This window comes from Nocardia veterana NBRC 100344 (assembly GCF_000308855.1).
GTDB classification, from domain to species: Bacteria; Actinomycetota; Actinomycetes; order Mycobacteriales; family Mycobacteriaceae; genus Nocardia; species Nocardia veterana.
The window spans coordinates 54,528-109,628 of sequence record NZ_BAGM01000065.1 but is presented as its reverse complement, the minus strand read 5'-3'; the positions used below and the strand labels follow the sequence as shown (position 1 = coordinate 109,628).

62 protein-coding genes and 1 pseudogene (2 of these 63 running past the window's edge) are annotated in these 55,101 nt (G+C 68.6%); 37 read left to right on the top strand and 26 right to left on the bottom strand.

Features of this window, described 5'->3' with window-relative positions; translation table 11 throughout:
* Positions 1–933, bottom strand: partial view of an amino acid permease gene (locus ON37_RS31700; RefSeq protein WP_210741884.1) — the 5' end (the start) only. Its footprint begins 1,023 nt before the window's first position; only the first 933 of its 1,956 coding nucleotides appear in the window; the start codon lies at positions 931–933; its stop codon lies beyond the left edge, outside the window.
* Positions 934–1,044: 111 nt separating this feature from the next.
* Here ON37_RS31700 and ON37_RS11165 point away from each other — a divergent pair, with 111 nt between their 5' ends.
* From ON37_RS11165 to ON37_RS11155, 3 genes are read left to right on the top strand one after another with little or no spacing between them, the layout of a single operon-like run.
* A complete protein-coding gene (locus ON37_RS11165; RefSeq protein WP_083892891.1) occupies positions 1,045–1,875 on the top strand; it encodes an enoyl-CoA hydratase/isomerase family protein in 831 nt (276 codons plus the stop codon).
* An 8-nt stretch (positions 1,876–1,883) separates the two neighbouring features.
* Positions 1,884–4,061: an acetate--CoA ligase family protein gene (locus ON37_RS11160; protein ID WP_040718864.1), complete on the top strand. Its 2,178-nt coding sequence runs from the start codon at positions 1,884–1,886 to the stop codon at positions 4,059–4,061.
* Positions 4,058–4,858, top strand: coding sequence for a crotonase/enoyl-CoA hydratase family protein (locus ON37_RS11155; RefSeq protein WP_040718862.1), 801 nt, complete (start codon positions 4,058–4,060; stop codon positions 4,856–4,858). Before ON37_RS11160 ends, ON37_RS11155 begins: the two co-directional genes overlap by 4 nt.
* Positions 4,859–4,896: 38 nt before the next feature.
* Here ON37_RS11155 and ON37_RS11150 read toward each other — a convergent pair whose 3' ends face one another.
* Positions 4,897–5,805, bottom strand: coding sequence for a MurR/RpiR family transcriptional regulator (locus ON37_RS11150; RefSeq protein WP_040718861.1), 909 nt, complete (start codon positions 5,803–5,805; stop codon positions 4,897–4,899).
* A 386-nt stretch (positions 5,806–6,191) separates the two neighbouring features.
* On the bottom strand, positions 6,192–6,470 hold the full coding sequence (locus tag ON37_RS32880; protein WP_157171416.1) for a hypothetical protein: 279 nt from the start codon (positions 6,468–6,470) through the stop codon (positions 6,192–6,194).
* A 490-nt stretch (positions 6,471–6,960) separates the two neighbouring features.
* Here ON37_RS32880 and ON37_RS11140 point away from each other — a divergent pair, with 490 nt between their 5' ends.
* Entirely contained in the window at positions 6,961–7,215 is a 255-nt protein-coding gene (locus ON37_RS11140; RefSeq protein ID WP_040718859.1) for a nickel-binding protein, read from the top strand.
* 87 nt (positions 7,216–7,302) lie between these two features.
* Positions 7,303–8,040, top strand: coding sequence for a methanethiol S-methyltransferase (mddA, locus tag ON37_RS11135; protein WP_040718858.1), 738 nt, complete (start codon positions 7,303–7,305; stop codon positions 8,038–8,040).
* A 24-nt stretch (positions 8,041–8,064) separates the two neighbouring features.
* On the opposite strand, the gene ON37_RS11130 is transcribed toward mddA, so the two are convergent.
* Positions 8,065–8,817, bottom strand: a complete 753-nt coding sequence (locus ON37_RS11130) for an SDR family oxidoreductase (RefSeq protein WP_040718857.1) — start codon at positions 8,815–8,817, stop codon at positions 8,065–8,067.
* 83 nt (positions 8,818–8,900) lie between these two features.
* Between ON37_RS11130 and ON37_RS11125 the strand changes: the two genes are divergently transcribed.
* On the top strand, positions 8,901–9,509 hold the full coding sequence (locus ON37_RS11125) for a TetR/AcrR family transcriptional regulator (RefSeq protein WP_217999923.1): 609 nt from the start codon (positions 8,901–8,903) through the stop codon (positions 9,507–9,509).
* 25 nt (positions 9,510–9,534) lie between these two features.
* Here ON37_RS11125 and ON37_RS11120 read toward each other — a convergent pair whose 3' ends face one another.
* Positions 9,535–10,188, bottom strand: a complete 654-nt coding sequence (locus ON37_RS11120) for a hypothetical protein (RefSeq protein ID WP_040718856.1) — start codon at positions 10,186–10,188, stop codon at positions 9,535–9,537.
* Positions 10,189–10,207: 19 nt separating this feature from the next.
* On the opposite strand from ON37_RS11120, the gene ON37_RS33450 reads away from it, so the two are divergent.
* Positions 10,208–10,381: a hypothetical protein gene (locus ON37_RS33450; protein ID WP_168441275.1), complete on the top strand. Its 174-nt coding sequence runs from the start codon at positions 10,208–10,210 to the stop codon at positions 10,379–10,381.
* A 158-nt stretch (positions 10,382–10,539) separates the two neighbouring features.
* Complete coding sequence (locus ON37_RS32875) at positions 10,540–10,716, top strand: hypothetical protein (RefSeq protein WP_157171415.1); 177 nt, start codon at positions 10,540–10,542, stop codon at positions 10,714–10,716.
* A gap of 62 nt (positions 10,717–10,778) precedes the next feature.
* On the opposite strand, the gene ON37_RS11115 is transcribed toward ON37_RS32875, so the two are convergent.
* Positions 10,779–11,234 carry a winged helix-turn-helix transcriptional regulator gene (locus ON37_RS11115; RefSeq protein WP_040718936.1) on the bottom strand — a complete coding sequence of 152 codons (456 nt, stop codon included), beginning with the start codon at positions 11,232–11,234 and terminating at the stop codon, positions 10,779–10,781.
* Positions 11,235–11,313: 79 nt separating this feature from the next.
* Between ON37_RS11115 and ON37_RS11110 the strand changes: the two genes are divergently transcribed.
* Positions 11,314–12,606 carry an MFS transporter gene (locus ON37_RS11110; protein ID WP_245553152.1) on the top strand — a complete coding sequence of 431 codons (1,293 nt, stop codon included), beginning with the start codon at positions 11,314–11,316 and terminating at the stop codon, positions 12,604–12,606.
* On the opposite strand, the gene ON37_RS11105 is transcribed toward ON37_RS11110, so the two are convergent.
* The 3 genes from ON37_RS11105 to ON37_RS11095 all read right to left on the bottom strand — a co-directional run bounded on the left by ON37_RS11105 (position 12,543) and on the right by ON37_RS11095 (position 15,669).
* Positions 12,543–13,391, bottom strand: a complete 849-nt coding sequence (locus ON37_RS11105) for a carbohydrate ABC transporter permease (protein WP_040718934.1) — start codon at positions 13,389–13,391, stop codon at positions 12,543–12,545. The genes ON37_RS11110 and ON37_RS11105 overlap by 64 nt on opposite strands.
* 3 nt (positions 13,392–13,394) lie before the next feature.
* Entirely contained in the window at positions 13,395–14,303 is a 909-nt protein-coding gene (locus tag ON37_RS11100) for a carbohydrate ABC transporter permease (protein ID WP_040718855.1), read from the bottom strand.
* Positions 14,304–14,430: 127 nt separating this feature from the next.
* Positions 14,431–15,669, bottom strand: coding sequence for an ABC transporter substrate-binding protein (locus tag ON37_RS11095; RefSeq protein WP_083892897.1), 1,239 nt, complete (start codon positions 15,667–15,669; stop codon positions 14,431–14,433).
* 343 nt (positions 15,670–16,012) lie between these two features.
* Here ON37_RS11095 and ON37_RS11090 point away from each other — a divergent pair, with 343 nt between their 5' ends.
* The 8 genes from ON37_RS11090 (at position 16,013) to ON37_RS11055 (ending at position 22,551) form a co-directional block, all read left to right on the top strand.
* Entirely contained in the window at positions 16,013–16,396 is a 384-nt protein-coding gene (locus tag ON37_RS11090) for an Rv0313 family protein (RefSeq protein WP_040718848.1), read from the top strand.
* Between the two features lie 65 nt (positions 16,397–16,461).
* Positions 16,462–16,767 (top strand): putative quinol monooxygenase, encoded by a 306-nt coding sequence (locus ON37_RS11085; RefSeq protein WP_040718847.1) that lies wholly within the window; start codon positions 16,462–16,464, stop codon positions 16,765–16,767.
* 129 nt (positions 16,768–16,896) lie between these two features.
* Positions 16,897–17,706 carry an LLM class flavin-dependent oxidoreductase gene (locus ON37_RS11080; RefSeq protein WP_040718845.1) on the top strand — a complete coding sequence of 270 codons (810 nt, stop codon included), beginning with the start codon at positions 16,897–16,899 and terminating at the stop codon, positions 17,704–17,706.
* Between the two features lie 240 nt (positions 17,707–17,946).
* Positions 17,947–18,357: a hypothetical protein gene (locus ON37_RS11075; RefSeq protein ID WP_040718843.1), complete on the top strand. Its 411-nt coding sequence runs from the start codon at positions 17,947–17,949 to the stop codon at positions 18,355–18,357.
* Between the two features lie 176 nt (positions 18,358–18,533).
* A complete protein-coding gene (locus ON37_RS11070) occupies positions 18,534–19,070 on the top strand; it encodes a GtrA family protein (RefSeq protein ID WP_157171414.1) in 537 nt (178 codons plus the stop codon).
* Positions 19,071–19,172: 102 nt separating this feature from the next.
* A complete protein-coding gene (locus tag ON37_RS11065; protein ID WP_040718841.1) occupies positions 19,173–20,519 on the top strand; it encodes a family 1 glycosylhydrolase in 1,347 nt (448 codons plus the stop codon).
* A gap of 243 nt (positions 20,520–20,762) precedes the next feature.
* Positions 20,763–21,611: a 3-hydroxybutyryl-CoA dehydrogenase gene (locus ON37_RS11060; RefSeq protein WP_040718839.1), complete on the top strand. Its 849-nt coding sequence runs from the start codon at positions 20,763–20,765 to the stop codon at positions 21,609–21,611.
* Positions 21,612–21,699: 88 nt separating this feature from the next.
* Positions 21,700–22,551 carry an alpha/beta fold hydrolase gene (locus ON37_RS11055; RefSeq protein ID WP_040718931.1) on the top strand — a complete coding sequence of 284 codons (852 nt, stop codon included), beginning with the start codon at positions 21,700–21,702 and terminating at the stop codon, positions 22,549–22,551.
* A gap of 80 nt (positions 22,552–22,631) precedes the next feature.
* Here ON37_RS11055 and ON37_RS11050 read toward each other — a convergent pair whose 3' ends face one another.
* The 4 genes from ON37_RS11050 to ON37_RS11035 all read right to left on the bottom strand — a co-directional run bounded on the left by ON37_RS11050 (position 22,632) and on the right by ON37_RS11035 (position 27,167).
* Positions 22,632–23,588 carry an endonuclease/exonuclease/phosphatase family protein gene (locus ON37_RS11050; protein ID WP_245553151.1) on the bottom strand — a complete coding sequence of 319 codons (957 nt, stop codon included), beginning with the start codon at positions 23,586–23,588 and terminating at the stop codon, positions 22,632–22,634.
* Positions 23,589–23,638: 50 nt separating this feature from the next.
* Positions 23,639–25,579, bottom strand: a complete 1,941-nt coding sequence (locus ON37_RS11045) for a YhgE/Pip family protein (RefSeq protein WP_040718836.1) — start codon at positions 25,577–25,579, stop codon at positions 23,639–23,641.
* A 4-nt stretch (positions 25,580–25,583) separates the two neighbouring features.
* Positions 25,584–26,258 (bottom strand): ATP-binding cassette domain-containing protein, encoded by a 675-nt coding sequence (locus tag ON37_RS11040; RefSeq protein ID WP_040718835.1) that lies wholly within the window; start codon positions 26,256–26,258, stop codon positions 25,584–25,586.
* A gap of 87 nt (positions 26,259–26,345) precedes the next feature.
* On the bottom strand, positions 26,346–27,167 hold the full coding sequence (locus ON37_RS11035; protein ID WP_040718834.1) for a SigB/SigF/SigG family RNA polymerase sigma factor: 822 nt from the start codon (positions 27,165–27,167) through the stop codon (positions 26,346–26,348).
* A 435-nt stretch (positions 27,168–27,602) separates the two neighbouring features.
* Here ON37_RS11035 and ON37_RS11030 point away from each other — a divergent pair, with 435 nt between their 5' ends.
* Complete coding sequence (locus ON37_RS11030; protein WP_040718832.1) at positions 27,603–27,920, top strand: DUF2795 domain-containing protein; 318 nt, start codon at positions 27,603–27,605, stop codon at positions 27,918–27,920.
* 13 nt (positions 27,921–27,933) lie between these two features.
* Here the strand turns inward: ON37_RS11030 and ON37_RS11025 are convergent, their stop codons facing one another.
* Positions 27,934–28,269 carry a DUF8129 domain-containing protein gene (locus tag ON37_RS11025; RefSeq protein WP_040718831.1) on the bottom strand — a complete coding sequence of 112 codons (336 nt, stop codon included), beginning with the start codon at positions 28,267–28,269 and terminating at the stop codon, positions 27,934–27,936.
* A gap of 111 nt (positions 28,270–28,380) precedes the next feature.
* On the opposite strand from ON37_RS11025, the gene ON37_RS11020 reads away from it, so the two are divergent.
* Complete coding sequence (locus ON37_RS11020) at positions 28,381–29,073, top strand: DedA family protein (protein ID WP_210741890.1); 693 nt, start codon at positions 28,381–28,383, stop codon at positions 29,071–29,073.
* 34 nt (positions 29,074–29,107) lie between these two features.
* Here the strand turns inward: ON37_RS11020 and ON37_RS11015 are convergent, their stop codons facing one another.
* Entirely contained in the window at positions 29,108–29,332 is a 225-nt protein-coding gene (locus ON37_RS11015) for a LapA family protein (protein WP_051031452.1), read from the bottom strand.
* A 223-nt stretch (positions 29,333–29,555) separates the two neighbouring features.
* Here ON37_RS11015 and ON37_RS11010 point away from each other — a divergent pair, with 223 nt between their 5' ends.
* Positions 29,556–31,448: an alkyl/aryl-sulfatase gene (locus ON37_RS11010; RefSeq protein ID WP_040718926.1), complete on the top strand. Its 1,893-nt coding sequence runs from the start codon at positions 29,556–29,558 to the stop codon at positions 31,446–31,448.
* 55 nt (positions 31,449–31,503) lie between these two features.
* Here the strand turns inward: ON37_RS11010 and ON37_RS11005 are convergent.
* The 3 genes and pseudogenes from ON37_RS11005 to ON37_RS11000 all read right to left on the bottom strand — a co-directional run bounded on the left by ON37_RS11005 (position 31,504) and on the right by ON37_RS11000 (position 34,154).
* Positions 31,504–32,985, bottom strand: a pseudogene (locus tag ON37_RS11005) (FAD-dependent oxidoreductase).
* A 60-nt stretch (positions 32,986–33,045) separates the two neighbouring features.
* On the bottom strand, positions 33,046–33,168 hold the full coding sequence (locus tag ON37_RS34460) for a hypothetical protein (RefSeq protein WP_281004683.1): 123 nt from the start codon (positions 33,166–33,168) through the stop codon (positions 33,046–33,048).
* 47 nt (positions 33,169–33,215) lie between these two features.
* Entirely contained in the window at positions 33,216–34,154 is a 939-nt protein-coding gene (locus tag ON37_RS11000; protein WP_040718830.1) for a GlxA family transcriptional regulator, read from the bottom strand.
* A 211-nt stretch (positions 34,155–34,365) separates the two neighbouring features.
* Between ON37_RS11000 and ON37_RS10995 the strand changes: the two genes are divergently transcribed.
* From ON37_RS10995 to ON37_RS10980, 4 genes are all read left to right on the top strand, one after another.
* Positions 34,366–35,058: a DJ-1/PfpI family protein gene (locus ON37_RS10995; protein ID WP_040718828.1), complete on the top strand. Its 693-nt coding sequence runs from the start codon at positions 34,366–34,368 to the stop codon at positions 35,056–35,058.
* A 55-nt stretch (positions 35,059–35,113) separates the two neighbouring features.
* Positions 35,114–35,428, top strand: a complete 315-nt coding sequence (locus ON37_RS10990; protein ID WP_040718827.1) for a hypothetical protein — start codon at positions 35,114–35,116, stop codon at positions 35,426–35,428.
* The gene (locus ON37_RS10985; RefSeq protein WP_040718826.1) at positions 35,425–35,886 is read left to right on the top strand and encodes a membrane protein; all 462 of its coding nucleotides are present in this window, start codon (positions 35,425–35,427) and stop codon (positions 35,884–35,886) included. The genes ON37_RS10990 and ON37_RS10985 overlap by 4 nt, the downstream gene beginning before the upstream one ends.
* Before the next feature lie 103 nt (positions 35,887–35,989).
* On the top strand, positions 35,990–36,478 hold the full coding sequence (locus ON37_RS10980; RefSeq protein WP_051031457.1) for a hypothetical protein: 489 nt from the start codon (positions 35,990–35,992) through the stop codon (positions 36,476–36,478).
* 60 nt (positions 36,479–36,538) lie between these two features.
* Here ON37_RS10980 and ON37_RS10975 read toward each other — a convergent pair whose 3' ends face one another.
* The 5 genes from ON37_RS10975 to ON37_RS10960 all read right to left on the bottom strand — a co-directional run bounded on the left by ON37_RS10975 (position 36,539) and on the right by ON37_RS10960 (position 39,925).
* Positions 36,539–37,357, bottom strand: a complete 819-nt coding sequence (locus ON37_RS10975; RefSeq protein ID WP_373282007.1) for an SAM-dependent methyltransferase — start codon at positions 37,355–37,357, stop codon at positions 36,539–36,541.
* Positions 37,246–37,827, bottom strand: coding sequence for an arsenate reductase/protein-tyrosine-phosphatase family protein (locus ON37_RS34670; RefSeq protein WP_373282006.1), 582 nt, complete (start codon positions 37,825–37,827; stop codon positions 37,246–37,248). Before ON37_RS34670 ends, ON37_RS10975 begins: the two co-directional genes overlap by 112 nt.
* A gap of 47 nt (positions 37,828–37,874) precedes the next feature.
* The gene (gene arsB, locus ON37_RS10970; protein ID WP_168441276.1) at positions 37,875–39,014 is read right to left on the bottom strand and encodes an ACR3 family arsenite efflux transporter; all 1,140 of its coding nucleotides are present in this window, start codon (positions 39,012–39,014) and stop codon (positions 37,875–37,877) included.
* Positions 38,963–39,232, bottom strand: a complete 270-nt coding sequence (locus ON37_RS10965; protein ID WP_085997271.1) for an ArsR/SmtB family transcription factor — start codon at positions 39,230–39,232, stop codon at positions 38,963–38,965. Before ON37_RS10965 ends, arsB begins: the two co-directional genes overlap by 52 nt.
* Positions 39,233–39,409: 177 nt before the next feature.
* Complete coding sequence (locus ON37_RS10960; protein WP_040718821.1) at positions 39,410–39,925, bottom strand: ArsI/CadI family heavy metal resistance metalloenzyme; 516 nt, start codon at positions 39,923–39,925, stop codon at positions 39,410–39,412.
* 92 nt (positions 39,926–40,017) lie between these two features.
* Here ON37_RS10960 and ON37_RS10955 point away from each other — a divergent pair, with 92 nt between their 5' ends.
* The 3 genes from ON37_RS10955 to ON37_RS10945 all read left to right on the top strand — a co-directional run bounded on the left by ON37_RS10955 (position 40,018) and on the right by ON37_RS10945 (position 42,275).
* Positions 40,018–40,377 (top strand): Rv2640c family ArsR-like transcriptional regulator, encoded by a 360-nt coding sequence (locus tag ON37_RS10955; RefSeq protein ID WP_040718819.1) that lies wholly within the window; start codon positions 40,018–40,020, stop codon positions 40,375–40,377.
* A gap of 471 nt (positions 40,378–40,848) precedes the next feature.
* Positions 40,849–41,442, top strand: a complete 594-nt coding sequence (locus tag ON37_RS10950) for a TetR/AcrR family transcriptional regulator (RefSeq protein WP_040718817.1) — start codon at positions 40,849–40,851, stop codon at positions 41,440–41,442.
* Positions 41,439–42,275, top strand: a complete 837-nt coding sequence (locus tag ON37_RS10945; RefSeq protein ID WP_040718815.1) for an alpha/beta hydrolase — start codon at positions 41,439–41,441, stop codon at positions 42,273–42,275. The genes ON37_RS10950 and ON37_RS10945 overlap by 4 nt, the downstream gene beginning before the upstream one ends.
* 47 nt (positions 42,276–42,322) lie before the next feature.
* Here ON37_RS10945 and ON37_RS10940 read toward each other — a convergent pair whose 3' ends face one another.
* Positions 42,323–42,952 (bottom strand): VOC family protein, encoded by a 630-nt coding sequence (locus tag ON37_RS10940; protein WP_040718924.1) that lies wholly within the window; start codon positions 42,950–42,952, stop codon positions 42,323–42,325.
* A 185-nt stretch (positions 42,953–43,137) separates the two neighbouring features.
* Here ON37_RS10940 and ON37_RS34080 point away from each other — a divergent pair, with 185 nt between their 5' ends.
* From ON37_RS34080 to ON37_RS10910, 7 genes are all read left to right on the top strand, one after another.
* Positions 43,138–44,337, top strand: coding sequence for a hypothetical protein (locus ON37_RS34080; RefSeq protein WP_245553150.1), 1,200 nt, complete (start codon positions 43,138–43,140; stop codon positions 44,335–44,337).
* A gap of 128 nt (positions 44,338–44,465) precedes the next feature.
* A complete protein-coding gene (gene mbp1, locus ON37_RS10930; protein WP_040718917.1) occupies positions 44,466–44,711 on the top strand; it encodes a microaggregate-binding protein 1 in 246 nt (81 codons plus the stop codon).
* Between the two features lie 39 nt (positions 44,712–44,750).
* Complete coding sequence (locus tag ON37_RS34075; protein ID WP_245553149.1) at positions 44,751–44,909, top strand: hypothetical protein; 159 nt, start codon at positions 44,751–44,753, stop codon at positions 44,907–44,909.
* Between the two features lie 34 nt (positions 44,910–44,943).
* Positions 44,944–45,429, top strand: coding sequence for a CinA family protein (locus tag ON37_RS10925; RefSeq protein ID WP_040718814.1), 486 nt, complete (start codon positions 44,944–44,946; stop codon positions 45,427–45,429).
* A 180-nt stretch (positions 45,430–45,609) separates the two neighbouring features.
* Positions 45,610–47,115 carry a 2-methylcitrate dehydratase PrpD gene (prpD, locus tag ON37_RS10920; protein ID WP_040718812.1) on the top strand — a complete coding sequence of 502 codons (1,506 nt, stop codon included), beginning with the start codon at positions 45,610–45,612 and terminating at the stop codon, positions 47,113–47,115.
* Positions 47,112–48,029, top strand: a complete 918-nt coding sequence (gene prpB / locus ON37_RS10915) for a methylisocitrate lyase (RefSeq protein WP_040718809.1) — start codon at positions 47,112–47,114, stop codon at positions 48,027–48,029. Before prpD ends, prpB begins: the two co-directional genes overlap by 4 nt.
* Positions 48,026–49,150: a bifunctional 2-methylcitrate synthase/citrate synthase gene (locus ON37_RS10910; RefSeq protein WP_040718808.1), complete on the top strand. Its 1,125-nt coding sequence runs from the start codon at positions 48,026–48,028 to the stop codon at positions 49,148–49,150. The genes prpB and ON37_RS10910 overlap by 4 nt, the downstream gene beginning before the upstream one ends.
* 19 nt (positions 49,151–49,169) lie before the next feature.
* Here the strand turns inward: ON37_RS10910 and ON37_RS10905 are convergent, their stop codons facing one another.
* Complete coding sequence (locus ON37_RS10905) at positions 49,170–50,606, bottom strand: lipase maturation factor family protein (RefSeq protein ID WP_040718916.1); 1,437 nt, start codon at positions 50,604–50,606, stop codon at positions 49,170–49,172.
* A gap of 80 nt (positions 50,607–50,686) precedes the next feature.
* Positions 50,687–51,511, bottom strand: a complete 825-nt coding sequence (locus tag ON37_RS10900; protein WP_040718806.1) for an acyl-CoA thioesterase — start codon at positions 51,509–51,511, stop codon at positions 50,687–50,689.
* Positions 51,512–51,645: 134 nt separating this feature from the next.
* Between ON37_RS10900 and ON37_RS10895 the strand changes: the two genes are divergently transcribed.
* The 3 genes from ON37_RS10895 to ON37_RS10885 form a co-directional block, all read left to right on the top strand.
* A complete protein-coding gene (locus ON37_RS10895) occupies positions 51,646–52,422 on the top strand; it encodes a DUF72 domain-containing protein (RefSeq protein WP_040718804.1) in 777 nt (258 codons plus the stop codon).
* A 281-nt stretch (positions 52,423–52,703) separates the two neighbouring features.
* Entirely contained in the window at positions 52,704–53,453 is a 750-nt protein-coding gene (locus ON37_RS10890; protein WP_040718802.1) for a VOC family protein, read from the top strand.
* A 159-nt stretch (positions 53,454–53,612) separates the two neighbouring features.
* Positions 53,613–55,101, top strand: the 5' portion of a protein-coding gene (locus ON37_RS10885; protein WP_083892887.1) for an aconitate hydratase. The gene runs 500 nt beyond the window's last position; only the first 1,489 of its 1,989 coding nucleotides appear in the window; the start codon lies at positions 53,613–53,615; its stop codon lies off the right edge, out of view.

Below are 55,101 nucleotides of genomic sequence, written 5' to 3'. Positions count from 1 at the left end.
CATCCGCGAGGACGAGTAGATCCCCGAGTTCAGGCACGACAGCACGGATGTGAGCACGATCAGGTTCATGACCGTGTGCGCGCCGGGGATCCCGAGCGTGGAAAGAACTGCGGTATAAGGACTTTCGGTGATTTCGGCGGAGTCCCAGGGCAGCAGCGTGACCACGACGAGCATCGAACCCACGTAGAAGATCACGATGCGCCAGGCGACACTGCGCATGCTGCGCCGGACCGCGCGGGCGGGATCGGCCGCCTCACCGGCCGCGATGGTGACCAGTTCGGTGCCGAAATAGGAGAAGAAGACGGTCAGCACGGCCACCAGGACGACGCCGCCACCATGCGGGAACAGCCCGCCGTGCCCGAGCAGGTTCGCGGTGCCCGGCGGATCGTAAGCGGGTAGCAGCCCCAGGATCGCGACGACACCGACGCCGATGAACAGCACGATCGCGGTCACCTTGATCATCGCGAACCAGAACTCGAACCGCGCGAACGAGCTGACCGCGGCCAGGTTCACCGCGGTGAGTGCCGTCATGAAGCCCAGGGCGGCAAGCCAGGTGGGCACCGCGGGCGCGAGCTGGTGCGCGATAGCCGCACCCGCGATCGCTTCGAAAGCCACTGTGACACACCAGTGATAGGCATAGAGCCACCCGACGGCGAGGCCGGCCCACGAACCGAGCTCGCGGGAGGCGTAGGCGGAGAACGACCCGGTGGCCGGGTGTGCGGTGGCGAGCTCGGCGAGCATCCGCATGACGAGTACGACCAGCAGTCCGGTGCCCAGATACACGAGCACGATCCCGGGGCCGACGGCCGAAATCGTGGTGCCGCTGCCGACGAACAGTCCGGCGCCGATGACACCGCCGATACCGATCATCGTCATCTGGCGGGTGCTGATGGCGCGTTGCAGATTCTTCGACGTCGACAGTGAGGTGGGCACGGTGGCGCCTTCTTCCTGACCGCTGGGGGTGTGACCCAGGTAATCCCTTGCGCTCCTTATGAAACACAGCATTCCCACGACATGCAAGGAAAGTTGCACAATCTAAGTTCTATGCAACTATTGGTTGCAGCGGGCGACCGTGCCTGCGCCGAGGAAGGGACACCGACCGTGACGACCGTGCTGACGACTCGATCCGAGCAGCTGATGACGCTGACCCTGAACCGCCCGGAGCGCCTGAACGCGGTCAGCGAGACGATGTATGAATCGCTGATCGAGCAACTGGCCCTTGCCGATTCCGCACCCGAGATCCGCGCCGTCGTCATCACCGGCGCGGGACGCGCCTTCTGCGTCGGCGCCGACATGAAGGCCCACAGCGCCGGCGTGCGCGACCGCTCCGCGCGCGAGCGCTACCTGCTGCTGGCGCAGCGGGTGTGCCGGCAGATACAGACCATGGATACACCGGTGGTCGCCGCCGTCCACGGGTACGCGCTCGGCGCCGGCGCCGAAATCGCGGTCAGCGCAGACTTTCTCGTCGTCGCATCGGACGCATCGATCGGGTTTCCGGAGGTCGGTCTCGGCACCTTCGTCGGCGGCGGTGTCACCCACCGGCTGCCGCGGCTCGTGGGCCTGCGCCGCGCCACCGAACTGCTCCTGCTCGGCGAACGGTTCAGCGGGGCGGACGCATACGCCTGGGGCCTGGCCTACCGGGCGGTGGCAGATGACGATGTCCTCACCGCGGCGCAGGCGCTGGCCGCGACGTTGGCCACCAAGGCCCCACTGTCGGTCGGCCGAATGAAACAAGCGTTGCGGCGCAACGACTCTCTCGACGCGGCGCTCGAATCCGAACCGCAGCAGATCCTCGCATTGATGGATACCCAGGACTGGGCCGAAGGTGTCGCGGCGTTCGCCGAACGGCGCGCCCCTCGTTTCGAGGGAAAGTAGGACACGCTGTGACACAGGCGAATCCCGCATTGCCCGTCGTCGAGTCCCCTGCTGAGCGATCGGCTGTCGCCCGCCTGCTCGATCCGCGTTCGATCGCGATCGTCGGTGCCTCGGCCGACCCCGCTAAACGCGGTTACCAGGCCGTGCGAGGACTTCAGGAGGCCGGCTACGAACATCCGGTGTATCCGGTGAATCCCCGAGGTGGACGCATCCTCGGTCTCGAGGTTTCGTCGTCCATCGCGCACCTTCCCCACGGCGTCGACGTGGCCCTGATCGCGCTGCCCGCCGCGGCTGTTCCCGACGCGCTGCGGCAATGCGCCGCGGTGGGGATTCCCGCGGCGGTGGTGCTGGCCAACGGATTCGAAGAGACCGGTGCGGCCGGCGCGCAGGCGCAAACCGCCTTGGCGCGAGCGATCGCCGACACCGGGATCCGCGTTGTCGGGCCCAATACGTCCGGGCTGTTCAATCTCACCACCGGCGCGAACCTGGTCGGCATACAGAATGTCGCGCCCGGAGCGATCAGCGCGATCACTCAGAGCGGAAATATGCTGCTGTCGCTGATCAACGACCTACGGGTGTTGCGGGGCACCGGAATTCACGCCTATGTCGGTCTCGGCAATCAGGTCGATGTGAGCTACGACGAATGCCTCACCGAACTCGCACGCCACCCGGAAACCGGGGCGATCGCCATTCATATCGAAGGATTCACCGACGGGCGCGCGTTCCTCCGGTCCGCCGCGCATGCGATTCGGGAGACTCCGGTGGTAGTCCTGCGTGGCGGCCGGTCGACGGCCGGTCGGGCCAGCGCGCGTTCACATACCGCGTCCGTGGCGGGATCCGATGCCGTCGCCGCCGCCGTGCTGCGCCAGGCGGGCGTGGAATCGGTCGACCGATCCGACGAATTCGCTGTGCTCGCCGATGCCTTGGCCGCCACCGAGCCGATGCCCATCGGCCGCCGCGTCGCCGTTCTCTCGGACGGCGGCGGACACGCCGCGTTGGCCGCCGACGCACTCGCCGCCGCCGGTGTCGAACTCGCCTCCCTCACCGACGACACCCGCGCCGCCCTGCGACGACTGCTCGGTCCCGCGGCGGCGGTGTTCAATCCCGTCGACGTCGCCGGTGCCGCCGACGCCGATCCGGCCGTGTTCGCCGACGCGGTCGAGATTCTGACCGATGATCCCGCGGTGGGGCTGGTGTTGATCGTCGGCATGTACGGGGGCTACCACGTGCGATTCGACGCCGCGCTGGCCGAACCGGAGGCCGCCGCCACCGAGCGACTACTCGAACGCACTGCCGCCCAGCGGATTCCGTTGGTCGTGCACAGTTGTTACGCCGGTGAGCGGAATCCGCACCACGACCTGCTGCGCGCCGGCGGTGTCACGGTGACCGGTTCCATCGACCACGCCGCGCGCATCGTCGCGGCCCTGCACCGACGCGGCCGGGTGCTGGCCACCGTGTCACAGCGCTCCTCGTTCGACCTACCTGCCCCGGCGCCACGGCTGGTCTCCGATCGGCTGATGCTCGACGAACCCACTGCCCGCACCTTCCTCGCCCGTGAAGGCATCGACGTCGGCGCATGGACGATGGCGACGACGGCGGCCGATGTCGTCACCGCCGTGCGCGCCTACGGACGGCCGTGCGCATTGCGAATCGTGTCGCCCGATGTGGTGCACAAATCCGATGTCGGCGGTGTTCGGTTGAACGTCGCGGCCGAGGCGGCCGAAGCGAGCGCGGCGGCCATGATCGAATCGGTGACCACCGCCGTGCCCGGTGCGCGAATCGACGGGATCATCGTCACCCCGATGGCCGAGCCCGGTATCGAGCTGCTCGTCGGTGCGATGCACGACCCGGTCTTCGGTCCTGTCGTCGCATTCGGCACCGGTGGGGTGCTGGTAGAGGCATGTGACGACGTCACCTTCCGTGCGGCACCGCTCACCGAGATCGAAGCGCGCGAGATGATCGAGGAGACCCGGGCGGCCCGTTTGCTCGACGGCCATCGCCACCTCGGCGCGGTGGATCGGAAGCAGCTGGTGCGCCTGCTGGTTCGCGTCGGCGCGATCGCCGCCGCGCATCCGGAGATCGCGGAACTCGACCTCAACCCGGTGATCGCTTCCGCCGCTGCGGTCGTCCCCGTGGATGTTCGAATCATTCTGTCCGGCAACGATACCGAGGAGGGCGAACGGTGAGCGGTCCGGTGCGGATCGACCGCAGCGGCGACATCGTGGTGTGGACTCTCGACAACCCGGCCGCGCGCAACCCGATCTCCGATCCCGAAACGGTCGCAGCCCTGGAAACCGCCGTCGCCGAGGCCGACCGTGACCTCGGCGTGCGCGTTGCCATCCTCACCGCGACCGGCACCGCCTTCTCCGCGGGAGGCAACATCAAAGACATGCGTGACCGGGCGGGAATGTTCGGCGGCAGTCCCGCCGAGCTGTATCGCAATTATCGGCACGGCATTCAGCGCATTCCGAAAGCGCTGTATCACTGCGAAGTTCCGACGATCGCGGCAGTGAACGGGCCCGCTGTGGGTGCGGGCTGTGATCTGGCGATGATGTGCGATATTCGGATCGCCGCAACCAGTGCGACATTCGCGGAGAGCTTCGTGCGTCTCGGCATCGTTCCCGGCGACGGCGGGGCATGGCTGCTCTCCCGGGCGATCGGCCCCGCTCGCGCGGCGGAGATGGCGTTCACCGGCGAGCCGATCGACGCTGCCACAGCGCTCGACTGGGGCCTGGTCTCCGCGGTCGTCGCGCCCGATCGGCTACTCGAGGCGGCGCACGACCTCGCGACGCGGATCGCGCGCCAACCCCCGCATGCGTTGCGGATGACCAAGCGCCTGCTGCGGACGGCCGAAAACCACAGTCTGGACAGTGTTTTGGACCTGTCGGCAGCGATGCAGGCCGCGGCCCACCACACCGCCGACCATGCCGAGGCCGTCGCGGCGATGCTGGGCCGTCGAGAACCGCGGTTCACCGGCGGATAGCCGGCGAACGGAGCGGGGCGGCCGGACGACCGGCACCATCAGGAACCGGTGGGCCCACCGCTGTAGATACCGAAACTGCTCAGCAGGTTCTCCTCCTCGAGCAGGGTGGATCGGACGCTGTGTCCGAGGGTTTGGGCGACACCGGCGGCCATTGCCTGTGCCAAGGCGGTGAACGCGGTCATCGACCGAAGTACCGAGGCGCTGGACGCGTCGACGAGGAAGCAATCGAGCGCGGACGCCGCCAATGGCGATCCGGCGTTATCGGTCAGCGCCACCACATGCGCACCGCGCTCGCGTGCCCACTGCGCGGCGCGCACGGTATCGGTGCTGTAGCGATGGATGGACACCGCGACGAAGCAGTCACCCGCACGCACCCGGCGCAGTTCGTCGGTGAGGGACCCGGCACCACCGTTGATCGTGTGCACATCCTCGCGCAGCATGCCGAGCAGATACCCGAGCAGGTAGGCCGGGGCATGAGATTTGCGCAGCCCCAACACGTGCACGTGGGCATCGCGGGCGAGGTGCTCGACAACGCGGTGCCAGGTCGGCTCGTCGATCCGGGCGAAGGTGCGAGCGATGTTCGCCTGATCCAGCGCGGCGGCGCGTTCCAGTACTCCGCCACCGGTGGTCGCGAGTTGCTCGAGGTTGTCGAAGCGGCGCAGCAGTTGCGCCTGTTCCTGCAGATGTTCCCGGCACAACCGGATCAGCCCCGGGTAGCCCGGCAATCCGAGGTTGTTGGCGAAGCGGACGACCGTCGCCTGGTTCACCCCGGCCGCGGAGGCGAGCTCGGAGACGGTCATGAACGCGACGGTCTCGGGGTCCGACATCACGCGCTCGGCGAGCTTGCGATGCGAGGGCGACAGCGAATCCAGGCGCCGGCGCAGTTCGGCCAAGAGTTCGTCGAAGCTTGCCGGGCCCGATGTCGACTGCTCACTCGCGGCGGTCATGGTCGCTCCACTCTCCGAACTGCCCGGGGGTCGGCGCGGATCCGGACACCTGAACTCTAATCGGCCGCGCCGCACGACTCCCGGTGCCGGTGGCCGACGACGCGCATTCGAGCGGCGAACACTCGAAAGTCCGCCCTACTCCGGCGATTTCCGCGAACGTCGCGAACCGCGGCGGAAAGCAAACTCGAATGCTCGGCGACGAGTCCGCGGATCGCCGAAAATCCGCGCAGTAATCGGAGTTCGCCCGCGGTGGCAATTCGGCACCGAGGTCGCAGATGCGAATATCGCGAATTCACGGCAACGGGCCGTCGGATCGCCCGAACGGGTGGCACGACGACGACGGCTCCGCAGCCGGCAAGAGCGGCGTTGGCGTCCACCGTCGCGGATCAGGACGGCTGGGACAGGTCCTTGATGCCGCTGATCGCGCTGATGATGTTGTTGATGGTGGAGGAGGCTCCGTCGAGAGCAGAGCTACCGGAATCGAGGATGGACGAGCCCGACGACAGCGCTGCGGAGCCGGTGTCGGCCGATCCCGAGCTCGCCTCGGCCGGGGCGGTGGTGCCCGAGTCGGCGGCGGGGGCGGCGGCGGAGGCCATGGCGACGGGCCCGACGAACAGTGCGCCGGCGGCGAGGGTGGTGGCAGCGAGGAGCTTGCGAGAGATCATGCAGGGGGTTCCTTTCACAGCTGGATAACTACGCCATAACGGCGCGACACCCAATATATGAAGAAGAAATGGACGAATCCACTTTTGTTACTGTGTCGATGGTCACCGTTAATAAATGGCTAACCACATATTTTGCCGAGGTAACGCAATTTGATCTTGCATTCTTCTCGGCAATTTAATGATCAGGCGTCCAAGTCTTTCGCCGGCTTCCCGAATTGCGGTCTCGGCCTGGTCGGACGGCTGTGTGCGGCGTAATCTACGCACAGGTCCGGCAAGAGGAGATGCTCGTGGCGGCCGTGACAGCGCCGGGGACTCGGGGCGCTGCCGCTTGCGGACCTCGGAGCTCGGGCGATGCTGCGGTAGTAGCGGCTCGGAGAGCTCCGGTCGCCGCAGGGTGGCATCGCCGTCGTCGCCAATGCCGCAGTCGAGACCTCCGGCCCTGCCCAGCGCGGGCCGCAGCTCACATCGCCCGCTCGACCAAGGAGTCGTGATGGTCCTCTTCATCGATGTGCACGAACACCTGCCCGAAGCTACGACAGCACAGGACGTGGCCGCCGCCCATGCCGCCGACGTGGCGATTCAGGGAGATTACGGCGTGACGTACCAGCGCTACTGGGTCGACGAATCGAGTCACACGGCGTTCTGCCTGGTCGATGCACCCGACGCCGACACCGCGATCGCTGTGCACCGGCAGGCGCACGGCCTCGTCCCCGACCGGATCTACCCGGTGGTCGAGGGCACCTGATTCGCCGCTCCGAACGAGGTACTCATGTCTGCAACTCCGCCCGCGTCGGGTATCCGACGTGATCGGGCGACTGCTTCCGCCGTCTCGATGGTGGCGTACGCGGCGGTCGCCTATCTGCTCTTCCTCGTTGTCTTCCTGTACTCGATCGGCTGGGTCGAAGGCCTGGTCGTACCGCGCGACATCAACGAGGGCCCCGCGGCGTCGACCGCGGCGGCGATCGTGATCGACCTGATCCTGCTGTCGATATTCGCGGTGCAGCATTCGGTGATGGCTCGTCCCGCGTTCAAACGCGTCTGGACCCGCATCGTCCCGGAACCGATCGAACGCTCGACGTACGTGCTGGCCGCCACCGCGGCGCTGGCGCTGATCATGTGGCTGTGGCGTCCGTTGCCGGCCGAGGTCTGGCACGTGTCGGCCACCCCGGCTCGCATCGTGTTGTACGCGATCTCGCTGGCCGGCTGGGCGCTGGTGTTGATCTCGACCTTCGCCATCGATCACTTCGAACTCTTCGGCCTGCGGCAGGTGCTTCACCACGTGCGCGCACAGCCCGGCCCCGACCCGAATTTCCGTACCCCCGCCCTGTACCGGACGGTCCGGCACCCGCTGTACCTGGGCTTCGTGATCGCCTTCTGGGCGGCACCGACGATGACCGCCGGTCGGCTGCTGTTCGCGGCCGTCACCACCGGCTACATCCTGATCGCCATTCGCTTCGAGGAGCACGACCTCGTCGGTGTATTCGGTGAGCGCTACCGCACCTACCGGCAGCAGGTCCCGATGCTCGTGCCGCATCCGCATCGGGGCCGCGTGCATCCGGTCGGTCGGTGACGCCGAGCGCGATCCGTGCGTCGGCTACAGGCCGGCCCCGCCGGTCGCGTCGATGACCTGCCCGGTGATCCATCGCGCATCGTCGGAGGCGAGGAAGGCGACGATATCTGCGATGTCGGCGGGGTCGCCGACCCGGGCCAGGGCGGCCAGTGAGGCGGCGTGCGCTCGGGCGTCGGGGTTGCCGCGGAGCCAGCCGGCGTTGACGTCGGTGTCGACGATGCCCGGAGCCACCGAATTGACCGTGATGCCTTGCGGGCCCAGCTGTTTGGCCAGGTTGAGCGTGAAGTTGTCCAGGGCGCTCTTGGTGGCACCGTAGGCGATGGCGTCGGGCATGGACAGGCGGGCGGCGCCGCTGGAGATGTTGATGATTCGGCCGCCGTCGCGCAGGCGGGGTAGGCCGTGTTGCACGACGAAGAAGGGGGCTCGGACATTGACCGCGAAGACGCGGTCGAACGCGGCTTCGGTCAGGGCGAAAATATCGGCGGGACAGCCTATTCCGGCATTGTTGACGATGATGTCGACGCCGGCGTGACCGGAGGCGGTGTCGAAGGATTCCCACAGTCGTGCCGCGTCGCCGTGCTCGCCGAGCTCCGCGTGGACGGTGAAGGCTCGGCCCCCGGCGTTCGCGATCTCCTCGACGACGGTCTTTGCCGCGGCATCGTCGCGGGCGTAGCCGACGGCGACGGTGGCACCCTCGCGGCCGAGACGTTCGGCGATGGCGCGGCCGATACCCCTGCTACCCCCGGTGACCAGCGCGATCTTGTCGTTCAGAGACATCGTGGTGAGGCCTTTCCTTTGTTGGTCGATCACTCAACAATGACGCTAACATATTGTTGGTCGGTCGATCTACAATTGGGGGTGTGACTGTGACCCGTGGGCGACCTCGTACGTTCGATCGCGCCGAGGCCTTGGCAGTGGCCACCCGCCTGTTCTGGGAGCGCGGATATCACGCCACCTCGCTCAGCGACCTCACGGCGGCCATGGGTATCCGCTCGGCGAGCCTGTACAAGGCGTTCGGGGACAAGGAGGCACTGTTCCGCGAGGTCGTCGACGCCTATGCCGCGACGCCGACCGCGCAGTTCGCGCACCGAGCTCTCGACGAAGAACGCAGCGCCCGAGCGGCTTTCGCCCGCATTCTGCGGGAGGCCGCGCTCAACTACACCGACCGCGATCGGCACCCGCCCGGGTGCCTGGTGATCACCGCCGCCACCAATATCACCGAGCAGGACTCCGCGATCGAGGCGTACCTGCGCGGGCTGCGCAACGCCAATCTGGCGACGTTCCGGTCCCGCCTCGCCGCGGCGCGAGAGGACGGCGAGCTGCCCGGCGACACGGATGTCGACGCGCTGGCGAACTACTTCGCCACGGTGATCCAAGGTCTGTCGCAGCGGGCTCGGGATGGTGCGGACGGCGCCACCCTCGCCCAGGTCGCGGAACTTGCGATGTCCGCGTGGCCGCAGGCCCGGTGAATTGCCGCGGCGGCCGATCCCCCGCTCACTGTGCGGGAACGGTCACCGCGATCTCTCCGCCGAGGTGATATCCGGCGGACAAATGCAGATTGTCGCCACTCCAAAATCGGCCGGGGTCATACCAATTCGGGCGCTTCGACGGCAGCAGCCCCATCGCCTCGTAGGTCAGGGCGACGATTTCCGCGCAGTAGGCGTTCTCCAAACCCGCCTCCGCCCCAGGGGTTTTCGAACGTTTCGGCAGCGGTATCCGGCCACGAAACCATCGGCCGGCGAGCGCGGTTGTCGAGGGGAACGGTATTCCGTCCAGCCGTGCGACCGTGCGCAGGGCCGCGTCCTCCATGTCGCGGGTCACCGGCCGATCCAGTTGGCGCAGCCACGCTTTCTGCTCGTACACAGTGGACCAACGCAGGACCGCGGCGCGCAGGTCGTGCAGTTGGGCACCGCGATGGTGGCTGCCGGACCAGACATCCGGCAGTGCGCGGCCGAGTTCGGCATGCCAGATCAGGGCCGGCAGATCATCGACGACCACCGCCATGCCGACGTGGTTGACCGGGCTGTTGGTCAGCCCCCGGATCGCGCGGTCGGCGCCGGAATGTCCACGGAACAGCCACAAGTCGCCCGTTCGCGTGAGTTCCACCGCGTCATCCAAACCGATACTCGAGGGCGCTTCGCGTCGCACAGCGACTAGCCTAAGCCGTATGCGGTGGTGGAAAGTACTCGGATTGGCGGGGGCCGCCGGTGTCGCGGCGACCGGGGTGGTCATCGTGCGGTCCGAGCGTAAACGCCGGGCCTACACGCCGGACCAGGTCCGGGAGCGGTTGCATGCCCGCCTGGGGGTGCAGGCCGAGACGAGCGGCGACGACAAGGCCTGAATCCGGGACGCGGAACCGCGGCTCGGATCCGAATCTCCGTGCCGTTCCGACGAATCCGATGGTGCGGCCGGCGCGCTCCGTGAGTGCGGGGTGGCTCGGGCCGTGGCGGCCGCCGCTGCACCCGGGTAACCTGGGATGACACATTGGGAACGGGGGACATGATGTCGTCGAACGGTGACCGCGAGCAGGTCGAGGATCCACGCGCTCGGTGGCGTCATCTGCCCGCCGAACCGGCGCGGTACGTCGAGGAGACCCATGCCGAGGGGAGTTCCTCCGATTACACGGTGCCGGCCGTCGATCCTTCCCAGGACTTCACCCGTCTCTACGGCGGCTAGCTGTTGCGAGACGGCACATTGTCGAACGTCCGGCCTACGCGGTCGCCCCAAGAGCGTCTCGATCAGTTGTTTCGTACGACTTCGGTTGAGTCGACGTCGACCGGGTGTCCGTGAGCGTCGGTCGGGCGCAGGCGGGCTAGTGGGTTGCCGCTCTCGTCCACGAGAGCGGAGTGCGTTTCGTCGTCGGCGAACGCGTGACGCTCACCCCACTGACGCATGGCCACGATGACCGTGAAGAGGTCGCGGCCCGCATCGGTAAGTACGTAGACCTGGCGGCGTCCGGATATCGCCGTCTCTCGCTCGAGGATGCCGTGATCGACGAGGCGACGAAGCCGGTCGGTGAGGATGTTGCGCGCGATCCCGGTGCGTTGCTGGAAGTCGGTGAACGACCGCGCGTTGTCCATCGCGTCCCGAATGATCAGCAGGCTCCACCGGTCTCCGACGAGGTCGAGCGTCCGCGCCACTGGGCATGCGGGGTCGGTCCAGGTCACGTTGGCAACGTGCACGACGGGCTTCATCACGCTCCCGATGAGTTGCAGATTGAAACTATTATGCCATACTCGAATCAGTTGCATATTGCTACCGATTGGAGATGGTGTGGGACTCGCGGAAGGCCGAAGGATGCTGCTCGCGATGGTCTGCTCGGTTGCTGTCGCGACGATCTACGTCGCCCAGCCCGTGCTCGCGCAGATCGGGCGAGACCTAGGAGTGCCCGAGTCCGACCTGGGGTGGATCGTGGCAACTGGACAGCTCGGCTACCTGGTCGGCTTGGCTGTCCTGGTCCCGTTGGGAGACATGCTGGACCGGCGCAAGCTCATCGGAGGTCAACTACTGCTCGCCGCGGTCGGCATGCTGGCGGCCGCAGTCTCCCCGACTCTGTGGCTGTTGCTCGTCGGTCTCGCCGCGACGGGTCTGTTCGCCGTTGTCGTGCAGACCACCGTCGCATTTGCTGCCGATCTGTCGACGCCCGCGGCGCGGGGTCGCACGCTCGGAATCGTCACTTCCGGTGTCATCATCGGAATCCTCGGGGCCCGCGTCCTGGCGGGGGTTCTCGCCGACCTGTGGGGATGGCGAAGTGTCTACGTCACGCTCATGCTGTTCCTCGTTGCGCTCTCGATCGTGGTGTCGAAGCAGCTGCCGGCAGACCACCGGTCGGATGGTCGGACCTACGGCGATGTGCTGACCTCGCTCGTGCATCTCTTCCGTGAGCCACTGTTCATCTCGCGCGGGATGATCGCGTTCTTCCTCTTCGCTTCGTTCGGCACGCTCTGGAGCGGACTCGCGCTCCCACTGACTGCCGAACCGTGGCAGCTGAGCACGGCCCAGATCGGCATGTTCGGAATCGCCGGGCTCGCCGGCGCACTGGGAGCCGCACGGGCAGGTCGATGGGCCGACACCGGCAGAGCCAACCCCGTAACCGGTATTGCGCTCGCACTGCTGTCGCTGTCCTGGATCGCGTCCGGGCAGGCCACCTGGTCACTCTGGCTGGTCGTCGTCGGTGTCATCGTCCTGGACTTCGCGGTCCAGGCCGCGCACGTCGGCAACCAGTCTCTTCTGACCGCTGCCTATCCGGACCGGACCAGCAGCGCCATCGGTGGCTACATGATCTTCTACTCGCTCGGTTCCGCCTTCGGCGCGACCGCCACCACCACGATCTACTCCAATTCAGGGTGGACAGGGTGCGCCGTTCTCGGTGCAGGTTTTGCGCTCTGCGGACTACTCACCTGGGCGCTCGGCGGGCGCACGATCAGGAGAACGCGACGTGACGCCGCCGGCCACGGATCAGGACGTACGGGCGCGACACCGACGGCGGGCTGCCGGGCCGATCAGCGCCCGCCCATCCCGGACATCGCGATCCCGCGTACGAACGACTTCTGCGCCACCGCGTAGATCAGCAGCATCGGCGCCACCATCAGGATGGAGACCGCCATGAGGATGGGCCAATTCGTCTCGTATTGCCCCTGAAGACGCACCAAACCCAGTGTCAGAGTGCTGATCTCGTCTCGCTGGATCATTACCAGCGGCCACAGGAAATCGTTCCAGACGGTCACCCAGGTGAGTACCGCGAGCACCATGACAGCCGGTCGGGCGTGCGGAAGCAGGACCCGCCAGTAGGTCTGCCACACCGAGCACCCGTCGAGAATGGCTGCCTCCTCCAATTCGACCGGCAGGGTGATGAAGAACTGGCGCATCAGGTAGGTGCCGAAGGCGCTGCCGAACAGTCCGGGCACGATCATGGCGAGCGGACTGTCCACCCATCCGAGGGCGCGCATGAGGATGAACTGGGGGATCACCGTCACGGTCGCCGGGACCATCAGGGTGGCGAGGTAGGCGACGAACAGGACGTCGCGGCCCTTGAACGGTAAGCGGGCGAAGGCATATCCGGCGAGCGAGCAGAAGAAGACCTGGCCCACGGTGACGCAGCCGGCATAGAGCACGGTGTTGAAGAAGATCCGGCCGAACGGCATCAGGTCGAAGATGTCGCGGTAGTTCGACCATGCCGGATGCGCCGGGAGCAGGCTCGTGTCGGAGATGTTGCCTTGTTTTTTCAGCGAACTCGACAGGGCCCACAGCAGTGGAAACAGCGCGCACCATGCCATCGCGACGAGCGCCAGGTACAGCAGTAATCCGCGCCCGGTGCGGCGGAGCACGGCGCGATGCGCGGTCGCGGTCAGCACCTAGGCCTCGCTCTCGTAGGCGTTGCGGCGGGTGAAGCGCAATTGCAGCAGCGTGAGCACCAGCAGGATCGCGAAGATCACCCAGGCGAGGGCGCAGGCGTAGCCGATGTCGTCGAACGAGAAAGCGTTCTGGTACAGCATGATTCCGAGCACGTAGGTGCCGGTTTCGGGACCGCCCTTGCCGCCGGTGAGGACATAGGCCTGGTCGAACACCTGGAACGAATTGATGACCGTGATGACGAAGGTGAACCCCAGCGCGGGCCGGATCAACGGCACGGTGATCGAGCCGAATCGGCGCATCGCGCCCGCGCCGTCGATGCGAGCGGCCTCGTAGACGTCGGTGGGTATGCCCTGCATGGCGGCGAGCAGGATCACGGTGGCGAACGGGACGCTCTTCCACACACTGACCAGGCACAGCGAGACCATCGCCCAGGTCGGGTCGGTGAGCCACGGGACGGGACCGATCCCGGCCCAGCCCAGCGCGGTGTTGAGCACGCCGTAATCGCTGCTGAAGGTGAGCCGCCAGACCACGGCCATCGCCACGGTCGAGGCGACCAGCGGCAGGAACATGATGCTGCGAAAAAGACCGATGCCCTTCAGCTTCCGGTTCAGCGCGGCCGCGACGGCGAGACCGATGGCGATGGTCGGCACGAGCGTGCCGACGGTGAAGATCGCCGTATTGCGCAGGGCCACCCAAAACAGCGGATCCTGTGCGAAGAGCCGGCGGAAGTTGCCGATCCCGACGAACGTCGGCGATCCGAACAGATCCCAGCGGTGCAGGCTCAGGTACAGCGTGAACACCAACGGGAATGCCATGAATACCGCGACCGCGATCAGATTGGGGGCGACGAACATTCGACCCGCCGCGGCCTTGCGCCGGCTCAGCCGGGAGCGTCGTGGTGTCGTCATACCGCACCCGGGACCATGGACACCCGGTCGGCGCAGCGAGCCGCTGCGCGATTGTCGCTCACTGCGCCCGGTGATGTGCGGGGCACCCGCACCCGGTCGGCGCAGCGAGCCGCTGCGCGATTGTCGCTCACTGCGCCTCCAGGAGGTCGTTGATCTGGTTGGCGAGGCCCTGCTTGAACCACTCCGCGGACGCGGCCCCGCGGAACACGTGGTCGTACCCCTGCTGGATCACCGCGTCGACGCGTGGCCATGCCGGCGTGACCGGCAGGTTGTTGGCGTGATCGCCGCCGTGGAACACCTCGAGGTTGCGCACTCTCGTATGGGCCTGCGCGAATCCCTCGGAGGTGAGCGCCGATTTCAAGGCGGGGACGAACAGTCCCGATTTCGCGATGACCGCCTGACCGACCGGACCGGTGGCGAATTTGACGAATTCCCAGGCCTGCTCCTTGCGCGGGCTGTCGGCCGCGATGGACAGGCCGGTGGTGCCGATATCGGAGCGAGCGGCGGTCCCGCGCGGCCCGACCGGCAGCACCGTGACGTCGAAGTCGAGGTCGGGCTGTCCGGTGTAGGCGCTGTACATCCAATGCCCCGACAGCGCCATCGCGGCCTTGCCCTGCGCGAACAGATCCGAAGACGAAATCGATTGCTGAAATTCGATTTTCGGCATCACCCGGTGCCGGGTGGACAGGTCGGTGTAGAACTGGACACCCTCGATGAAGGCGTCGTCGTCGATATTGGTGCGGGTCGGATCGATCGACGGAGTGAACCATTCGACGCCGTTGTTCATGCCGAAACAACTGGCGGAGTAGTAGACGGTCCACGGATCCACGAATCCCCACTGGGTGACCTCGCCGGAGCTGTCCCGTTTGGTCAGCGCGCGTGCGGCGTCGAGGAATTCGTCGAAAGTCCAGGCATCCTCCCACCGGGCGGGCGGCGGTGGGAGTTCGGCGTCGGCGAAGAGTTTCCTGTTGTAGTACAGGAAGATTCCGGCCCACTGCTCGGGCAGCGCGTATTGCGCGTTCTTGTACCGGAAGGTGTTGTACAGCGCAGGCGAGCTGTCGTTCTTCAGCTCGGCCGCGTACGCCGGGTCCTTGCTCAGGATGGTGTCGAGGTTTTCGAAGATGCCCCGTTCGGCGAGGAAGGAATAGGACAGATCCCACGACATCAGCACGTCCGGACATTTGCCGCCCGCGCAATAGGTGAGGATCTGGGTCTGCGGATCGGGGCCGGACATCTGGGTCCGGATTTTGATGTCCGGGTGCAGCTTGCGGAACTCGTCGATGATGGTCAACCGGACCTTCGCCTCGTCGGGTTTGGCCTGGAAGAAGAAGGTGAGCGCATCATCGTCGTCACCGCAGCCGGTCATCGCGGATGCGGCTGCCGCCGCCCCGACCGCGGCGGCGCCCCGCAGCAGCGTGCGCCGATCGAACCTCCGAGTCCACGCCACCCGCGCCCCCGTTCGGCTACCACAGCGAATTTCTTTGCCGACGAACGTAATACCGCGGAGGCGGATTCGTCCGGAAAACACACCAGACGCCGCGCGTTCGTCCGGATGTCGGCGGGGAGAGCTCGGGGCGGCGGTCGGAGGATGCGCACCCGGTTACGTATGTCCCGACGAGTCCCCGTGGGGCAAATCTGTCCACCCCTCGATCCGTGCGCGGGGGCATACTGGGGACAGGGGCGCCGACCTCGTCCCCAGGAGGATCGAGATGGCAACCAACGGACCCTTCGGAATCGATCCGGAAGAATTCGAACGCGCGCTGCGCGAGGCCGAAACCGAGTTGCGCAACCTGCTCGGAAAGGCCGGGGGATACCTCGACCGCACGACGGTGAATTCGCTGGCGTCGCTGTTCGGCCAGTTCGTTCAGCCGGAGCGAGCGCGGGCGTCGGAACCGGCGGATGCGACCACCGGGGAGACCGGCAGCGGGGTATGGGCCATCTACCTCCTCGACGACGCCGGTGAGGCGCGGGTGGAGCAGGTCTTCCCGACCGAACTCGAGGCGCTGCGCGCGCACCGCGACAACACCGATGAGCGCCGGAGGGTGCGATTCCTGCCCTATGGTGTGCCCACCAGCGTGCTCGACGAGACCTGAGAGTGGCGACCCCGCGGATCCGGAGTATCGGATCCGGTTGCGTGGTCGGCTGGTAGCCTCGCGGGATGCCTGTGATCGTTGCCACCATCACTCCGAAGCCCGATAAAGCAGACCAGGTCGCGGAGGTTCTGACCCGCCTCATCCCGCAAGTCCACGACGAGGACGGATGCGAGTTCTATGCCCTGCACAAGGGCAAGGATCGTTTCGTGTTCGTCGAGAAGTGGCGGGACATGGCGGCCTTGGGGGCGCACGGTAAGGGGTCGAATATGAAGGCCCTGAGCGAAGGGCTCGAAGGTCTGGTGGACGGTCCGCTGGACGTTCAGGTTCTCGAAGCCGTGCCCGCCGGCGATCCGGCGAAGGGCGCCCTGTAAGCCGCATCGGGTCACGGCGCGGGTCCGGCCGGACCGATGAGTTCCGGCGGGGCCCGGCGTCGATACCTCTGGATGTTCCGAACGACCCTCCCGCGGGGTCGATACCGGACCGGAGAGAGGACTTCAGCCATGACCCGACCGTTTCGATTCGGGGTCGTCGCCCCGATCAGGACCGACCTGCCGACATGGCTGGACCAGGTGCGCCGCATCGCCGATGGCGGCTATTCGACGTTGCTGATGCCCGACGTCGCGCAGTGGCAACCGGCGCCCGGGCCGACGCTGGCCACCGTCGCGGCCGTCACGGACCTGCGGGTGGGCACCTGGGTGTACGCCTCGCCGCTGCGACCGGCATGGATGACGGCGTGGGAAGGGCATTCGCTGTCGCTGCTCACCGGTGGCCGGTTCGAGCTGGGGATCGGAACCGGCCGGCCCGGGATGGAGGACGAGCTGCGGGCGAAGGGGATTCCCGTCACCGCACCGAGCGAGCGGCTGGAACAGATCCGGCAGACCGTCGCGACGCTGCGCGAGCTCGACGGTCCCGACCTTCGCACACCGGTGGCGATGGCGGTCCGCGGACCGAAGGCCCAGTCGTTGGCGGCCGAGGTCGCGGATACGGTCACCTTCGCGGTGATGCCGTACGAGTCGCGCGCCGAGATCAGCCGATTGGCTCTCGGATTCCGATCCCAGGCACCGGATGCCGAGCTCGCGCTCGGTGTGCCGGTCATCGGTGACACGGTGGCGCCGTTCATGGCGCCGCCCGATACCGATCCCGCCGCCATGCGCGCGGTGGACTCGCCGGCCACGCTCCCGGACGATCCGGCGGCGGCGATCGACGAGATCCAGCGGCGACGGGAGGAAATGGGTTTCTCCTATTTCGTTATCGGCGCGGCGTTCGCCGAAAAGTTCGCCCCGGTCGTCGCCGAACTGGCTGGACGGTAGCCGGTCGCCGAGCGCGCTCACGGTTTTTCTTGTGGGAGAAGCCTTCCGGCCTTTCCACCGAGGGCGTGCCGATGCCGGTTTGAGCCCGCGAGGCCGGGTATCCGGACTACGGCTCGATCCGTCCCGTCGGCGCGCCGGCGCTCACGGGGTTGGTACCTACCGAACTGCGACACACGAATGCGAACCCTGTTCACCCATCCGGCACACGAGTTCACATCCCGAGCCAGCAGGAGGAGATCAATGAAGATCGGCAGCAACGTCCGACGTCCGGCTCTCCTGGCGACCGCCGTCGTCGCGATGGGGTGGGCCGCGGTATCGACCGCCGCGCCGGCACTGGCGGCCGACAGCATCGACATCAAGGGGGTCGGGCCGGCCAATGTGGGCGTCGACTACACCTGTGACGCCGCTTCCGGAGTGTCCGCGATCAAGGTGATGGTGGGCGACCCCAACGCCGAGGCACCGGCGGCGACCGGCGCGCAACCCGAGATCACCTGCGACGGGCAGGCCCAGAGCACCGTCGTCCTGCTCACCGGGCCCGACGGCGCGCCGGCACAGCTGTCCCGCGGCCAGACCGTGCAGGTGCGGGTGGCGCTGGTGAATGCTCGAGACATCGTGGTCACCGGAAAGGCCAACGTCTACCAGCTCGGATAGTGCGGGCCGAGCGGAAGAGGCGCCTGCACCAGCGATTCTCCCGACGTCGGTCACCACCGCGGGCTTCGGCGCGGTGGTGACCTCGTCCGAGCTTCCCGAGGTCGTCACCATCTCGTGCAAGCGGTGTGTCAGCTCGGCGTCAGGCCGATGACAGCGAGGAGGAAGACGGTGTCTGCATGAACAGTGCAGCACTCGCCCCCGAAGTCCCGCGGAACACCGCCTGGGACAGGTCGCCCCTGCGAACGGTCGGTTCGGATGCGGGATCGACTACGCCGTGGGTGGAACGGGTGCGGCGGTCCGTGCGCGGCGACCACGCCGTCGCCCAATTGATTCGATTCGCGCTGGTCGGCGGCATCGCCAATATCACCTATGCCGCACTGTTCCTGATCGTCGCGACCTTCGGCTCGGTGGTCGCGAATATCACGGCGGCCCTTGTCAGTACGGTGATCGCGAACGAACTGCACCGGCAGCTCACGTTTCGAGCCGCGGGTCGCGTCGGCTGGTTCACGGCACAGGTGGAGGGCGGCGGATTGGCGCTGCTCGGTGTGGCGGTCAGTACGGCAGCGCTGGCCGGCCTCGAATTCTGGGCGCCGGGGCTCGGCGAGGTCGCGCAGGCAAGTGCCGTCATCGCTGTCACGGGTGTGGTCGGCGGTCTGCGGTTTCTGGCCTTGCGTGGCGTCGTCTTCGGGCCGCGAAGCCGCGCGCTCGCATGATCGACGCAGGTCGCGGGGTGTCGCAGCGGAAGTTGTTGGGGCTGTTCCACAGTGGTGGCCGATCCGCCGCGAAGGCCGTGGCACATTCGTTACCCTGGCCTGATGCGATCCCGGGTTCTTCGACATGTCTCGGCCGTGTTCGTCACCCTCGCGTCGGTGTTGCCGGCCGCCACACCGGCCACGGCCCAGCCGCCGATGCGGGCGGCCGCGCTCGCCCCGCTGGATTCCGGATTCCTGTGGGGTGTGGCCAGTTCCGGATTCCAATCCGAAGGCCGTACCCCGGACAGCAATTGGTCGAGATATATAGCCCGCAATCCCGGGTACGAACCGCTGCAGAATTCGGTGGACTTCGCCGATCGCTATGAATCCGATATCCGGCTGGCGGCCGATATGGGGATGCGGGTGTTCCGGATCGGAATCGAATGGGCCCGGTTGCAGCCCGCACCCGGCGTGTGGGACGAGAACGCCTTCCATTTCTACGATTCGGTCATCGGCAGCATCGAACGCGCCGGGATGCGGCCGATGATCACCCTGGATCACTGGGTCTACCCGGGCTGGGCGGCGGATCGGGGCGGCTGGCGCAATCCCGGAATGGTCGGCGACTGGCTGGCGAATATGCGTGCCGTGGTCGATCGGTACTCCGCGCGGAATCCGTTGTGGGTGACCGTGAACGAGCCGGCCGCCTACATCCAGCACGAGATCCGCGAGGGCGGCGCCGACGCGGGCACGATGATGAACGGCATCGTGGACGTCCACAACGCCGCCTACGACTACATTCACCAGAAGCAGCCCGGCGCTCAGGTGACCGCCAATGTCGGATACGTCGCCGGGGCGGAGGATCAGGTCAACGGTGAGTTCGTCGACCGGGTGGCCGCCCGGCTCGATTTTGTGGGCGTGGACTACTACTTCGGTTTCGACCCGGCGCAGTCGCTGTACGGGGCGATCGGCCGGGCCACCGGGTCCGCGCTGCCCAACCTGCCGGGTCCGCGCATCTGGGACATGCCGCTACGCACCGAGGGCATCTACTATGCGCTGCAACACTATTCGCGCCGACTTCCGGGTAAGCCGCTGTACGTGGTGGAGAACGGCATGCCCACCGAGAACGGCCTGCCTCGCGGCGACGGCTATACCCGCAGCGACCACCTGCGCGACACCGTCTACTGGCTGCAGCGCGCCAGAACAGACGGCATGAACCTGATGGGCTACAACTATTGGAGCCTTACCGACAACTACGAATGGGGCAGCTACACACCGCGATTCGGCCTCTACACCGTCGACGTACGGACCGACCCGTCGCTCACCCGGCGCCCGACGGACGCCGTGGGCACCTACGCGCAGATCGTCGCCGCAGGCGGCGTCCCCGCCGGGTACCGCCCGACCCACGCCCCGGCCCTCTGCATCTTCGTCGACCCGCCGGCAAGCTGCCTCGGTCCGGTCGCGGGCGGATAGGAACGACTCGAACTCGCGCGGGCGTCGATCTCGAATTCGTCGAGCGCCGCACCCTCGACGGCCGTACTCCGGAGTTCGTCCACCGGTCGGCCCGCCGTCGCCGCGGAGCTGCGCCCGTGGCCCCGCGGCGGCGAGAATCGCGATCGAGTGACCGCCGGAGTTCGCCCGCGGCGGGCTCCCACTACCCCGGCGGCGATAATGAGGCCGGAAAAGTTCGAAACCGAGATGGTGGGAGAGACGACTGTGAAGCTGATCGGTGTGATCGGTGGCGGAACCATGGGTGCGGGAATCGCCGAGGTGTGCGCGAAGGCCGGAAGCGAGGTTCTCGTGCTGGAGACGGCGCCGGACTTCGCCGAGGCCGCGCACAAGCGCATCGAATCGTCGATCTCGCGCGGGGTGACGAAGGGCAAGATCACCCAGGACGAGGCCGACGCGGTCCTGGCCCGGGTGCGGGTGACGCTCGATATCGAGGAGTTCGCCGATCGCGACCTGGTCATCGAGGCGGCGCCGGAGATCGAATCGTTGAAGTACGAAATCTTCGGCAAGCTGGACAAGATCGTCAAGCCCGCCGGCATCCTGGCGACCAACACCTCCTCGATCCCGGTGATCAAGGTGGCCGGCGCCACGCAGCGTCCCGAGCAGGTGGTGGGCCTGCACTTCTTCAACCCGGTTCCGGTGATGCCGCTGGTCGAGGTCATCTCCACCCTGGTCACCGCGCCGGAGACCGCCGCCGCGGTCACCGACTACGCCAAGAACACCCTGCACAAGACCACCGTGCAGGCGGGTGACCGCTCCGGGTTCATCGTCAACGCGCTGCTGATCCCGTACCTGTGCCAGGCGGTGCGGATGCTGGAATCGGGTTACGCCAGCGCCGAGGACATCGACGCCGCGATGAAGGGCGGCTGCGGTTACCCGATGGGCCCGCTCACCCTGCTCGACACCGTCGGCCTCGACATCGCACTGGCCGCCGCGGAGTCGCTGTACGCCGAGTTCGCGGAGCCGCACTACGCGCCGCCGGCCCTGCTGCGCCGCATGGTCGACGCGGGTCGTCTGGGCCGCAAGACCGGCCGGGGTTTCTACACCTACAACTGATCGCCGCGGGATGCCGGTGTGCCCGCGACGGCCGGGCACACCGGATCATGGCACCCAGCCGGTCATCCCACCGGCCAGGATGGATGGCATGGACGTGGGTGTCGACGACCCCGATCGAGTCGGGGCCGAGGTATTGCGGGACGGCCGGAGACTGGCGTGGGCGGAGTGGGGGCCGGCCGATGGAACTCCGGTCGTCTTCTGCGGTGGCGCGGGATGGGGGCGGTGGCTGGGATTCGGCTCCGATGTGCTGACCGAATTGGGTGTGCGGCTGGTCGCCGTGGAGCGTCCCGGCCTCGGAGACTCCACCCCGGCGCCCGGGCGCACCCTGCTGGACTGGGCCGACGATATCGATCGGCTCGACCTCGACGAGCCTGCGGTGGTGGGGTTTTCGCAGGGCGCGCCGTTTGCCTTCGCCTGCGCCGCACGGGGAATCGCAGCGTCGGTGGCAATCGTGTCCGGCGGTGACGAACTCGCCTACCCGGGCTTGGCCGTGCCGCCCGAGGTGCGACAGCTGGTCGATGCGGTGGCCGCCGACCCCGCCGGCGCCGAGGCCGACTTCGCCGAATTCGGCAGCGCCGAACGCTTGTGGCGGCTGAGTATCGACAACAGCCCCGAGGTGGACCGCGAGATCTATCGGCAACCCCGGTTTCGGAAGGCATTCCGCCGCGCATTGGACGCCGGGTTCGCGCAGGGGTCGGCCGGCTATGCTCGCGACACCGTTCTGCACCTGTCGCCCTGGCCTTTTCGCGTCGAGGATCTGTCCGGTCGGGTCCAGCTGTGGTACGGCGGGCGCGATCGCAACGCCACGCATTCCCCGGATGCCGGGGTCACCCTCGCGGCGCGCATCCCGGGCGCCGTCCGGCACTACGTGCCCGAGGCGGGGGGCGCGCTGCTGTGGACCCATGCCCGCGAGATCCTGCTCGACCTGCTGGGTCGGTGAGAGCTTCCCGGCGAGCAGGCGGCCGGACGCGGCGGGCCGTCGGACCGTTTCGGAAGGTCGGCGCGCTGCGGCAAGAGTTCTCAGGAAGTGCTGTGGGGTAGGCGGAGGGCGGCGACCAGGGCTTTGTGGTCGGCGCCGGGGAGGGTGACGGTGCGCACGGCATCGGCGTGAGCCTGCGCGAGCAGGATGTGGTCGATGCCGACCAGCGGTGGCCAGCGCTTGTCGGTGGGATAGGTGACCAGATGTCCGGCGCCGGACTGCTCGGCGGCGTCGGCGAAGCGGCCCGACAGCAGGGCGCGGAACTGGCGGTGGTCGTAGGTGGCGTTGAAATCGCCGCCGACGATCACCGGTCCGTCCGGCGCGTGGTCGAGAATCTCACGCAGCCGGGACAATTCGTCGGCCCACACCCGGGTGCCGTACACCGGCGGGACGGGGTGAAAAGCGTAGACCCGCACCGGCCCCACCTCGGGGACGGCGGCTGTCGCCGAGAGCTGATTGAGCACGAACCCGTCGTATTCGGTGGTGTCGGTGAGGGGGTAGGCGCTCCAGATGCCGGTCCCGGTGGCGGTGCGGCCGGGGGAGAGGTAGCGATGCGGAAGCAGCCGATCCAGTCCGGCGCGGCCCAAGCCCTCGACCGCCGCCGGGGTGAGTTCCTGCACGGTGAGCAGTTCGATCCGGCGCTGGGCGACCTCGTCGACCAGCGCCCGCGGGTCGGCGCCGTCGAACAGCAGATTGGCCTGCATCATCTGCAACGCCCGCCCGTCGCCGCCGGAGCCGCTCACATACAGCGGCGCCTGGGTCCAGATCGCCGCAGCCGCGACCACCGTCGCGACCGCCACCCCGCTCCACCGGCGCACCGCGGCGAATCCGACCACTCCGACGAGCGCGCCGCACATGAGATACGGCGCCAGCGACGCGGCCAGTACCAGCATGCGCGCGGGAAACCCGTTGAGGTGCAGGGCGATTGCGCCGGCCGCGAGTGCGGTGGCGGCGCCGGCCAGCACCTGGGCGGCCGTCCGTATCGACGTCGACATCATCCGGACAGCCAAACACAGCGTCGCCGCCGGGCCGCGACGGCGTCGTCCGGCTAGGCCTCGATCTGCGGGTGCAAGCGGTCCACGGTCCACATCCGCTGCCGGCGGACCACCAAGGTGGTGGCGCTGAGGAACAGCACGAGAAATCCGGCCAGGACCAGCAGGTCACGGACGAGATTGCCGGCGAGGCCGCCGGAAATGGTGACCCGCAGACCGTCCACGACGTAGGTCATCGGGATGAGTGGATGGACCGCGCGGAACGGCGCCGGGGTGGTTTCGATGGGGTAGAGGCCACCGCAGGCGGTGAGCTGGATGATCAACAGCGCCAACGACAATGCCTCACCGATGGCACCGAGCGCGACCCGCAGGAAGTGGTCGATCGCCACGAACGCCGCGGCGGCGAGGATCAGTAGCCCGGCCACTCCGATCGGATGCAGCGGATCCAACCCGAGTCCGACTTGCACGACCAGGTAGAGCAGCAGGCCGCCCACCGCGGCGATCACCGCCACCGGTAACCAACCGGCGGCCGCGACGGTGAAGGCGTCGACCCGCCCGGCGAGGGCGCGCAGGTTGAGTGGCCGCAGGAACAGATAGGCGAGCAGGCCCACCACCCAGAGGGCGATCGCGAAGAAGAACGGGGCGAACCCGCGGCCGTACACCCCGGCGGGGTGCAGATTGTCCATCGTGATGCCGACCGGCGAGCCCAGCACCTCGGCGGCCCGCGCGGTCTGTTCGGGACTGGTGTCGGGAATCTTCGCCAGGGCGCCGTCGACCACCGTGGTGATGTCGCCGGCACCACCGTTGAGTTGATCGGCACCGGTCTGCAAGGTTCGGCTGCCCGCCTGCAGCGCGGCCAGACTCGTGCCGATCTGGGTCGCGCCGCCGCCGATGGTCCGGGCGGCGCCGGTCAGCGCCTGGAGCGGTGCGGTGGCGCCGGCCACCGCTTGACCGATAGTGCCTGCGCGGCTTCGTAATTCGGCCGCCTGATCGGCGGCCTGCTGAGCCGAGGTCTGGGCCTGCGTCGCACTGGTATTCGCGGCGGCGGCGGTCTGGGCGAGGGTGTGGACGTTCGTGCGCGCGTTGGCGAGCAGCGGATCCTGCGCGAATTCCGGGTGCGCTGCGGTGAATTGGTCCAGGGCGGTGGAGCCCTGGGCGGCGGCCTGGCCGACGATGCCGGTGGCGTCCCGAACCAGGGTCAGGCTCTGCGCGGCGGCCGAACTGGCATCGGCGAGCGTGCCCGTGGCGGCCGGTAGGGCGGCGACACCGGCGTCGGTGATGGCGGTGAGCGCCCGATCGGCCTGGGCGCCGGCGCTCGCCAGCTGCTGCACCCCGTCGGCGACGGATTCGGCGCCCTGTTGTGCGGCGGAGATGCCCTGGGTGAGGGCGGCGCTACCCTGTTGCGCCAGGACGGTCCCGTCGAGCAGCCGGTGCGCGCCGACCGAGGCGATGCGGAGCTGCTGCTTCACCAGTGCCAGATCGCCGTAGATGGCGGTCGCGTAGGCGGCGTGCGCGGCCTGGTCGATCTGGCTCTGCAGCTCGGTTTTCGCGGTTTGCGCGACGATGCCGACGATGTAGTTGTTGGCGTCGTTGAGCGTGATGCCGAGCGTGGCGCGTTGGGGGAGTGGATTCTGCGCACTGGCGAGCCGGGCGCTGAAATCGGCCGGCACGGTGATGGTGAAGTAGTACCGGCCGTGCCGCAGCCCGTCGAGCGCCTCCCGGCCGTCGACGAAGTTCCACGCGAAGGCGCCGGAGGCCTGCAATTGCTGAGTGAATTGCTTTCCGGCATCGATCATTCGGCCGTTCGCCTCGGCCGGCCGGTCCTCGTTCACCACGGCCACCGGGATCTGATCGGTGCGTCCGTAGGGGTCCCAGTTCGACCACAGATACAGCGACCCGTACAGCAGCGGGATCATGGCCAGCCCGATCGGAACCAATCGCCGCATCGGGGCGCGGAAACGTCGGAATTCCAGCAGTGCCAGGCGTAGCGCTGTCATCGCGTCACTCCTCCGGAAGGGGGATCCGGTCGCGCTCGGTCGGGTGGGGCAGTTCAATCACGGTGATCGAATCATCCAGGGCGGGAAGGGCTTCGGCGGTCGATGCGAGCACGGTGCAGCCGTGTTCCCCGAGCGCCCGCAGCCCGGTCCAGACCCGATCGCTGCCCGCCGGGTCGCACCCCCGTGTCGTATCGTCGACGACGACCACGCCCGGCCCTTCGGCCGCGGTCAGAGCGACGGCGAGCAGCGTCCGCTGGTCCGGCGGTAGGTCGGCGACGGCCGTCCGGCCGGGCGCGTCGACCTCGAGCAAGGCCATGGCGTCGGCAACGGCCGCGCCGTCGACGCCGGGTGCGATCAGCATGCGTTCCTGCACCAGATCGCCGACCCGCAGTTCGTCGTCGAGCCCGACCGCCGGTTCGGCACGCGCCACGCCCACCACCTCGCGCACGCGCCGGGCGTCGTCGGGAAGCCGCCACCCGCCGACGGCCGCCGAGCCGGCGACGATCCGCATCCGGCCGGCGAGCGCGAGCAGCAGCGACGTCCGCCCGGACCCGCCGGGGCCGGTGATCACCGCGAGCCGGCCGGCCTCGATGTCGAGCGAAACCCCCGCGAACGCGCATCCGCGCGCGCCCCGTGCGGTGAGCCCGCGTGCGATGATGTCGACCCCGTGGAAACGCATCCCAGCGAGGTTAACCCGGGAGCCGGGGTTTCCCCGCTCGACATCCCCGCCCGCATGTCACGGGCGGGGCAGCCGATAGGTGTCAGCTCAGGCGTCGGCGAGTTCGTATTCGGCCCACACCTGATCGCGCAGGCTGTCGAGGATCCGGGCCAGCAGCCGCGAGATCTGCATCTGCGAAACGCCCAGTTCGTCGGCGATCTGCGACTGGGTCTGGGACTCGAAATACCGCATCACCAGTAGCCGCCGGTCCTGTTCGGAGAGATCGGCGATCAGCGGCCGGACGGCGGCCGCCTGTTCCAGTAGTTCGTAGCACGGTTCGTCCGCGCCGAGCGATTCGGTCAGCGGGGTGGCCTCGTCGCTGTCGACCGCGGCCGTGTCGAGCGAATCCGTGCGATAGGCGTTGGCGGCGACGAGGGCCTGTGTGACGTAGGTGGTCTCCACCCCCAGTTCGGCGGCGAGTTCGCCGGCGTTCGGGGTGTGGCCGAGCCGTTGCGCCAGCGTGTCGCCGGCCGTGGCGAGTTGCTGCTTGAAGTCCTTGTAGCGGCGCGGGACCCGGGCGGCCCAGGTGTGGTCGCGGAAGTGACGGCGCACCTCGCCCATGATGGTGGGAACGGCGAAGCTCAGGAATGCGGTGCCGCGATCGGCATCGAAGCGGTCGACGGCGAGGACCAAGCCCATGCGGGCGGTCTGCACGAGGTCGTCGAAGGCCTCGCCGCGGTCGCTGTATCGCCGGGCGATGTGTTCGGCCAGCGGCAGGCACAATTCGATGATGTGATCGCGCAGTTCGTGCCGAAGCGGGTCATCGATGTCGAGATCGTTCAGTTTGTCGAACCAGGGTTCTATGTTGTCGTAGCTGTCGCCGCCGGGGCGCGCCGGACCGGCCGGCCGGCTCGTAGCTCGCTGGGACATTCGAGTCCTCCGTTTCCGTCGAATGCGACGACATGGAACGAGCACTCGGATCGCGGATCGAGTGGGGGCGCTCGCGTTGCCCGTGGCACCCGCACGACTGGTGCTCGCCGACTTCCGCCGTCCGCTCAGCCTGTGCCGTCGTCTCGAAACAGATTGGCGCACACTGCATCTCAGTTGTCGGAGTGAATCCGAGGATTCTGCGCGTCGCTCCTCGTGCGCCTCGGTCGGGCCGACATCTTCACCCCGGGCGCTGATCTCCATCATAGGAGCGGTCCGACCGCTGTGGTCAAGAGTCGCCGGGGACCGAGACCGGCTTGTGTTGTGCGCCCGATCACCCCGGCCGCCGGGGGCGCGGCGGAACCGGAGATTAGCCCGCGGCAGCCGGGGTACCGCGACACACAGCGCGATCCGGCGAACCGAGCGAGGAGGAAGTCGATGGTTGCTACCGATGCCGATCGGGTCCGGCAGGCACTGTCGGCCGCGGATTTCCCGGCCGACAAGGACGATCTGGTGCAGTCGGCGACGCGGGCCCACGCCGACCGGGACACGGTGCGCGCGCTCGAGGCGATACCGCCGGAGACCTACGCGAACGTCGGTGAGGTCCTGCAGTCGGTGAATCTGGACCCGCAGCGGTCACCGGCCGATCGGGCCGCCCAGCGCCGCACCCACACCCATCCCGGGCTCGCCGAACAGGAGAAGGATGTTCCCGTCAACCCGATCGTGGACGAACTGGGTGAGAACCGCGGCAGCTGAGCCGGCCCGGTGGTCAGGGCTTGCCACGATTCGGTGTCTGCTCGGCGACCCCGTGGCGCAGCGGCGTGTTGTCCGCCGGGGAATGCGACGGATCCGCGGCGGAGCCGCCGGCGTGCCCGCTCACCGGCGGGGCCTGGCCCGGATCCCCACCGGACGGCTCGGCACCGGCCGCCAGCTGATCGAGGCGGGCGGACAGGATCTCGATCACCCGCGGGCGGTGTGCGGCGCTGCGTTCGTGGTCGAGCAGCTGCCGCACCTGGCCGGCGTCGAGGGCCCGTGCCCGGTGCTCGATCGAACCGACCGTGAGCTGGTCGTAATCGGGTAGTGGCAGTTCGTTGCCGGTACTCATCGTCGCCTCCTCGCCCCCGGATGGCTGCGCCGTCGACCTCCCATCGGGGCACTACCCGCGATGCCGTCCGGAAAACGGCGGCGGCGCGAATCCGACGAAAGGTTGTCCGGAGTGCTGAATCAGGTACAGGATTTCGTCACCGGTGCGGCCGGTTCCCCGTGGGTGTATCCGGCGCTGCTGGCGGTCTGCGTCATCGACGCGTTCTTCCCGCCGGTGCCCAGCGAATCGGTGATCGCCGCGCTCGCCGCGATCGGCAGTTCGACGGGGTCGCCGTCGGTCTGGCTGCTGGTGGTGTCGGCGGCGCTCGGAGCCATCATCGGCGACAACATCGCCTATACGATCGGGCGAGCCATCGGCACCGACCGTTTCGGGTGGATGCGCCGGCCGAAGATCCGGCATGCGTTCGATTGGGCACGACGAACGCTGGACCAGCGGGCCGCGCTGCTCGTCATCACCGCGCGTTATATCCCGGTGGGGCGGATCGCGGTCAATGTCACCGCCGGGGCGACGCGGTATCCGCGCCGCAAGTTCGTCCCACTGACGGTGATCGGCGGCATCAGCTGGGCGGCGTACTCGGTCGCGATCGCCAGCCTGTTCGGTCAGTGGCTCCGTGACCAACCCCTGCTCGCCGCCGTCATCGGCATCGGGTGCGCGATCGTCCTCGGCTTCGTCGTCGATCGGGTGGTGCGCCGATTCTTCGGCGGCGACAGCGAGCAGCGCGACGCCGGCCGCGAGGACGAGGACGTCCGGCGCGACGAGCCGGAACATCGGGACGCCGAGGCTCCCGGCAGCTCGCGGCGCTGACCGGCGACGGCTGCGGCCGAGCGCGACCCAGGGCTCAGCGCCGCGCCCGCCTGGTCAGGAGACCGGCGACCCATCCCACGAGGAACATGATCAACAGGACCAGCCACATCGGCGACCGGATGGTCAGCGCGAGGATGTTGATGTCGACCCGATGATGGTTCTGAACGACGAAGATGACGGCCAGGACAGCCAGCACCAGGGCCACCCACTGGGTCGGCGAAATGCGGGACAGTCTCGACGGTTTCGTACTCCGGTCCATCGCGATCCTCCCGGATTGTAGGGGCGGTGCGATGACGGTGGCATATCCGCACGATGCCGGCCTCACCCGGTGCGGATGAGACCGGGCCGACATCGCCCGCGGCGGGGGAGTCCGTGGTGGTCGGCGGCACGTTCACCCCTCGCGGGTGAGGCTACCGCGCGCCGCCGATGTCATCGTCACGGTCGAACGAGATGGTCCGCCGTCCACGTCAGGGGTGCGCACGATGCCGGGTAACAGCGTTACGGAGAATATCGAGGCTCGTCATCGGGAGGCGTCGCAGACGTTCCCGTTCGCCGACGAGCAGGATTTCGAGGATGCCCGGCGCGGTTTCGTCGCCGCGCTCGAGCCGGGAGTGGTGAAGAATTCCGCCGGAGAGGTGGTGTGGGACAGCGACGCCTACGCGTTTCTGGACCAGGACTGTCCGCCGACCGTGCATCCCAGCCTGTGGCGGCAGTCGAAGTTGTGCACGATCCAAGGCTTGTTCGAGGTGACCGAGGGGATCTATCAGATCCGGGGCCTGGATCTGTCGAATATGACTCTGGTCGAGGGCGATTCGGGTGTGATCGTGATCGATCCGCTGATCTCGGCGGAAACCGCGGCGGCGGGGCTGGCGCTGTACCGCACCCATCGTGGCGACCGGCCGGTGACCGGGGTGATCTACACGCATTCGCATATCGACCATTTCGGTGGGGTCAAGGGCGTCACCACCGCCGACGAGGTCGCGGCGGGCCGCTGCCCGATTCTGGCGCCGTCGGGTTTCGTCGAGCACGCGGTGGAGGAGAACGTCTATGCCGGTACCGCGATGGCGCGCCGGGCCGCCTACATGTACGGGGCGGCGTTGCCGCGGGGGCCACAGGGGGCCGTGGGCGCCGGTCTCGGGCCGACGACCTCGACCGGTACGCCGACACTGATCACCCCGACCGTCGACATCACGCACACCGGTCAAACCGAGGTCGTCGACGGTGTGCGCATCGAATTCCAGCTCACCCCGGGCACCGAGGCGCCCTCGGAGATGAACTTCTACTTCCCGGACCGGCGCGCGCTGTGTATGGCCGAGAACGCCACCCACACATTGCACAATCTGCTCACCCTGCGCGGGGCACTGGTGCGGGATCCGCACGTGTGGGCGAAATATCTGACCGAGTCGATCAACCGGTTCGCCGCCCGCTCCGATGTCGTGTTCGCCTCGCATCACTGGCCGACCTGGGGTACCGGGAGATTGACGGAATTCCTTGCGTTGCAGCGTGATCTGTACGGCTACCTGCACGACCAGACGGTGCGGGCGCTGAACAAGGGGGCTACCGGGATCGAGATCGCCGAGAGCATCGAGTTGCCGCCGGCGCTGGCTCGGGCCTGGCACACGCACGGGTACTACGGTTCGGTGAGCCACAATGTGAAGGCGATCTATCAGCGATACATGGGCTGGTTCGACGGCAATCCGTCCTCGTTGTGGCAGCATCCGCCGACCGAATCCGCGAAACGCCATCTGGACTTCATGGGCGGCGCCGACGCGGTGGTGGCGAAGGCCCGCGAGTCGTACGCCGACGGCGATTTCCGTTGGGTGGCACAGGTATTGAACTACGTGATCTTCGCCGAGCCGGATCATGCGGCGGCGCGCGCCCTGCAGGCCGATGCGCTCGAGCAACTCGGCTACGGGTCGGAGAACGGTACCTGGCGCAACTTCTTCCTGATGGGGGCCTACGAGTTGCGCAACGGGTCGGTCGGAACCCCCACGGTGGCGGCGGCGCCGGATATCGCCGCGGCGCTGAGCGTCGAGCAGCTGTTCGACGCGATCGCCCTGCGGATCGACGGACCGAAGGCGTGGACGGCCGAGATCACCCTCGACTGGCGGATCTCCGACGAGGACATCGTGCATCGGGTCCAGCTACGCAACGGGCTGCTCGTGCATTTCGATGTCACCGGCGAGCTGCCCGAGGCCGATGCCACCTTCACCCTCACCGGCGCAGACCTGCACCTGGCGCTGCTGGGCGGGCGGGATCTGCAGGAGATGATCGCCGACGGCACCGTCGCCGTCAGCGGCGACGCGACCGCACTCGTCGAATTGGTCGGCTATCTGGACGAGCCCGACCCCGACTTCGCGATCGTCACGCCCTGAGCCCGACCGCCTTCCCGCCCCGGCCCGCCGGCTCCGGCCGCCCGGACGCCGGTCGTCACATCAGATCCAGGTCCCGAGTTGCCGGTCCCTCCAACAGTTTTCCGTCGTGGGAGAACCGGGACCCGTGCAGTGGGCAGTCCCAGGAGCGCTCCGCGTCGTTCCAGTTCAACACGCCGTACAGATGCGGGCACACCGCCGATACCGCCGAGGTCGCACCGTCGACGGTGCACACCCCGACCGGCCGGAGACCGCGGCGTTCCACCCGGCCCTCACCTTCGGCCGGGACGCCGCCACCGCCGCGGAGTGCACCCAGCCAGCCGGTCGCCAGATACCGCGCCACCTGGGCGTTGATCGACGCCGCCTTGACGGCCCCGGCGACCTCCCGGCCGCGCCAGGTCCGATAGGCCGCCGCCCACGGCTGATGGCCGCCGAGAATCGTGCCGGTCAGTGCGAGTGCGGCCGAAACCGCGTTGGTCATACCCCATTTCGCGTAACCGGAGGCGACCAGCAGGTGGTCGTCGCCGGGCAGCAGCGGCCCGGCATAGGGCAGTTCGTCGATCGCGGAATAGTCCTGCGCCGACCACCGGTGGGTGGGTTCCGCGCCCGGGAAGTGGCGGCGCGCCCAGTCGAGAAGTTCGGTGACATGAGCTTTCGGTGACCGTGCCCGGCCGACCACGTGCCCGCTGCCGCCGACGAGCAGCAGATCCTCACCGCTGTGCGGCGCATACCGCAGCGAGCGGGTGGGCGAGTCGGCGGACAGATACATGCCCCGGGGAAAGTCGCCGGGCACCCGCAGCGCCGCGGCATAGGAGCGGTCGGGTTCCAGCCGGGCGAAGAAGCCGCCGCGGTCGAGGATGGGGGTGCCGGTCGCGAGCACCACGGTGGGGGCGTGGATCCGGCCGCGATCGGTGACGATGGTCCGTCCGCGGCCGGCCGACCCGTGGACGCCCTGCACCCGGGTGTGTTCGAAGATCGTCGCGCCGTGCCGGCATGCCTGCAGGGTGAGTGCGGCGAGGACGTCCATCGGATCGAACTGGGCCTACCCCGGCAGCCGTACGGCGCCGTAGACGCGATAGGGCAACTCGGTGTCCTCGGTCCACTCGACCTCGAGCCCGGCTTGTTCGCAGGCGTGAAACTCCTTGCGTACCAGGGCTGTTGCGCGGTCGGTCCCGGCGTAGGTGAAGGCATCCGCATGCTGAGTGGCGACATCGTTCTCGGCGCAGAATCGCAGCAGCCACTGCTGGCCCTCGAGATTCGCCTCGACGTAGCGGCGCACCGTGTCGGCGGAGTGTTTCGCGGCGATCGACGACAGATGGGTGCCCTGCAACAGGCTGAGTTTGGCGGTCGTGTTGCCCGTGGCGACGGCGCCGATGGTCCGGCCTTCGAGGACGGCCACCCGCCGCCCGGCGCGCGCGAGCAGCAGGGCGGTGGTCAGGCCGGTGAGGCCGGCGCCGACGACGACGCAGTCGTATTCCTCATCCGGGTTCGGGGTCGTCGGTACCGAGACGGGGGTGCGGTCGAGCCAGAGGGACGTCACCGATTTCGCCTTCCTGTCGGTGGAGGAGCGGGTCTCCGAGCGCGGCGGGTGCGCCGGGGGTCAGCGCAGATTGCCCTCGTGGTCCGGCGGTCCGGACGATCCGCCGCGACGGCTGCGGATCGTCCGGTACAGAATCACGGCGACGACCAGGACGACCAGGACGACGATCACCAGTAGCTCCATATCGAGCCCTTACCCGGCACGGCCGGATTCAACCCGGCGCGCGCCGCTCAGCTGAAGCTGCGTCGATAGGCGTGCGGAGTGACGCCGGTGGTGCGCTTGAAGCGCTCCCGGAACGCGGTCGGCGAACCGAATCCGACCTGGGCGGCGATCCGTTCGATCGAATGACCGGTCGATTCCAGCAGATGCTGGGCGCGGCGAATCCGGGCGCGGTGCAGCCACTGCAGGGGCGTCGTGCCGGTGTGTTCACGAAAGCGGCGGATCAGGGTGCGGGTGCTGACGCCGGCCTGTGCGGCGATGTCGTCGAGGGTGAGTTCGGTGTCGAGATGGTTCTCCAGCCAGCCGAGCACGGGTTCGAGCACCGAGCCGCGCGGCGTGGGCGGATAGCCGTGCACGATGAATTGTGCTTGTCCGCCTTCACGTTCCAGCGGCATGACCGACAACCGGGCGGTATCGGCGGCCACCGCCGAGCCGTAGTCCCGGCGGATCATGTGCAGGCACAGATCCAACCCGGCGGCGGCGCCGGCCGAGGTGAGGATCCGGCCGTTGTCGACGTACAGGACGTCGGGGTCGACCTCGATCTCGGGATAGGCGGCGGCCAGCTGGGCGGCCGCGATCCAGTGCGTGGTGGCGCGCAGCCCGTCGAGCAGCCCGGTCGCGGCCAGGGTGAAGGTGCCGGTGCAGATGGAGGCGATGCGGGTGCCCCGCGCGGCGGCGCCGCGCAGGGCGTCGCGCACGGCGGGGGAGATCGCGGCGGCGGGATCGGCGGTGCCGGGCACCACGACCGTGTCGGCACCCTCGAGGCCGGCCAGCCCCCACGGTGCCCGCAGGGTGAACACCCCGGCATCCACCTCGGGATGTTCCGCGCAGACGCGTACCCGGTAGCCGGGCCGCCCGTCCGGTAACCGGGTTCGGGTGAAGGCCTCCACGGGCGTGGCGAGGTCGAAGGAGACCACCTGGGGGAGGGCGAGCACGGCGACGGTGTGCATGGCGAGAATCTACCTGTGCGCCGCTCGGCGGAGTTCCTGTTGTGTTTCGTCGTGCCGGACATTGTCCAGGTCACAACGAGATTCGGCCTCCTGTCGCTATTTCGTCGGAAGATGGCAGAAATGCCACTGGGCCGAGTCGGGGCCGCCGCATAGCGTCGGAGCGTGCCCCGGCTCGCCGGCCGGGCCGTCCGACTCGAAGGGATCGCCATCCGTGCATGCGCAGATCGTGTTGTTCGACGGGTTCGACCCGTTGGATGTCATCGCCCCGTTCGAAGTGCTGCATGCCGGTGGCACCGCATCGAACGGCGCGCTCGGCGTCGAACTGGTGACGGCGGAGGGACCGCGTGCGGTGATCAGCGGCACCGGGGGTCTGGCGCTGCACGCCACGGCGGCCCTCGACCCCACCCGTCCCGGAATCGTCCTGGTGCCCGGGGCTTCCGGTCGCGTCGGCGAGCCCGGGGACCTCCCCGATCAGGAGGCGGGTGCGAGCGGCGAGTGGCGTCCGGACGAATTCGTCCCTGTACTGCTGGGCCGCGCGTTGACCACCGAGCTGCCGGGACTTCTGCGTGCCGCGATGGCGAATCCGCGGATCATCGTGGCCGCGGTGTGCGGCGGATCGCTGGTGCTGGCCATGGCCGGCCTGCTGGAGGACCGCTGCGCGACCACTCATCACCTCGGCCTGGATCTGCTGGACGCCACCGGCGTCCACGCCGTGGCCGCGCGGGTGGTCGACGACGGCGACCTGGTCACCGGCGCCGGCGTCACCTCCGGCCTCGATCTCGGGTTGTATCTGCTGGAACGTGAGGTCGGTCCGCAGATCGCCCACGCCGTCGAGAGCCTGTTCGCCCACGAACGACGCGGCACCGTGTGGCGGCGCGACGGGCTCGTGCCCGTCGGCTTCTGATCGCCGGCCGCGTCCGGCACCCCGAACGTCCCCACCGTGAGGAGAACACTGCACCATGTCCGCCGAAGGCATCTGGGATCTGTCCATATCCACCCCGATCGGCCGGATCGCGGCCGAGGTCGAACTGCACCGGACGCCCGGCGGGCTGACCGGTACGGCGACCGGCGCGGGTGAACGGGTCCCGCTCGGCGCGGTCGTCCTCGACGGCGACCGCCTCACGTGGACGCAGGCGGTGACCAAACCGATGCGGTTGAACCTGGCCTTCGCCGTGACCGTCGACGGTGATGTGCTCACCGGTACCGCCAAGGCCGGGCGACTGCCCGCCTCGCGGGTCACCGGCACCCGCCGCACCGCGGAGCACGCGCGGTGACGAAACTGCTGCTGTCGCTGCATGTGCTCGCCGTCGTCGTGGCGGTCGGCCCGGTCACGGTCGCGGCGAGCATGTTTCCCGCCGCCCTGCGCCGGGCCGCCGGCCCCGAGCCGGATCCGGCAGCGGTGAATCTTCCCCTGCTGCATCGGATCTGCCGCGTATACGCGCTGATCGCCCTCGCGGTGCCGGTGTTCGGCCTCGCCACCGCCGCCGCCCTGGGCGTCCTCGGCACCGGGTGGCTGGTGGTCTCGATCGCCCTGACGGCGACGGCCGCCGCGATCCTCGCGCTGATGATCCTGCCCGACCAGCGGGTCGCGCTCGCCATGCTCGGAACACAACCCGAACGGACCGCCTCGGCCGCGGGACGGTTGGCCATGACGACCGGGATCTTCAATCTGCTGTGGGTGATCGTGACCGTCATGATGGTCGTGCGGCCCGGGTCCACCACCGGCGCGTGAGCGGTGCGGCGGCGCGGCGGGTGTGCTGCGATCGGGTCGCGACACGGCGACGATCGGGCGGCGGATCGCTGCGCCGCGGTCGTGCCCGGCATACCGTGGATTCATGCGCACTGTCGTCCACCTGGTGCTGTTCGCCTGCGGTGTCGTGATGGCCGTCGGCGCATTCGGCCGGTTCGTCGGGATCGTGGAGGCTCGCCACATCGGCCTCGTCGACATTCGGGACGGTTTCGCGGGCGGCATTCCCCTGGACGCGGTGCAGGCTCAGAGTCCGCAGCTGCGGGTCTCCTACACGGTCGTGTTGCTGCTGGTCGCCCTGGTGATGCTACTGGCGGGGCTGTTCGGATCGCGAGTGCTGGGTTGGCTCGGCGTGCTCGCCGGGCTGGCCGCCCTCGCGGTGCCGGCGTGGCGGCTCGACGAGCGGTTCGGAACCCAGCTACGGGACGACTATCGGCATCTGCTGAGCGGGACCTGGGGGCTGTACCTGTTCGGCGGCGCGCTGATCGTCGCCGTGATCGCCCTGCTGGTACCGGGAGAGCGACCACGACGACGCCGCACGAACGGTACCGATGTTCCCCGCCGAGCCGAGCGGTAGCCGCGCTCCTGTGCGGTTTCCGGATTCGGCGCGGGTGGCGACCGGCGTCGACGGTTCGGATCAGGAACGGACCACGGTCACCAGATTGATCAGCGACTGCCGGCCCTCGTCGGCGGGGGTGTGGCCGAGGGCGCGGATGTAGTCGGGCAGCGAAATACGCTCACCGGTCCATTCGCGTTCGCCGAACCAGTCGGTGGCCTCGCGGCGCGGCTCGTTGTAGATCAACCGCAGCCATTCCGAACCGGACCCGCCGTCGGCGACCAGTTCCTCGGCCGCCTCTGCGGGCAGCGGATCCATCTGTTCGATGGCGACTCGGCTGCCCGGTGCGCTCAGCGCATCGACCGCGTCGAACAGCTGATCCTGCGCGCTCGGGGTCAGATAGATCAGCAGCCCCTCGATCAGCCAGGCGGCCGGACGGTCGGGGTCGAAGCCGCTGTCGCGCAAGGCTTTCGGCCAATCGCCACGCAGATCGACCGCGACCTCCCGGCGGTCGGCGAGTGGCCGGTGCCCGGCGCCGGCGAGGGTTTCGCGTTTGAACTCCAGGATCTGCCGGCGGTCCAATTCGTAGACCGTGCAGCCGGCGAGCGCCGGCAATCGGTAGGCGCGCGCGTCCAGGCCGGCCGCGAGGAGCACCACCTGCCGGATGCCCGCGGTGGTCGCGGCCTGGAGGAAATCGTCGAAATAGCGGGTGCGAGCCACCTGGTGCTGCTGGAACGGAACCCCGAAATCGGCTGTCAACAGGGGATGTTCGCTCAGGCGGCCGGCCATCAGATCGGCCCACTCGCCGCCGGCGGCCGAGACGAACAACTCGGCGAACGGATCGCGCGCCGGAGTATCGGCAGTCCGTCCCCCCAGGGCGCGAGCGGCGGCGACGAACAATGCCGTGGAGCCGACGCCGGTGGTGATATCCCAGGAATCTTCGTCGGTACGCATGTCGCCAACCTACCGATCGGCCCCGCCGCGCACGGTTGCCCGCGCCGCGGCTGCGCGAATCCGTCGCCGACCCGCGGTAGCAGCGGGTTTCGCCGCACGGATGGGTGCTTTGCGAGCGAAATCCGCCGTCCGGTGCCTGGCGCGACGGACCGTCTCGCCGGGCCGTCGATTGTCCAGTCGCGGTAGTCGACGCCGGGGAAGCGCGGGCACCTGTCGCCGCAGCCCATCGTGATCACGACATCGCTGATGCGGACGGAATCGGGGGTGAGGACCGTCGGTGTGCCGGCGGCGATGTCGATACCGACTTCCCGCATGGCCGCGATCACCACCGGATTGATGCGGTCGGCGGGCTCGGTCCCGGCGGAGCGGACCTCGATACGGTCACCGGCGAGGTGGTCGAGGAAACCGTGTGCCATCCGGGAACGCCCGGCGTTGTGGACGCAGACGAACAGGACGCGGGGTTTCATTGCCGTCGAGAGCCTTTCCCGGGTTCGGTCGCGGCGGGAGTGAATCCGGGGCGTAGTGCGAGGGAGACGTAGACCAGGCCGACGAGCACGGGGACTTCGATCAACGGGCCGACGACGCCGGCGAGGGCTTGTCCGGAGCCAGCGCCGTAGGTGGCGATCGCGACGGCGATGGCGAGCTCGAAGTTGTTGCCGGCGGCGGTGAAGGCGAGGGTGGTGGTGCGTTCGTAGCCGAGGCCGGCCAGGCGGCCGTAGAGGTAGCCGCCGCCCCACATGACCGCGAAGTAGACCAGCAGGGGCAGCGCGATTCGCGCGACGTCCCACGGGTGCGCCGAAATCCGGTCGCCCTGCAGGGCGAACAGGATCACGATCGTGAACAGCAGTCCGTACAGCGCCCACGGTCCGATTCGCGGCAGCAATCGCCCTTCGTACCACTGCCGGCCGCGGGCCTTCTCGCCGAGCCGGCGGGTGAGATATCCGCAGATCAGCGGGATGCCGAGGAAGATGAGCACAGATTCGGCGATGTGCCACGGGGAGGTCTCGATGGTGGTTTGCTCGAGTCCGAGCCATCCGGGCAGGACCGACAGGTAGAACCAGCCGAGGGCCGCGAACATCAGGACCTGGAAGATCGAATTCAACGCCACGAGCACGGCGGCGGCCTCGCGATCGCCGCAGGCGAGATCGTTCCAGATGATCACCATCGCAATGCATCTGGCGAGCCCGACGATGACGAGTCCGGTCCGGTACTCGGGCAGATCCGGCAGCAGCAGCCAGGCGAGAGCGAACATCAGCGCAGGACCGACCACCCAATTCGAGACCAGCGATCCGAGCAGCAGCCTCCGGTCCGCGGCCACCGTGCCGAGCCGGTCGTAGCGGACCTTCGCCAGCACCGGATACATCATGATCAGCAGACCGATCGCGATGGGCAGCGAGATCCCGTCCACCTGGATCGCCGACAACACGTCACCGAGTCCGGGCAGGAAGCGCCCGAGCAGCAGGCCCGCCGCCATCGCGGCCCCGATCCAGATCGGCAGGAAGCGATCGAGCGTGGACAGTTTGCCGACGACCGCTCCGGATTCGGTGACCGTCACGCGCGCACCTCGGCCCCCGCGTAATCGGCGAGTAGAGCCGAAAGGCATTGCAGCGCTTCGGGAACCACGCGGTAGTACACCCAGGAGGCGCGCCGCTCGCTGGTGACCAGCCCCGCGTCGCGCAGCACCTTCAGGTGATGGGAGATGGTGGGCTGGCTGACGTCCAGGCCGTCGGAGACGTCGCAGACACAGGCCTCGCCACCGTCGCGCGCCGCGATCGCCGACAGCACCCGTAACCGCACGGGATCGGCCAGCGCCTTGAACATCGCCGCGATCTCGTGCGCCGCGTCCGGCCCGATCACCGGCCGCAACCGAGGTGTGGCCTCGCATCCGGCGGGCGAGGCCACGGTCGTCGGCCACTTCGAATTAGACACCTATCGATATTGACTGTTATCGATATGGCGGGGCAAGTTCACGGGCGACAGGTTCGGGTCCGCGGTCGTTCAGCGGCAGCAGGTGGCGCCGGCGGCGATCGCGGCACGCTTGTCTGCCGCGGTGCAGCACGCCCCCTCCGGGGTGGCGTCGGCGGTGTCGCAGCACGCCTGGCGGGGAGTGGCGCCTTCTGCTGCGAATTGTGGTGCGGCGCCGAATGTTTCGGAGTCCGCGAGCACCGTGTACACCTCCCACTTCTCGCCGTGCGGGCCGGTGACCCACGCCTTGTCCTGCTGTGCGAAGCAGCATGTGGTGGCGCGCTGCTCCTCGGTGCACAGTCCCGCCTGCGACAGGCGGGCGATCTCGGCGTGCACCGCGTCCGAGCTGTCGACCTCGATTCCCAGGTGGTTGATCGTGCCGCCCGCCCCGGCGCCTTCCAGGAGGACGAGCTTCAGCGGTGGCTGTTCGATCGCGAAGTTCGCGTAACCGGGCTTGCGTTTGGCCGGTTCGGCGCCGAACAACGTGGCGTAGAACGCCACTGCCCGGTCGAGATCGTCGACGTTGAGGGCGAGCTGTACGCGAGACATGAGAACCTCCGTGATGCGATATATGTCGAAAAGGTGGTCCGAGTCTGCGCCACCTTTTCGACATATGTCAACACTGTCGGTAGGGTTGGGGTATGCCCAGAGCGCTCCCCGTGATCGACATGTCCGCGCCGGTGTGCTGTGCGCCGGTCGCGGCCGGCCCCGTCGACGACACCGCGGCGCTCGAGGTGGCGCTGCGATTGAAGGCGCTCGCCGACCCGGTGCGGGTCAAGCTGATGTCGCTCCTGCTGGCGAGTCCGGACACCGGTGAGAACGGTGGTGACCTCGCCGCCGCGGTGGGCCTGTCGGAATCGACGGTCAGTCACCACCTCGGACAGCTCCGCAAGGCCGGGCTCGTCGATTCCGAACGCACCGGAATGAACGTCGTCCATCGCGCCCGACGCGATGCGCTGGCGGCACTGTGCATGGTCCTGGATCCCAATTGCTGCCGGTGACACGGTAATTCGTGATCGGCCGGCGTGAACGCCGGCGGCCGCAGCGTCGTGTCGCCGCGTCGGGCGGGAACCACGCCGACGCGCCGACGGCGGCGATGAGACCGGCGAAACATACTGCGGCTCAGCGCGGTTCGCCGCTCGCGGCGGAACCCGACGTAGCGGTGCACATCCATTTCGACCTGCTGTGCGGGTGTTGTGGTTCGTGGCTTGTGCGCCGGCCGCGCGGCGGTTCGTCGACCACTGGCTCGTCGCCCGCCGCTCGGAGTTGGTGACGATGGGGCCGCCGGACGATGCGTATCCACGGCTGCCGTGCGAGCGGCTCTGGGCATTGCCGTGACCTTGCCGATCGAAGCGTGCGGCCGGTTCGGGAGGGAGTGCCGGTGTGGTGGTGGAAGGGGTGGGGATTCGGGCTGGCAAAACAAGACTAATATGCTTAGGATAAATCCTAAGAGAGTTAGGAAGGAGCCTGCCGTGTCCCCTCGCGCCGGTCTTTCTCGCGACCGAATCGCCCGTGCCGCAGCCGAACTCGCGGACGAGGTGGGCTTCGCCGGTGTCACGCTGTCCGCGGTGGCCCGCAGATTCGGAGTGAAAGATCCGAGTTTGTACACCCACGTGCGTAATCTGCGCGACCTGCAGGTGCAGGTCGCCCTGCTGGCAGGTGCCGAGATGAACGATCGGATCGGGCGGGCGGTGGCCGGGCGCTCGGGGCGAGAGGCGCTGTTCGCCTTCGGCGACGCCTATCGCTCCTATGCCCTCGACCACCCCGGCCGGTACGCCGCGACCCAGATCCGGATGGACCTCGCCGAGGTGGGCGCGGAGCCGGCGCTACTGCGCGGCATCGAGCTCACGGCGGCGCTGTTGCGTGGGTACCGGCTGCGTGAACCGGAGGCGACCGACGCCGGACGCTTGCTGCGCAGCACATTCCACGGCTTCGCCACCTTGGAGGCGGCCGGGGGCTTCGCGCACTCCCGGTCCGTCGACACCAGCTGGCATCACATTCTCGACGCCCTGCACCGCACCCTGTCCCAATGGCCGAGTCGAACCGAACAGGAAGAACCGCAATGAAATCCGACACTCTGCCGGTGCCCGGCGCCACCATCTATTACGAAGTGCGCGGCGACGGTCCGTTGCTGCTGTTGATTCCCGGTGGTGGCGGCGACGCGGGCGTTTTCGACGAGCTGGTGCAGGTGCTGGCGTCGTCGTTCACGGTCACGGCGTTCGATCCGCGTGGGTATTCGCGCAGCCTGCTGGACAACGGGCCCGAGGATCAGCACGTCGCCGTGCAGGCCGACGATGCGGCCCGGTTGCTCGCCCATCTGACCGACGAGCCGGCCGTCGTGCTGGGTACCAGCAGCGGTGCGATTGTCGGCCTCGATCTGCTGGCGCGGTATCCGGACCGGGTCCGTGCGTTGGTCGCGCACGAACCGCCGTGCTTCGCCGTCCTGCCCGATGCCGCCGAGCACCGCGCGATGGTCGAGGAGGTGTACGCCCTGTTGCACTCCGAGGGAGCCGCCGCGGCCGGTGCGCGCTTCCTCGCCGGTATCGGCCCGGCGATGAAACCGGCGCCGGACGTTTCGGAGCTGTCCGACCGCGCGGCGCAGATGTGGAGCCGGCTCGCCGCCAACGGTCCGCTCATGATCGAGCACGAGTTGCGCGAATTCACCGCGTACCTACCGGATTACCGAGCGCTCGCGGAGGTCTCCGACCGGCTGGTACTCGCCGTCGGACGCGAGACCAGAGGCTGCCTGCCGTACCGGCCCGCCGTCGAGATCGCGAGCCGGCTCGGTCTGGAGGTGATCGAATTCCCCGGCGCACACAACGGAATACGCACCGACGCCGAGGGATTCGCGCACCGGCTGATCGAGGTTCTGTCCGGCGAGTATGTGCCTCGCCGATGAACCCCGACCGGATATCGCGATCGTGATCCCGACGCGAACACCCGGGTTCAGCCCTCGACCTCCCAGACGAAGCCGTCCGGATCGGTGAACGAGCCGAGTGAACCGGCGATGGCGATCCGGTGCGACCCGGAGCCTTCCGCCGGGACGCCCGCATCCTTCGCGGCGGCTTTGCGGCCGTAGAGCGCGAGCTTGACCGATCCGGACGGGGATTCGAACTCGGCGTATTTTCCACCGAAGCTCTTGGCGACGGTCAGGCCGCGCTCGACGTAGAACTGCTTGGTCGCCTTGACGCTGTCGACGCCGAGCAGCAGCACGAAATCGTCGACCTCGCGGGTGGCGGGACCGGTGTCCTTCTTCGCCGAGGTCGCGATCTTCCAGACCGCGCCGTCGGGCGCCTGCACGACGCCGCCGTACCCCCAGAAACTCTTCTTGGCCGGCTTCACGATGGTCGCGCCCGCCGCGACCGCGGAACCGAGGTAGCTGTCCACGGTGCTGGGCTGCGACACCACGAGCGAGAGGATGTAGCCGCGGAACCCGTCGGTCGGTGCCGCCGATTCGCGGACCCGCAGGCGGTCGCCGAGACCGAAGGCGGCCTCGTAGAAGGCCGCGGTCGCAGCCGGGTCCGGGGTCTCGACGGTAACGGCGGAGATGGCGGTCTGAGCAGTGGTGATATTCATGTCCACGACGCTATCGGCGATCGGCTGCCCGGCGCTTCTCGATTCCTGATCACCCTCGAGGGTCCGATTGCCACGGTGTTGCGGCCGACCGCGGGACCCGAACCGTCCCCGGCGTCGAGTTGCCGGGTGCCGCGATCGTGGCTCGACGAAGCCGGGTTGTCGGACACCGCTGTCAGGATGGCGTGGTGAAAGACACAACGGGGATGCTCAGCGAGGAGTCGGTCGAACTGTTCATGGACTACGGACAGTTCTGTATCGACGGGGGTCTGGGCGATGCGGACGAGGAACTCGAACTGCTCGAGCAGGCGCTGGCGGCGCAGCCGTTCGCCTCGAACGGGCGCGCCGTCGTCGTATTGAGTCCGCACCAGAACAACTTTCGGATGCCGGTGTCGGTGCAGGTGTGGGACCGCCGCCCGCCCGACGACCGGGACGAGTGGGAGCAGGTCTGTGAGACCCGGCTGCGAGTGGACGACGGGGGCGGGCTGACGCTCTCCTCGCCGACCGACGGTTACGCCGGGTGCGATGTTCCCGCCGGTGCGTACCTGATCGAGATCAGCGGCCGCGGTTTCCTCACCTACGGCTGGCCCGGTTCGACCGAGCCCGGCGACAGCTGGCGCATCCGGTTGTGGCCCGACGACGGCAGCGAGCCACGGCCCGCCCGGCAATGGGAGATGCCGGGATACGGTGTGCCGGACAACGATCCGATGCCGGAACCGGCGGCCGCGACGGAGCCGGATGCCGCCGAGTCGGCCGCCGATGACGAGGAATGGGTCATGATCCTCGACGGCGCGGGGGCGCAGCGCATCACGGTGGCGGAACTGCGTGAACGTGCCGCCGCGGACGAGCGGCGCCGGTGGGGTGGTGAGCCGATACCGCGGCTGGCACCGTATGCGGGCGCCGAGGACATCGCTCGGTTCGATCGGCGCTTCGCCGAGGCGCTGGCCGTGGCGGACGAAGCGCAGCTGCGCCGGGTCGCGATCCGGGCGGCGACGCTCGCCTGCGAGAAGGCCGGGATCGCCGAAAAGGATTGGATCGCGGCGGGATTGGACGCGGTGCGCTCCGGTGCGCCGTTGCCCGCGCTGTTCGCCGATCCGGAAGCGGCCTTCGACCGGCTGCATGCCGAGGAGTTCGGCTCGGACGGGGAAGACCGGGCATTGATCGCGGTCCTCGAATCCCGCGAGCCGGCCGGCAATCCGTTCTACGACGGTCGCCCCGTCCATCGGCCGTCGTTCGCCTTGCCGACCATCGGCCACGCCGCGGCGGCCGACCCGCTGGAGGCGGCGGTTCGGTCTATCTACGAGGCCGGTCTGGTGTACGGCCCGGAGGCGGCGCAGTTCTTCGCGGTCGTCCGCTCCGAGGTGGGGCTGCCGGCTACGCGGGTGTAGTTGCTGCGCGGTCGCGGGGGCCCGGCCCCCGCTCCGACCGGCCGTCGCCGCGATTCCCCGGCGATTGAGCGCCGCTGCGGTGGGTAGGTCGATGGGTGTTCGGTGAAAGCACGACGAAAGGGGATTTCGTGACCGAGCACGAGAGCGGCCCACGCGAAGGCATCAAGGGCGTCGTCGAGGACGTCAAGGGTAAGGCGAAGGAAGCCGCGGGCATCGTCACCGGCAAGAACGACCTCGAATCGGAGGGCCGGGCCCAGCAGGAGAAGGCCGAATCGCAACGGCAGGCCGCCGAGAAGGAAGCCGAGGCGGAGAAGGCCCGCGCCGAGGCCGACGTCGACGAGGCCCGTCAGCGGTCCCATCAGCAGGGTAGCTAGCCCGCATCTGCCCACCCACCCAGGCCGGAGGAGGTTGCCGTGGTTTCACACGACGTGATCGCCCAGCTTCGCCAGGACATCACCACCGCGTCGGATGCCGGCGACGAGGAACAGGTGCAGCGATTGCAGCACGAACTCGACGCCGCGCTGCGCGAATATCGCGAGAGCGGTGGCAGCGACGCGGAACCGGCCGAATGAGCGGCCCTCACATGGCGGCGGGGGAGGTGCGGCGGTGACGGAGAAATCCGCGGCCGAGCGCATCGCCGAACTCGCCGCCGCGGGTGGTGCGACCATCGCCGTCGCGGAATCGCTGACCTCCGGAAAGATCGCGTCGGCACTCGGCGCGGCACCGGATGCGGGTCAGTGGTTCCGCGGCGGCGTCGTCGCCTACCATCCGGAGGTCAAGCGCGGCGTGCTGCACATGCCGGATGTCCCGGTGGTGTCGCGACCGGCCGCGGAAGCGCTCGCGGCCAACGTGCGCACCCTGTTCGACGCCACCCTCTCCGTGGCGGTGACAGGGGTCGGCGGGCCCGACGCCAGCGACGGCGAGCCGCCCGGCACGGTCTGGCTGGCCACCGCCTCGGCGACCGCCGTCACCGCCGAGCGTGCCCGCTTCGACGGTGATCCCGAAGCCGTCCTCGACCAGACCGTCCGTTTCGCCCTGGATTGTCTGCTCGACCGGCTCACCGCGTCATCCGTCGCGGCCGAGCATGGATAGAAAACCGATACCGATAGAACCGATACCGATAGGCCCCCGAGACCGGACGACCTCGCAAACTTCGCAACTTCGCCGATGCGCCGCAACAGAATTCGGCAATTGTGAAGGGATTCCGGATGGTTCGCCGCCCGATTAGCGTGCGAAGCAAGCGAATCACCGTCCGTTTCGGAGGCCGACACTGTGAAGAACCATCTTGTCCGCACGCACCGCTCGGCGGAGGTGTTCCCCCGCGCGGAACACCTCGCCTGGCGGATCGCCGAGGTCGCCACGGATCCGGTGGAGGTCCCGCCGGAAACCGAGGAGATGATCGTCAATCGGATCATCGACAATGCCGCCGTGGCAGCCGCGGCGCTGCTGCGCCGCCCGGTGACCAATGCCCGCGCGCAGGCGCTGGCCCATCCGTATCGCCCCGGCGCGACCGTCTTCGGCGTCGGCGGCCGCTACTCGCCCGAGTGGGCCGCGTGGGCGAACGGGGTCGCCGTGCGCGAGTTGGACTTTCACGACACCTTCCTGGCCGCGGAGTACTCGCACCCGGGCGACAACATCCCACCCGTGCTGGCCGTCGCCCAGCACGCCGGCCGCACCGGCCGCGATCTGATCCGCGGTCTGGCCACCGGTTACGAGATTCAGATCGATTTGGTGCGCGCGATCTGCCTGCACGAGCACAAGATCGACCACGTCGCCCACCTCGGGCCGTCGGCGGCCGCGGGCATCGGCACCCTGCTCGGGCTGGACACGGAGACGATCTATCAGGCCATCGGCCAAGCCCTGCACACGACGACGGCGACCCGGCAGTCGCGCAAGGGCGAGATCTCCAGTTGGAAGGCCTGTGCGCCGGCGTTCGCCGGCAAGATGGCGGTGGAAGCCGTCGACCGCGCGATGCGCGGTGAGGGCGCCCCCGCGCCGATCTGGGAGGGTGAGGACGGTGTCATCGCCCGGCTGCTCGGCGGCCCGACCGCCGAATACTCGGTGCCGCTGCCCGGCCCGGGCGAACCCAAACGCGCCATCCTCGACTCCTACACCAAGGAATATTCGGCCGAATATCAGAGCCAGGCCGTGATCGACCTGGCCCGCCGGATGCGCGAGCGCATCGGCGACCCGGCCCGGATCGCCTCGGTGGTCCTGCACACCAGCCACCACACCCACGTCGTGATCGGCACCGGTTCCGACGATCCGCAGAAATTCGACCCGGAGGCCTCGCGCGAAACCCTCGATCACTCCGTGATGTACATCTTCGCGGTCGCGCTGCAGGACGGCACCTGGCACCACGAGCGCTCCTACGCGCCCGAACGAGCCCGGCGGCCCGACACCGTCGAACTGTGGCACAAGATCTCCACCGCCGAGGATCCGGAATGGACCCGGCGCTACCACGCCACCGATCCGAACGAGAAGGCCTTCGGCGCCCGCGCGGAGGTCACGTTGACCGACGGCGAGGTGATCGTGGACGAACTCGCGGTCGCCGATGCGCACCCGCTGGGCGCACGGCCGTTCGGGCGCGAGCAGTACATCGCCAAATTCCGCACCCTGGCCGAGGACATCGTCGCGCCGGCCGAACAGGAGCGGTTCCTCGATGTGGTGCAGCGCGTGGGCGAGTTGTCCGCGGCCGAACTGCCGGAACTCACGCTCACCGTCTCGGCGGATGTGCTTGCGCGCGCGCCGAAATCACCGGAAGGACTGTTCCGATGAGCCGACCGCTCGCCGCCGCCACCTCCGCCGCCGACAAACGGGCCGCGTTGCGGGCCGGGCTGAACTCGAACCGGATCCAACGCCTCCCCGGCGCGTTCAACCCCTTGGTGGCCACGCTGATTCAGGAGATCGGTTTCGAAGGGGTCTACGTATCCGGCGCGGTGGTATCCGCCGACCTGGCCCTGCCCGATATCGGGCTGACGACACTGAGCGAGGTCACCGAGCGAAGCCGGCAGATCGCGCGGGTGACCGATCTTCCGGTCCTCGTCGATGCCGACACCGGATTCGGCGAGCCGATGAACGCCGCCCGCACGGTGGCCCTGCTCGAGGACGCCGGAATCGCGGGACTGCATCTCGAGGATCAGGTGAACCCCAAGCGCTGCGGGCATCTCGACGGCAAAGCCGTGGTGCCCACCGCGGACATGGTGCGCCGGGTGCGGGCCGCGGTGGCCGCCCGTCGCGACCCGAACTTCGTGATCTGCGCCCGCACCGACGCGGCGGGCCTCGAGGGCGTCGATGCCGCGATCGACCGGGCCCGCGCCTACGCCGACGCGGGGGCGGACCTGATCTTCACCGAAGCCCTGCCCGCCGCGGCCGATTTCGAGAAGTTCCGGGCGGCGGTGTCGATTCCGTTGCTGGCCAATATGACCGAGTTCGGCAAGTCCGACCTGTTGTCGGCGCGGACGCTGGAAGCCATCGGCTACAACGCGGTGATCTACCCGGTCTCCACGCTGCGGCTGGCGATGTCGGCCGCCGAAGCCGGACTGCGCGAGATCGACCGCACCGGAACCCAGGCCGGTCTGCTGGACCGGATGCAGCACCGCAGCCGGCTCTACGAACTGGTGCGATACGAGCGCTACGCCGAATTCGATTCCCACATTTACGATTTCGCCTCGGAAAGGGGCCGGCGATGACGCAGACCCGGGTACCCACGATCAACAAGGGGCTGGCCGGGGTCGTCGTCGACACCACCGCGATCTCCAAGGTGGTGCCGGAGACCAACTCCCTGACCTACCGCGGTTACGCGGTCCAGGATCTGGCCGCCCACTGCAGTTTCGAACAGGTCGCCTATCTGCTCTGGAACGGCGAGCTGCCCAGCGACGCCCAGCTCGAACTGTTCTGTCAGCGCGAGCGTGCCGCCCGCCGCGCCGACCGCTCGCTGCTCTCGCTGGTGGCCAAACTGCCCGACACCTGCCATCCCATGGACGTCGTGCGCACCGCGATCAGCTATCTGGGCGCGGAGGATCCGCTCGAGGACGACAATTCGCCGGAGGCGAACCGGGACAAGGCCTTACGCATGCTCGCCGTCCTCCCGACCATCGTGGCGGCCGATCACCGCCGCCGGCACGGGCTGGAGCCGATTCCCCCGCATTCGCAGCTGGGATTCGCGGCCAACTTCCTGAACATGTGTTTCGGTTCGGTGCCGGCTCCGGAACTGGTCGCAGCGTTCGAGGTGTCGTTGATCCTCTACGCCGAGCACGGGTTCAACGCCTCCACCTTCGCCGCCCGCGTGGTCACCTCGACACTGTCCGATATCTACAGCGCGGTCACCGCCGCCATCGGCGCGCTGAAAGGCCGGTTGCACGGCGGCGCCAACGAGGCCGTCATGCGCGACATGCTGGCCATCGGTGATCCCGCCCGCGCCGCGGAATGGTTGCGGAACAGGCTGGCGGCCGAGGAGAAAGTGATGGGGTTCGGTCACCGGGTCTACAAGAACGGCGACTCCCGGGTGCCGACCATGAAGGCGGCGCTGGTGGACATCGCGACCGCGACCGGCGGGCAGCGATGGCTCCGGATGTACGACATCCTCGAACGAACCATGATCGAGGCCACCGGAATCCGGCCCAATCTCGATTTCCCCACCGGGCCCGCCTACTACCTGCTCGGCTTCGACATCGAGGCGTTCACGCCCATCTTCGTGATGAGCCGGATCACCGGCTGGACCGCCCACATCATCGAACAGGGCGAGTCCAATGCGCTGATCCGGCCGCTCAGCGAGTACGTGGGTGTGGCGCAGCGGTCGGTGGTGGCATAGCTCGGCAGGGACCGGCCGCTCACCTGCCCAGTGCCGACAGTGAGATCGGGGGTACCAGGTCACCGGCCGGTACCCGATGCCACCACAGGTGCTCGCTGCGGAGCTCGGCGCGGCTGCTGAATCGGTAGCGGTAGTTGCGCACCCGCACGTGGGTCGGCGGCCGGTCCGGAAACGGATTGTGGCGCAACAATTTCAGGGTGTCTCGATCGTTGGTCAGCAGGCGGCGGAGCAGGGGAGCGAGCCAGGGGCGGGCGTAGGCGGGGGAGATGGCGGCGAACCACATCAGCCAATCCAGGCGCAGATGGTACGGCGCCCACTGCCGGGGCAGCCGGTGCGGATCGCCCGGCTTGCCCTTGAATTCGTACTCCCGCCAGCGGGTTTCGGCGGTGACGTGGTGATCGCGAGTGCCCTCGATCACCAACTCCCAGCGCTTGCGTTCGATGCGGCCGAACGCGCCGTAGGTGTTCACCAGGTGGTAGCGGTTGAAACTGGCGTTCATCAGCTGCCGCCCGGACAGCAGATTCCGCGCCGGCCAGTAGCTCAGGACGACGACCAGCGCGGCGAACGCGCACGTCACGACCGTGAACCACAGTGGGGGATCGGCCAGGGCGGGTGCGGCCGGAAGCGGGAGCACGGCCGCGGCCGAATGAGCATCGATCGCGGTGCAGGCCAGCACGATCGTCAGCCAGTTCAGCCAGGCGAAATTGCCCGACAACACCAGCCACAGCTGGGTGACGATCACCACGGCCGCCGCCACGCTCGCGACCGGCTGCGGAGTGAACAGCGCGAACGGCACCACCAGCTGGGCGATATGGTTGGCCGCCACCTCCACGCGGTGCAGCGGTTTCGGCAAGTGGTGGAACAGCCAGCTCAGCGGGCCGGGCATCGGCTGCGTCTCGTGGTGGTAGTACAGACAGGTCAGATCGCGCCAGCAGGGGTCGCCGCGCAGTTTGATCAGCCCGGCGCCGAACTCCACCCGGAACAGCAGCCAGCGGGCCAGCCACAACACCAGGACCGGCGGCGCGGTGCGGTCGTTGCCCAGAAAGACCGCGAGGAACCCGGTCTCCAGCAGCAGTGATTCCCAGCCGAACGAATACCACGTCTGGCCCACATTGACGATGGACAGATACAGGATCCACGCCAGCAGCCACAGCAGCATGGCCGCCCACAACGGAACCCGGTCGCCCGCACCGGCGGCCAGGGCGAGCGACAGCGCGGCGCCCGTCCAGGCGAGCGCGGCGAAGAAGCGATCCGAGTAGTGCAGGTGGAAAAGGCTCGGTGACTGCCGAAACGAGGCCCGTGCGAGGTATCGGGGGATCGGCAACATGCCGTGTTCACCGAGCAGCGCCCGGAACTGCCGGGCCGCGCCGACGAACGCGACCAGGTAGATCACCGCCAGACCGCGCTGGAAGACCTCGCGCGCCAACCAGTACTCCGGCGCACCGAACCAGTGCATGCTCACCGCTCCTCGGGTCGGCAGACCTGCGTCCACCCGGTGGCATACCCGCAATCGACCGCGCCGACTCGGCGGACGGGTCAGTGCTTGAAGTAGACCAGCTGATGCGTGGTGGTGAGCGGGACACCGTCGGTGGTCCACAGCCCGGCGGTCTGATCGAAGAATCCCGCGCCGAAATGCTGGGCGCGGGCGGTGGCCAGGACGTGGGCGTCGCCGTGCGCGGCCAGGGTGGCGGCATCGGCGTGGAAGTACACGGTCAGGGTGACGGTACCGGCCGGCACCAGGCGGCCGAAACGCACCATGACGCGGGGGATGAACACATCGCTCAGAGCGGTCACCGCGAGATGGTCCAGCGGCCGGGCGGGTGTGTCCCGGACCCACAGGGTGGTCACCGAATGCGGTCGTTCCTCGGGCTCACCGGCGAGCGGACCGCCGCCTTCGACGAAACGCATCTCGTAATTGCGCATCCACACCGGGAATTCCGGCGGCTGCGCGAGTGCCACGGCCTCCGGGGCGGGCACGGCCGGAGGCTCGAGCTCGGTTTCCGACCACGTCGGCCGCCGGGAACCACAGATCACGGTCGCGGTGGTGGTGACCGCGTCGTCCTGGCTCAGGGTGACGATCCAGTGCTGGGTGCTGCGATTGGTGCGCACCGGCCGGACCTCGACCGTGAACGGACCCTCCGCGATCGGGCCCGCGTAGTTGACGGTGATCGACAGCGGCTCGCCCGCGCGGCGCGGATCGTCGAGGACGGACCGCAGCGCCGTCGCCGCGGTGACGTCGCCGAAGGGGCCCACCATATTCGAATAGGCCGCGGTGGTCCGGCCGAGGTAGCGCCCGGTGCCCGAGGCCACCAGTTCGGTGGCGAGATCGAAGGGGTGGGTGCGGATTTCGGTCGGATTCACTGCGCAGACTCCTTCGGCGAACCTGAGGGGCCGGATCGGATCGACCCCCGTGTCCCGCTGTTATGACGACTGTAATAGACCCGCGCCGCCGCGCGCTCGGCCGGATCGGGGCGAGCAGATGGTTCCATGGAAGGGTGACCCTGTTCGTCGGCACCTCCGGCTGGCAGTACCGGGATTGGCGCGGCATCCTGTATCCGCCCGGTCTGCCGCAGCGGCTGTGGCTGGAACGGTATGCGGCGGCCTTCGCGACCGTCGAGAGCAATAACGCCTTCTACCGGTTGCCCAGCCGCGAAGTGTTCGCGTCCTGGCGTGAGCGCACCCCCGAGGATTTCGTGGTCGCGGTGAAGGCCAGCCGGTTCCTGACCCATGTGCGGCGGCTGCGGGAGCCGGCCGAACCCGTGCAGCGGTTGCTCGATCATGCCGCCGGTCTGGCCGAGCGGCTCGGGCCGATCCTGCTGCAATTGCCGCCGACCCTGCGGGCCGATCCGGTCCTGCTGGACGACTGCCTGGTCCGGTTCCCGCCGGGCGTTCGGGTGGCCGTCGAACCACGCCACGAGTCGTGGTGGACCCCCGCCGTGCGGTCGGTGCTCGAGCGCCGCGGGGCGGCGCTGTGCTGGGCCGACGCTGGATCACGGCCGGTCACCCCGCTGTGGCGCACCACCGATTGGGCCTATCTGCGCTTGCATTCCGGCCGGGCGCACCCGCATCCGCGCTACGGCCGCCGAGCCCTGGCCGGCTGGGCGCGCCGGCTCGCGGAGACCTTCGGCGCGGCCGACGGCTATGTGTATTTCAACAACGATCCCGGCGGGGCGGCGATCTACGACGCGGTCGCCTTCGCGAGACTGGCGGACGCGGCCGGGCTCGCGGTGACACGCGTCGACGCGCCTGCGGCACCGCTCGGCACGCCGTAGCCTCGCCGCGCGAACGGCCGAGAAACGGTGCGTGAGAACCCAATACGGTGGTGCCCCGGAGCCGTCGGTCCGTAGCGAGGACGGCCCCGGCCCGCCCGAACCCCGCCGCGTTCCGGCGCCGTCGCTGCTGTGTGCTGGAAGCTACCCTGAGGAGATGGCCCGGCGTCGCAGGCGAATTCGGCTCGCACCACTCGTCAGGCCACCGTCCGGCGGCCCGGTGCCGCCCGTCCGCGCCGCCGCCCCGGAGCCCTGATCCGCGACCGTAACCCCTGGAGGAGTGCATGATTCGCTGGAACTGGCTGTACATCGACCGTCCCGCCGATCGCTTCGACGAGGCGTTCGCCTTCTGGACCACGGTCAGCGGGACGCGGCTCACGCCCCGGCAGGGGGACCATGCGGAATTCGCCACCCTGCGTCCGGGCGTCGGCGATCCGTACCTCGCTGCCCAGGCGGTCGGTGACGACGGTGGGGCCCATCCGGATCTCGACGTCGACGATCTGGCCGCCGCGCGCGACCGGGCCCGCGCCTGCGGTGCGACGCTGCTCGCCGATCACGACACCTGGTCGCTGGTGCGTTCACCCGGCGGACAGCGATTCTGCCTGACCACCGGGCGCGGGCAGCACATTCCCGCTCCGGTGTCGGGCCCCGACGGCGCGGTGAGCCGGGTGGACCAGATCTGCCTCGACATTCCACCCGCCGCATTCGATGCCGAGCTCCGATTCTGGACCGCCCTGACCGGCTGGCCGCTGCGACCGACCAGCGGTTCGGAATTCCGTCGGCTGCTGGTGCCACCGCGATTGCCGGTGCGGATGCTGCTGCAGCGGTTGGGGCCGGACTCGACAGCCGGAGCCCATATCGACATCGCCTGCTCGGACATCGAGGCCGTCGCCGCCTGGCACGAATCGCTGGGTGCCCGGCGGGTCGGCCCGGGGGCACAGTGGCTGGTGATGGCCGATCCGGTCGGCGGCGTCTACTGCCTCACCGACCGGGATCCGTTCACCGGCAAGGTAACCCGTCGATCGCGACGCTGAGCCGCGAGGTCCGGAGGCGGCCGGACGGATCCGTGCCCGGCCCGGTGCGGGTGGGACTCGAGCGCGCCGGCGCGGATCGGCGCATGCTGGAGGTGACATCGGACCAACGACTGCGTTCGGCACCGGAGTCCCGGCGCACGGATGCGCGGAGGAGGGCAGATGGCCGACCAGGAGATGTCCCAGGATGCGCCGCGCGGCGTCGCACAGAAGCTGATCGCCTCGCATCTGGTATCGGGGCGGATGCGGCCGGGGGAGGAGATCGCGCTGCGGATCGACCAGACCCTGACCCAGGACGCGACCGGCACCCTGGTGATGCAGGAACTCGAGGCGCTCGGGCTCGATCGCGTCCGCACCCAGCTCAGCGCCCAGTACGTGGACCACAATCTGCTGCAGACCGACGACAAGAACGCCCAGGATCACGAATTCCTGCTCTCGGCCTGTCGCCGCTACGGGCTCTGGTTCTCCAAGCCGGGCAACGGTGTCTCGCATCCCACCCATATGCAGCGCTTCGGCAAACCCGGGGTGACGATGGTCGGCTCGGATTCGCATACGCCCGCGGGCGGGTCGCTCGGCATGCTCGCGATCGGCGTCGGTGGTCTCGAGGTGGCCCTGGCGATGGCCGGTGAACCCCTGCACATCACGATGCCGCAGATCTGGGGTGTCGAACTGACCGGTGCGCTGCCGGAATGGTGTTCGGCCAAGGACGTGATCCTGGAGATGCTGCGCCGGCACGGCGTCAAGGGCGGACTGAACCGGATCATCGAATATCACGGCCCGGGCCTGGCGACGCTGAGCGCGATGGACCGGCACGTCATCGCGAATATGGGTGCCGAACTCGGCGCCACCACCACGGTTTTCCCCGCCGACGATGCGGTACGCGACTTTCTGCGCGCCGAGGACCGCGCGGCCGATTTCACCGAGCTGATCGCCGACCCGGGCGCCACCTACGACATCGACGAACGAATCGACCTCGGTGCCATCGAGCCGCTGATCGCGCGACCCTCCTCACCGGGCGACGTGGTTCCGGTGCGGGAGGTCGCCGGGGAACCCGTGGCGCAGGTGGTGATCGGATCCTCGGCGAATCCCGGGTTGCGGGACTTCGCGATGGCGGCCGCGATCGTCGCCGGCCGGCAGACTCATCCGGACGTCAGTTTCGATATCAATCCGTCCTCGCGGGAGATCTTCGAGGATCTGACCAGAATGGGCGCCACGTTCGAATTGATCCGGGCCGGCGCCCGCATCCACCAGTCCGGATGTATGGGCTGTATCGGGATGGGGCAGGCGCCGGCGGTGGGCCGTAACTCGCTGCGCACCATGCCGCGCAACTTCCCGGGACGCTCCGGCACCGACGAGGATTCGGTCTGGCTGTGCTCGCCGGAGACCGCCGCGGCCTCCGCGTTGACCGGCGTGATCACCGATCCGCGCGCGCTCGCCGAAGACCTCGCACTCGACTACCCCACGCCGAACCTGCCGTCGCGGGCGTCGGTGAACACCGCGATGCTGGTCGCGCCGCTGCCCGAATCCGAAGCGCGCACAGTACCTCTGGTGAAGGGACCCAATATCTCGGCACTGCCGGATTTCGATCCGCTTCCCGATGTGATCGAAGCGCCGGTCCTGCTGCGCGTCGGTGACAACATATCCACCGACG

Bases quoted from the DNA above. Each gene is read 5' to 3' on its own strand.
- ON37_RS34460 (WP_281004683.1), bottom strand. From the start codon at position 33,168: ATGGAGCTACTGGTGATCGTCGTCCTGGTCGTCCTGGTCGTCGCCGTG.
- ON37_RS11070 (WP_157171414.1), top strand. From the start codon at position 18,534: ATGAACAGTGCAGCACTCGCCCCCGAAGTCCCGCGGAACACCGCCTGG.
- ON37_RS33450 (WP_168441275.1), top strand. From the start codon at position 10,208: ATGCGGTGGTGGAAAGTACTCGGATTGGCGGGGGCCGCCGGTGTCGCG.
- ON37_RS11045 (WP_040718836.1), bottom strand. From the start codon at position 25,579: ATGACAGCGCTACGCCTGGCACTGCTGGAATTCCGACGTTTCCGCGCC.
- ON37_RS11140 (WP_040718859.1), top strand. From the start codon at position 6,961: ATGGTCCTCTTCATCGATGTGCACGAACACCTGCCCGAAGCTACGACA.
- ON37_RS11080 (WP_040718845.1), top strand. From the start codon at position 16,897: ATGACCCGACCGTTTCGATTCGGGGTCGTCGCCCCGATCAGGACCGAC.
- ON37_RS10945 (WP_040718815.1), top strand. From the start codon at position 41,439: ATGAAATCCGACACTCTGCCGGTGCCCGGCGCCACCATCTATTACGAA.
- prpB (WP_040718809.1), top strand. From the start codon at position 47,112: ATGAGCCGACCGCTCGCCGCCGCCACCTCCGCCGCCGACAAACGGGCC.
- ON37_RS11085 (WP_040718847.1), top strand. From the start codon at position 16,462: ATGCCTGTGATCGTTGCCACCATCACTCCGAAGCCCGATAAAGCAGAC.
- ON37_RS10980 (WP_051031457.1), top strand. From the start codon at position 35,990: ATGCGCACTGTCGTCCACCTGGTGCTGTTCGCCTGCGGTGTCGTGATG.
- ON37_RS11010 (WP_040718926.1), top strand. From the start codon at position 29,556: ATGCCGGGTAACAGCGTTACGGAGAATATCGAGGCTCGTCATCGGGAG.
- ON37_RS11075 (WP_040718843.1), top strand. From the start codon at position 17,947: ATGAAGATCGGCAGCAACGTCCGACGTCCGGCTCTCCTGGCGACCGCC.
- ON37_RS11165 (WP_083892891.1), top strand. From the start codon at position 1,045: ATGCAACTATTGGTTGCAGCGGGCGACCGTGCCTGCGCCGAGGAAGGG.
- ON37_RS10940 (WP_040718924.1), bottom strand. From the start codon at position 42,952: ATGAATATCACCACTGCTCAGACCGCCATCTCCGCCGTTACCGTCGAG.
- ON37_RS10955 (WP_040718819.1), top strand. From the start codon at position 40,018: ATGCCCAGAGCGCTCCCCGTGATCGACATGTCCGCGCCGGTGTGCTGT.
- ON37_RS11050 (WP_245553151.1), bottom strand. From the start codon at position 23,588: ATGATGTCGACGTCGATACGGACGGCCGCCCAGGTGCTGGCCGGCGCC.
- ON37_RS11150 (WP_040718861.1), bottom strand. From the start codon at position 5,805: ATGACCGCCGCGAGTGAGCAGTCGACATCGGGCCCGGCAAGCTTCGAC.
- ON37_RS10960 (WP_040718821.1), bottom strand. From the start codon at position 39,925: ATGTCTCGCGTACAGCTCGCCCTCAACGTCGACGATCTCGACCGGGCA.
- ON37_RS10965 (WP_085997271.1), bottom strand. From the start codon at position 39,232: ATGTTCAAGGCGCTGGCCGATCCCGTGCGGTTACGGGTGCTGTCGGCG.
- ON37_RS11090 (WP_040718848.1), top strand. From the start codon at position 16,013: ATGGCAACCAACGGACCCTTCGGAATCGATCCGGAAGAATTCGAACGC.
- ON37_RS10905 (WP_040718916.1), bottom strand. From the start codon at position 50,606: ATGCACTGGTTCGGTGCGCCGGAGTACTGGTTGGCGCGCGAGGTCTTC.
- arsB (WP_168441276.1), bottom strand. From the start codon at position 39,014: ATGCCTTTCGGCTCTACTCGCCGATTACGCGGGGGCCGAGGTGCGCGC.
- ON37_RS11030 (WP_040718832.1), top strand. From the start codon at position 27,603: ATGGTTGCTACCGATGCCGATCGGGTCCGGCAGGCACTGTCGGCCGCG.
- ON37_RS10910 (WP_040718808.1), top strand. From the start codon at position 48,026: ATGACGCAGACCCGGGTACCCACGATCAACAAGGGGCTGGCCGGGGTC.
- ON37_RS11040 (WP_040718835.1), bottom strand. From the start codon at position 26,258: ATGCGTTTCCACGGGGTCGACATCATCGCACGCGGGCTCACCGCACGG.
- ON37_RS11065 (WP_040718841.1), top strand. From the start codon at position 19,173: ATGCGATCCCGGGTTCTTCGACATGTCTCGGCCGTGTTCGTCACCCTC.
- ON37_RS11000 (WP_040718830.1), bottom strand. From the start codon at position 34,154: ATGCACACCGTCGCCGTGCTCGCCCTCCCCCAGGTGGTCTCCTTCGAC.
- mddA (WP_040718858.1), top strand. From the start codon at position 7,303: ATGGTGGCGTACGCGGCGGTCGCCTATCTGCTCTTCCTCGTTGTCTTC.
- ON37_RS11035 (WP_040718834.1), bottom strand. From the start codon at position 27,167: ATGTCCCAGCGAGCTACGAGCCGGCCGGCCGGTCCGGCGCGCCCCGGC.
- ON37_RS11055 (WP_040718931.1), top strand. From the start codon at position 21,700: ATGGACGTGGGTGTCGACGACCCCGATCGAGTCGGGGCCGAGGTATTG.
- ON37_RS11015 (WP_051031452.1), bottom strand. From the start codon at position 29,332: ATGGACCGGAGTACGAAACCGTCGAGACTGTCCCGCATTTCGCCGACC.
- ON37_RS11100 (WP_040718855.1), bottom strand. From the start codon at position 14,303: ATGACGACACCACGACGCTCCCGGCTGAGCCGGCGCAAGGCCGCGGCG.
- ON37_RS32880 (WP_157171416.1), bottom strand. From the start codon at position 6,470: ATGATCTCTCGCAAGCTCCTCGCTGCCACCACCCTCGCCGCCGGCGCA.
- ON37_RS11025 (WP_040718831.1), bottom strand. From the start codon at position 28,269: ATGAGTACCGGCAACGAACTGCCACTACCCGATTACGACCAGCTCACG.
- ON37_RS10990 (WP_040718827.1), top strand. From the start codon at position 35,114: ATGTCCGCCGAAGGCATCTGGGATCTGTCCATATCCACCCCGATCGGC.
- ON37_RS10890 (WP_040718802.1), top strand. From the start codon at position 52,704: ATGATTCGCTGGAACTGGCTGTACATCGACCGTCCCGCCGATCGCTTC.
- ON37_RS11095 (WP_083892897.1), bottom strand. From the start codon at position 15,669: ATGACCGGCTGCGGTGACGACGATGATGCGCTCACCTTCTTCTTCCAG.
- ON37_RS32875 (WP_157171415.1), top strand. From the start codon at position 10,540: ATGATGTCGTCGAACGGTGACCGCGAGCAGGTCGAGGATCCACGCGCT.
- ON37_RS11130 (WP_040718857.1), bottom strand. From the start codon at position 8,817: ATGTCTCTGAACGACAAGATCGCGCTGGTCACCGGGGGTAGCAGGGGT.
- ON37_RS34670 (WP_373282006.1), bottom strand. From the start codon at position 37,827: ATGGCACACGGTTTCCTCGACCACCTCGCCGGTGACCGTATCGAGGTC.
- ON37_RS11115 (WP_040718936.1), bottom strand. From the start codon at position 11,234: ATGAAGCCCGTCGTGCACGTTGCCAACGTGACCTGGACCGACCCCGCA.